The sequence below is a fragment of the Parapedobacter lycopersici genome (assembly GCF_024643285.1).
GTDB classification, from domain to species: domain Bacteria; phylum Bacteroidota; class Bacteroidia; order Sphingobacteriales; family Sphingobacteriaceae; genus Parapedobacter; species Parapedobacter lycopersici.
Map to the genome: position 1 here is coordinate 230,687 of NZ_JAMSLW010000005.1, position 57,671 is coordinate 288,357.

Below are 57,671 nucleotides of genomic sequence, written 5' to 3' on the forward strand. Positions count from 1 at the left end.
GTGTAGAACCGGTAACAAACTCCGGACCCACAATAATCTCAATCGGGTACTGCGATACCGCGGCAATAGGGGTATTTTCATTGCAGACAATGCAGCCGGTCTTCAGTCCGGCTTCGTTTGCCGCTTTCAGCCCCCCCAGCACATAAGGCGTACTTCCTGAGGCCGCAATGCCCAGCACCACGTCTTTCGCATTGATGTGATGTTCCTGGAGATCGCGCCAGGCCTGCCCCTCATCGTCCTCCGCAAATTCCACTGCCTTGCGGATGGCCATATCCTTTCCCGCGATAAGCCCGATAATCCAGTTGTCGGACACGCCGAAGGTGGGCGGGCATTCCGATGCATCCAGGATACCCAGTCGGCCGCTTGTTCCCGCGCCGATGTAAAACAGCCTTCCGCCCGCCTTCATGGAGGACACCGTGACGCTGATCAACTGTTCAATCTGCGGGATCGCCTTTTGTACGGCCAGCGCTACAGTCTGGTCTTCCCTGTTAATGTTCGTCAATATTTCCCCAACGGACATCTTTTCCAGGTGTTGGTAGTGCGAGTCTTGCTCTGTCGTATTTGTCATCTATCTTCGTATACTTAGCTATGTCTTATAATTCAGGATCCGGAAACCATGGCGTTATACCACTGCTGATGGCCGGAAACCGCAGGGTGCAGTCAGTTTATGTTATAACGCTATTCAAAATCCGGATATAACAGGTATTTCTTGCGCATCTGCTTGTATGCTGTCAGATCGGCAGCCCAACTCGCCCGGATGGCCTCCTCATCCAGTCCGGCAATAATCTGTTTCCGCAGTTCATCCGTTCCAGCCAGTTTGTCAAAGAATTCCGGGCGTGAAAAGAACCGGTCTTTGAACGGGGATTTATTATAGAAGTCCAACAGGTATTTTAGTGTGAAATGCTGTTCATCTGGATTTGATTGCCGCAGATCAAGGCCATAGCACAGGTTTCCTTGCTGCTCCACGTGCTCGGCCATGCCCTCGCGCGTACCGGGCGTAAACGTAAAGCTGCCGAATACCGGGTCGGGATAGCCCACAACCTGAAACGGCCAGTCCGTGCCGCGGCCGACACTGAAGTCGGTGGCTTCAAACAAACATAACGACGTGTAAAGCCGCACCGATACCTGATTGGGCAGGCTGGGTGAGGGGATTACCGGCAGTGAATAGGGCGTGCTGTGGTCGTAATGCTCCACCGGAATCACCTCCAGATCGCACTTGGCACCACCATCGAGCCAGCCTTCGCCATTGATCATCTGCGCCAGCTCACCTACGGTTAGCCCATGGATCATGGCGATTTTATGGTAGCTTACATTCGACTTAAACCGGTCGTCTTTTCTTACCGGCCCATCTACCTGGTCGCCGTTCGGGTTCGGGCGGTCCAGTACAATCAGTTTTTTTCCCTGATTGGCACACAGTTGCATCACCCGGTGCAACGACGCAATATACGTGTAAAACCGGGCACCTACATCCTGCAAATCAAAAATCATTACATCCACGGAAGCCACAATGGAATCCGCCTTTTCATTCTTTCCGTATAACGTATGGAGCGGCAGGCCCGTTCGTTTATCCACCTCATTGGAAACCTTTTCACCCCGCTCAATGTCGCCCCGGAACCCGTGTTCCGGTGCAAAGGCAAATTTCAGGTTTACGCCTTTTTCCAGCAACACGTCCACCAAATGGCGATCGCCGACCACCGACGTCTGGTTTCCCATCATACCTGCCGTTTTACCCTCCAGCAGTGGCAGGTAACGGTCAAACTGTTCGGCACCGGTCACTATCGCAGTCGATACGGTATCGCCATGGTTGTCTGCATCGCTGTTTTTCGCGGTATTCGGACCACAGGCAAACAGGGTGACCAAAGTCAGGCCCACCAAGAATAAATTGCTGTTTTTCATATCGGAATAATGTGTTTATTAACGGCAATAACCTCGTATAAACCGGAAATAGTCGTACACGAACTTCCGGGCTATCTTACAAGTATAGAAAACATTATCTGAAAATCTGCATGTTTTTGCGCGCTTTATTAAAAAGCAAAACAAAACCGCTTTATCTTTTCATCCAGTTGGTTTATCGTCATCGTCGTTTCCTGCCATGGTCGGGTTACCGGTGGCACGGAAACGCCGGTGGCACAGCGTTATTGCTGTGCCACACCATCCAGCAGCACCTGCTGTATCCGGTACTCTCCGTCAAACAAAATGAGGTTGGCCCGGGCGCCCGGGGCAATGCGGCCAAGGTGGTCTGCACCAATTAAGCGGGCCGGGTACAACGAGGCCATGCGCAACGCTTCCTCCAGGGGAATCCCCACATGTTTTACACAATTGGCTACGGCGTCCATCAGGCTGAGCGCCGATCCCGAGAGCGTCCCGTCGGGCAGCGTAAAGTGGTCGCCGTTGCGCACATGGGTGTAGATGCCCGTTGCGGCTTCCGTAACAGCATCCGTAATGAGAAACAGGCGTTCCCCCATCAGCTGTTTACTCAGCGAAACCGCTTTATAGTCAACATGTATTCCATCGGCAATAATGCTCGCGCAGGCCGTTTCATGAAAAAAAGTGGCACCGGGCAATCCGATTTCACGGTGGTGTAGCGGCGACATGGCGTTGAAAAGATGGGTTGCCGCTTTTATTCCCCGGTCAAATCCGGTCATGGCCTCCTCGTACGTTGCATTGCTATGTCCGGCAGAAAGCAGCACATTGTGCTGGAGAAGCACGTCCAGACAGTCAGCATCGAAGGTTTCCGGCGCAATGGTCATGATTTTGACCTGATCCCCGGCACGCTCAAACAGAGCCGAAAGTTCGGCCCGGTCGGGCTGCCGGATCAGCTCGGCAGGATGCGCCCCGCGTTTGACCGCGTTCAGGTACGGGCCTTCAAAATGCAGGCCCATAAAGGCCGGGTGGCTATACGCGTTCGCTGCCTCAATTGCCTGGTCAAATACCGCCGGAGTATTGGTAGCAAGTGTCAGCATAAAGCCGGTCGTCCCGGTCTGCACCAGCGCAGCGGCAATATGCGCCAGCGACTCCGGGGTAGGGTCTTCGGAAAAGAGTCGGGTGCCCCCGCCATAGATCTGTAAATCAATTAATCCTGGAGCGACGCCCAGGCCGCCGGCATCGATACGCTGCGCGGCTTCGGGAAGTGCCTGTTCGTCGATCAGGTCAACTACAGTATCTCCCTGTATCAGCAAGGCTTTGCCTTCCAGCACACCTTCCCCTGTGTAGATGCGGCCATTGGTAATTGCGGTATAATTTTTCATCGTGCTACTTCGATCCGCAGGTGCGGATCAGTCCTGCAAAATAACGATTTGTCTCATTAATTAACGCTTTTTATGCGAATATTCGATGCCCTGCGTGTTAAAACCGCAAAAACAGGTGTTGGTCGGCCCTGGGTTTCTGCAAGGCGAAAAAGGACGTTATTGCGGTGCACCCTGCAGGTTCAGGTCCCGGATCCGGTGCCGCACCTTCCGCATAAATTTGTCGCCCGGATCCGACTTCTGCGTTAGATAATCGGGGTCGGTCTCTTTCCACAGCGGGTGGTCCCTGAACAACTGGTACTCATGGTGCCCGATCACATACGCAATGGGGTATTTGGTTTTCAGGTACCGGATCAGGGCCTCATTGGCCTTCACCTGCGCCCGGGTCAGCGGCATATTGCTACTTCCGATATTCTCCACCCCAATGGCGCAATAATTCAGTCCGATCACGTGCCGCGCGAACGCGGTATCCGGGAGCAGCCGGAAGATCGTGCCGTCGCGGTCGACCACAAATTGGGAAGATACATTAAGTGCACTTGCTCCAGAGATGGACGCCCGGGCCGTGGGCAGTGTCGAGGGGGCAAAAACATCAAACGTCTTCTCGACGCTCGGGATTGCAGTCCAGTGCAGGACGATTACCTGGGGCTCGATGGACGGGATTTCCTTTTCCATACCGTGACGTTCCTTCAGGTAAGCCAGTGACAAGGCTTGCCGCTCCGCATTGAAATCCAGCGGCTTTTCAAATATCCGGAAGGTGGACCGCGAGCAGCCCGAAAGTAACGATGTCATTAAAAGCAGGAAAAAAATGCCGGACCCTGGTGCCGGCCGGTAGTTAAGTATGTTCATTTGGTATTAGTTGTTGGATACATAATCGTAAAACAGCTTCGAAACGGAAGCCAGCACATCGCGAGCCAGGGATACCTCCACATTACCCGACAGGAGTACCAGCACATAGCTGCGGCCGTCTGGAAGGAAGACAATTCCCGAATCGTGGCAAATCCCGGAAATTGAACCCGTTTTGTTAGCCACTTTTACCCCGTCCGGCAGTTTTGCCGGGATCATACCCCGGTAGTGCTGGTCCATTAGAATGTCAATCATGGCCTTGCTTGCCGGCCCGTTCACCAGGTCTCCCCTTGCCATCCGCTCAAAAATCAATAAAAGATCATGGGCGGTTACCGTATTATTAAGTCCCTTTTCAAACGCCTTGTCGTCTTCCACTCCCCGCAGTACCTGGATGTCCTTCGCACCGATTGCCCGCATGGCCAGCATAACCCGTTTGGCGCCAACCTGGTCGACAACGATGTTTGTGGCCAGGTTACTGCTTTCGGTAATCATCCGGTATAGCAGGTCGTCCCACGTCACCTTTTGACCTACCTGGCTATACAACAGCTGCTCGCTGTCGTTTTCCGGGCGCAGCGAATAGGTGCTGTTGTCCGCAATGCTCTTAAACTGATTGTACACTACAACAGAATCAGTCAGTGCGAGTTTTCCCTGTGCCTGCTGACCAAAGGCCGCCGTCATAACAGCGGTTTTCATGGTACTGGCCGCGTGGAATCGTTCGTCGGACCGGTAATCCATCCGTTCACCGGTCTGCAGGTCCAGAAAAGCATAAGCAAAATGACCCTCAGGATATTTATCCAATACTTCCGATATCCGCCGGCGTAGATCAGCTGTATCGAGGATGGCCGATTTATCCGGTTTCAGCACCAACTGTTCCAGCTCACTTTCCGAAGCGTCGGCCGGGACAAACCGTGCCTCCCGGATCGTTTTGTCCGGATTAAGGGCAAAAGAGAGGAAGGGTCCCTCGCCACCGTCCTTATTGTCATATACCAGCCGGAAGAGGTCGCCATGAAAATGCACCAGTTTACCGCTGAGCTGTGCAGACCGTGTAAATTGCAGGTGCAGGCTACTGTCTGTTTCCGCCTTTATGATGGCCCGGCCAATGAAGCCGTCGCAGTATGCTCCCGTATAGGCAGCCAATGGGAGTGTGCGCTTCCAGGCAGGGTCAGGGGTTGGTGTTTTCCGTGTACGCGCAATTGAGTCCTGCCGGTTGATCGACCGGTCCAGTTCCTTTTTATATCCCGCAATCCAGTCGAACGTCGGGGCGTCGAGGTAATAATCCAGAATGTGGTTGATAATCGCCCAGTAAGCACCGGAAGAAAGCTGGTTAGTCAGCACCACCACGCCCAGGCGCTGTTCAGGCACCATCGCCAGCTGCGACACGAAACCGGTAAGCAGCCCGCCATGACCAACCACTTTGACGCCGCGGTAATCGTAGGTACGGAATCCAAGTGCGTAGCCATAAAAATTCTTCTGTGCCGGCTTCAGCCATTCCGGTTCACTGGAGATGGGCATCGGACGGACAATCTTCCAGAGCTGTTCCGTTGCTTCGGGCGCAAACAGTCGGCCATGTTCCGGTGTGCGCCCCGAATCCAGGTGCGTAATAAGCCAATTGGCCATATCGGCCGCAGAAGAGGCGATACCCCCCACAGGATCTCCCGGGTCACCGATATTCCGGTCAAAAAACGAGTCCACCGGCCTCACCTTTCCCTCCCGGCGGGCGTGGGCATACGCCACATTCGGCTGATCCCGTAACGAGGAAAAACGACTGATGCTGTTCGGCATACCCACCCGGTCGAAAATTCGACGGCGGATAAATGTTTCCCACTCCATGCCCGACACGGCTTCGATCACCTCGCCGGCGGCAACGTACAGGATGTTGTCGTAGGCATAAACCGACCGGAAATCGTGTTCCAGCGGCACATCCTTCAGTTTGGTGAGCAGTTCCCTGCGGGTAAATGTCGACGGTGGAAACAGCAAGAGGTCGTTTACATAAGCCGGCAACCCGCTATGGTGTACCAGGAGATCGCGGATGGTCAGGTGCTGTGTCACATAATCATCCGAAAGCGCAAACCACGGCAGGTAGTCAATCACCCGATCTTCCCATTTCAGCTTTCCGGCTTCGACCAGCATGGCCAACGCCGTCGCCGTGAATGCCTTGCTATTTGAAGCAATGCTGAATAGCGTATGTTCGTCCACCGGTTCAGGGCTGCCGAGACGCCTCACGCCGTATCCCTTTGCCAGGACGACCTGGCCATCTTTTACGATGGCCACGCCAACGCCGGGAACGTCAAATGTCTCAAGTACCCGGGCGATGTACGCATCAAGCCCTGGTGGCGGGGCCTGCTGGGCACTTGCCCTGCCCCAGACAAGGCCGGCCAACAACAAAAGGCCCAGGCCAATCTTCTTGCTGATTATCATTGGTGTTTTTGTTCTATGAGGTGTTTTTCGAGAAAGTCGGTAATTGCCTGATCCACCAATACCTGATGCTTATACAACATCCAGTGATGGGTTTCATCCGGTATGACCAAGGTTTCGTGCGGGACATCGTGCTGCTGCAACCGGCGGACAAGGTCAACACTCTGCTGAAAGTCCACATTGCCATCGTGGTCGCCGTGGATGAGCAATACCGGCGACCGCCATGTGCTTACATACGATACTGGCGAAGCATCCCTCGCCAGGGCAATTGCCTGCTCCGCATCGGGAGCCGGCTCGGCACTTACCGGTGGAATCCGGCCAATATAATTATGTACTCCATGGATATCCACCCCTGCTGCAAACAAGTCAGAATCCTTGCCCAGCGCCAGCGCTGTAAGGTAACCGCCGTACGACCCGCCATATACCCCGATCCGGGTGGCGTCGACCTGCGGCAAAGCCGCCAGCCATTCGCCCGCAGCCTTGATATCCTGGTATTCCGAAGCGCCATACCGCCCCGCAAAAAGCGGCTTATGAAAATCGTAACCGTAGCCAATGCCCAGCCGGTAGTTGACAGCCAGCACCACAAAGCCCCGGCTTGCCAGGTACTGGTTGAGGGCATACGTATTGGCGTAATAATCTCCATAGTGCCACCCCAGCAGCATCTGTCGCTGCGGGCCGCCGTGGATAAACACGATAGCCGGTTTCGCTGCCGCCCCACCTTTCGGTTCAAACAGCTGGCCATATACGGTCTTACCATCCGGGGCCTTGAATTCCACCCGCTTCGGCACAACCTGCGCAGCATTCTTCAACACGTCGGGGATAAGCGCTTCCCCCAGTAGCCGGGCGGCTTTCCCGGTACCGGGCCAGTCGACTATGGCGGGCAGTGTGGGGCGGGTTGCCGTAGCACTGAAAAATACGACGTGTGCTCCATCCCCCGTTACCGTCGGAAATGTTTCAATACCCGACCCCGGTGTAAGCACTTCCATCTCCGGCTGGTCCACCGGTACCCGGATCAGGTGCCTGCGGTCGATATCATCGCCTTCGGGCCCCGTATTTGCGCTCGCCAGCAACCACGTTTTATCGGGAGAAAGCGTGATGTGCTCCACCATGAAGTCTCCGGGTGTGAGCAGCAGTGCTGCCCCGCCCGTTTCGGGTATGGAATACAGGTGCGGCCACCCGTCGTGATAGGATACAAATGTGATGCGGTTCTTTCCCGCCCAGCGCAGGTTGGTCCCGCCGTGCGTCGTCGGTACGGCGCCCTGGGGGGTCTGCGGCGACTGCCAGACACAGCTTCCTGCACCCCCGGCGATATTCGCCGTCCAGATCGACCACGGGTTGTGTACCGGAGCCAAAATGGAGTCCGGGAGGCCTCCGGAGCTATTCCGGCGCACAAAGGCGAGCCGCTTTCCATCGGGTGACCAGCTCGGTGAGCTGTCGTGCGCAAACGCCGGAACAACCCACTGAACACGCCGGTCATTATCGTGGTAAACACCAATAAAGGAATGGTTGCCCCGCGACGACACAAAAGCCAGCGACCGCCCATCCGGCGACCATTGCAGGGAGCCGTTCTCCCCCCTGGCGTAAAACAGGGGTTCCGGCTTTTCCGAGCCATCTATCGGGCTGATCCAGACCTGTCCATCCCGCAGGAATGCCACCTGGTCGTCCCCGGGAGCGATCGCCGGTTCATCCCCGTCGCCCAGCAGGACGGGTGCGCCGCCATCAAAAGGGACGCTCCAGACCTGGACCTCCGGTGGCTCCGGCAATGAGGCGGGGTTTCGCGGTGTGGTGCCGTTATACGCCCCATGATCCCCGCCCTTTACAAAGACAACCCATTTTCCGTCGGCCGAGAGCTGCACGCCGGTTATCTCGTCGCCCAGATCTGAATCATAGTCGGTCAGTTTACTCAGGGTAAATGAAGGGCCTTCGGCAGCATACAGGTTGCGGCGGCCCTGTTGGTTAATGGCCAGGACCATCCGGTTTCCCGTGGCCGATGTACGCAACTCGGAAGGAAAAGGATAAGCGGTAAGCGCTTCGACAGTGGGCGACTGTGCCATCAGCAGATTTCCGGAACAACACAGCAAAACAAGTAATGTAAATAACCTCATGCGTTCTATTTAGGTATTCATCAATTGCGCGAGCCCGGTGATTCCCGGTGCCGCACAGGATGGTTAGTACAAGAAAAACTCTTTTGGAGAAACAAGAATAAGTAAAATAGTTGAATATGCCAATAAGCCAAATGGGACTAGCGAGAATTGAATCGTTGAAAACCCTCCGGTCAGACACGTATGAAAATGGCAAAAAAGATTCTTTTTTTGCCTAAACTTGTACCATGCAACCCGCGTCATTATATCGCTATTACCAAGAGTGCCCGAGGATATCCACCGATACCCGTGCCATTAAGCCCGACAGTCTCTTTTTTGCCCTTAAGGGCACGCATTTCAACGGCAACGCGTTTGCCGCGGAAGCTCTTGAAAAAGGGGCCCGCTATGCCGTCATCGATGAGCCCCGGTATCGGCAGGACGATCGCTTTCTGTTGGTGGCGGACGTGCTGGCTGCCTTACAGAAATTAGCCCGGTATCATCGCGAGCGGCTCCGGATTCCCATTATCGGCATTACCGGCAGCAACGGTAAAACCACCACCAAGGAGCTGTTGCACGCCGTGCTATCCCGAACGTTCAACACCTACGCGACCCAGGGGAATCTCAATAACCACATTGGCGTGCCGCTCACGTTGTTATCCCTGGACAGACAAACGCAGCTGGCCATTGTCGAAATGGGGGCCAACCACCCTGGCGAAATCGCGTTTCTCTGCAACATCGCCCAACCGACCCACGGACTTATTACGAATGTCGGCAAGGCCCATCTGGAGGGCTTTGGCGGTTTTGAAGGGGTCATGCGGACCAAAGGGGAGCTTTACGACTACCTGGCGGGCCATGGCGGTACTGTTTTTTTACAGCAGGACAACCCGAATCTGCGGGAAATGGCCGAATCACGAGCCATTAACCAACCGGTTACCTACGGTTTTTCGGAAGGTAACGACGTCGTTGGTCTGCTGCAATCGGCCGATCCCGTACTGGAAATACAGTGGCATGCCCACGGCAGCCATACACATCATACGGTAACCACACGGCTTACGGGCGCCTACAATACCGAAAACCTGTTGGCCGCGGTTTGCGTTGGCCGGCATTTCGGTGTCAGCGCAATTGACATCAACAAAGGGCTTACCGATTACACACCGTCCAACAATCGATCGCAGTTGACCAAAACAGCAGCCAATACTGTTATCCGCGATTACTACAACGCCAATGCCAGCAGCATGGCCGTGGCGCTCGAAAACCTGAAGCTGCTCAAGGCCGACCGGAAAGTGATTATCCTGGGCGATATGTTTGAACTGGGCGAAGCATCCCCTGAAGAGCACCGGAAGCTGGTAGACCTGGCCTGCGCAATGGGGGTCGACCGGGTGCTGTTTGTGGGTCATGAGTTTGCACGGCATAAGCGTCCCGGGGCCGAATTCCACGATACAACCGATGCGGCAAAAGCCGCATTACAGCAACACCCCGTTACCGGCGCCCTGGTACTGCTCAAGGCCTCCCGGAGCATGGCCTTCGAAAAACTGATGGATAGCCTCTAATCCCGGGGCTTGCCGCCAAATATACCGCCCAGCAACAGCTGGATCAGTGCGACAACCAGCGCAAACACCGCCGCCCACCAGAAGTTGGCCACGTCAAACTTGCCGCCCATCAGGTAGCTGGTGAACTGCACCATCAGCACGGTGATAATAAACGAAACGAGCCCTAGCGTCAGGATGTTCAGTGGCAGGGTAAAAAGCCGTAATACCGTACCTACGGTGGCATTTACCAATGCAATAATTAATCCGGCCAATACCGCCCACCAGAATCCCGCCACCTGTACCGCTGAATCGGGAAGGATATAGGCCCCTACGAAAATGGCTAATCCTGTCAATAGCACGTCAATGATAAAACGCATGTTGTTTAAGCTTTAAGGTGAATCATTAGTTAAGGATAAATAAGGTTTTATGCCTTTTTGTTTTACGGCAACACGATAAAATTAACAAATTTATTGTGGAATTTACACCGGTCGTCCATCTATACCCATAGAAACGAACCAATTATGGACTACATCATCCAAACCGATGCGCTGGATTTTCAGTATGCAGCGGACAAAAAGGTGCTCAATGGTATTTCGCTCCACGTGCCTAAAGGGGCAATCTACGGCTTTCTCGGACCAAACGGTGCTGGAAAATCGACAACCATGATGCTGCTCACGGGCATTATCCCGCAGCAGGGAGATGCCATCCGCCTGTTCGGCGCGCCGTTGCAACAGCAGTTGCCCCACGTGTTTACCAAAGTCGGCGCACTGGTGGAGCAACCCGCCTTGTATCTGCATCTCAGCGGCATTAACAACCTCCGTTACATGGCCAGACTACGGGGTATCGATGAAAAGCACATTCCACACGCCCTCGCACAGGTAGGGCTTGCCCGGGATGGCAGGCGCAGGGTCCGTCAGTATTCCCTGGGCATGAAACAGCGGCTGGCCATTGCCATGGCGCTGCTGGGCGACCCGGAATTGCTGATCCTTGATGAGCCGGTCAACGGGCTGGACCCCCACGGCATGATGGAAATCCGGCAACTACTGGTGCGGCTCAATAGGGAACGGGGCGTAACCGTTTTCATTTCCAGCCACCTGCTCACCGAAATTGAAAAAATGTGTACGCACATCGGGGTCATCCACGAAGGGAAGCTGAAATTCGAGGGGCCGGTCAGTGGCGGAAAAGACCTTGAACAGTGGTTTATGTCGCTAACCAGTAACTCAAATTGACACCTCATGGCTACTTCCACACGAACCTCATTCATCGCCACGCTCAGGGCGGAACACATCAAGAAAAAAGGAACAGGCATCTATGTAATGAGTGCGCTGGTGGGCGCCCTGTTCCCCTTAATGACGCTGCTAATCATCCTTTTTCGGAACGTTCAACAAGCGAAGCCCTTTGCCTATTCGTTCTATTTAAACTTCATTACGGAATCGACGATCCCGTTTACGGACTTTTTCTTTCCGTTGCTGATTATTGTGCTCACCAGCAGGGTCACGCAGCTTGATCATCGAAATGGCGGATGGCGCCTCATGGAGTTGCAGCCCCTGGCCAAGTCTACGATCTATTTTTCCAAGTTTTCCATTGTACTCATCAGTAACGCCATTGCCATCGGCACACTGATCCTGTCCGGATTGGTGATGGGCTGGGTTACCCTTAGGCTTACCGGCATACCGGTCAATGCGGTGCTGGATATTCCTTACCTGGCGCTCCTGCAGCTCGCTGCCCGGCTCTTCGTGGCAAGTCTGTACGTAGCGGTAGTGCAGTATGTAATCGCCGTACTGATACCGGGTTTTATTTGGTCCGTTCTGGTTGGATTCGGTGGATTACTGGGTGGGGCTTTGCTCAGGTCACAGGGACTTAACTTCGACTGGTACCCTTATCATATCTTATCCCGCGACTATAGCGTCAGAAGCGACCTGGGTTACTGGTTTACCTATACCGATGGCATCTGCCTGTGTATGGCTATCCTGCTGTTGTACATCGGATTTCAGTGGTATCGCCATAAAACCCTAAAGCGGGCGTTTTTAAGTCCACCCTCACGGTTGTTGCCGCTGGCAGCGGTATGGATCGTCTTCGGTGGGGTAACGACCTACCTGTTGGTCCCGAAAGTGTCACCACCTTATAAGGCCACTGTATTAGCGGGAGAAATAGACACGTCATTGCCACTGCACACGTTGTATGTTATCAATCCGGTTCTCCACGATACCCTGGCCACCATACCCGTCAATGAAAATACATTCCATCATGTTTTGGCGGATGATATCACCGACGATTATTACGTCATTATTTTCGATGATTATTTCGGAAAGCAGGTTTACTTCGGTGGAACCGATAGCGTTTACATCAAAGCCCGGCTGAATGAACAGGCAAACGAGTTAACAGTAACGGGCACCCGGCTTGCGGAAAACCAGCTTTCACCCCCCGCGCAAATCCGGTCGATAGCCGACCATTACCTACAACAGCATACCTTCCTGGATAATCCGGCAGGTTTTAGCACAGCAATCCACCAGGAATGGAAGAAAGCCCTGCGCGGGCGCAAACGCTTCAAAACGGTGGACGGCTATACCACCCATGACGATTTTAATGCGCGTATTGATAAGCTGCTGGCGGTGCAGTACCTCAATTACTGGAACACGTACCGGCAAAACCGCCTTGCCGCGTTTCCGGATGAAAATACCGAACTAACTCCCGGAATGCAGGAAATAAGCGCGAGGGTGTCGCTGACCGACGAGCAGCTGTTGGGGAATGAAAGCTACATGGAGTATGTGATAGACCACCTCACGGCGGCCAACCAGGCTGATATCGGCCAGGATATAAAGGCGCTGGAAGGCATAAACACGTTGCCTGAAGGTGATTTCAGGAACCGGGCTTTTTACTGGCAGCTGGATAAAAGCCTGAACAGCATTACGGATGAACTCGAGCGGGCGGCACTGATCGATCGGTATGCAGGGCAGATTTCCGACGGGCAACTAAGCGGACGGCTAATGCAAACTTATCACCGGCTGCAGCGCCTGAATGCAGGAGCCGCCGCTCCCGTATTCCAGGCGATGGACTTAACCGGTAACACAGTATCGCTGGGCGATCTTCGCGGCCAACACCTGCTTATTGACGTTTGGGCGACCTGGTGCGCACCGTGTAAAAAGCTGTCGCCACTCTTTGAAAAACTGGCGATTAAATATAAGGACCAGCCAGTCCGTTTTCTTGCGTTAAGTGTCGACCGCGACGAAAGCAAATGGCGCATTAGCGCTAAAAACAAGTCCGAATCGGTATTGCAGTGGCGGGTGCTGGACAACGGTGCCTTTGGGCAGGAATACCGCGCGTCGGTGATTCCCCAGTTCATTTTCATCGACCCCGACGGTCGCTTCGTCCACGCCAAAATGCCGCTGCCCTCGGAAAGCGCCTTTGAAATCCTGTTGCGAAATGCGCTGGGGGTGGCGGATTAAATAATACAACCGTAATATATCCGTTAAATACAGCAGGGGATTTTGTATTGGGGCTATATTACCCTAATTTAGCCCGCGCATAATTTTCGTCCATCATTTAATAGTTAATCGCATAGTGCAATACGTATTCAGACTCGCTTTCTTATTTCTTTTGTTTACCGCGCTTGTCGCATCATGTACGTCTTCCGAAAAGAGAAAAATCCGCGCCGAAAAAAAACAGCACGAAAAAGATAGCCTGGCATTGATCTACGATAGCGCCGGGGCAGACCCCCGGCTCGATGCATTTATGCAGCGATTGCACCGCCGCTCCGGATTCAACGGGAACGTGCTGGTGGCCAAAAACGGCAAAATCATTTACCAGCATGCCTTCGGCTGGGCAGATTACCTGCACAAAGACAGCCTGAACATCACCTCTCAATTTGAGCTGGCGTCGGTTTCCAAGCCACTGACAGCGACGGCCATACTCCAACTCTGGGAAGCAGAGAAAATCTCGCTTGATCAAACGGTGGATGAATTTTTTCCTAATTTCCCATATCCCGGCATTACCATTAAAATGTTGCTCAGCCATCGTTCCGGCTTAACCAATTACCTGTATTTTACCGATAAGGTATGGCCCGACCGGCAAAAAGGGATGACGAACATGGACGTTATGGCGCTCTTCGAAAAACACAAGCCGGAGAAGTATGCCAGTCCGGATGTGCGGTATTTTTATAACAACACCAACTACATGATCCTCGCCGCCATTGTGGAAAAGGTAACCGGCCAGGATTTTGCGGTTTATATGCAGGAAAACATATTCGGTCCGGCGGGAATGAAAAATACGGCGGTATATTCCAAGGCGGTATATGAAAAAATACCGGTCAAAGTGATTGGCCACGACCGGGTATGGCGCCGTTCGGTTGTCCAGAATTTTCAGGACGGTCCCGTGGGGGATAAGGGCACATACAGTACCGTGCAGGATCTTTTCCTGTTTGACCGTGCCCTGCGGGATGGGCGTCTGCTCAAAATGGAGACACAGGACTCGGCCTATGTCGGCCGCAGCAAGCCCATCAAAACACTGTTTAATTACGGCTATGGCTGGCGCACGTTTGACCCGGGCAATCACCAAGTGGTTTACCACACGGGGTGGTGGCACGGCTTCCGTAGCCTGTTTATCCGCGACCTAAAAAAAGACATCACCATTGTTTTGCTGACGAACCTGGTCAATGCCAGCCTGCTTCACCTGGATGAGTTGTATGAAATTCTCGATATGCCCGTCATCCGGCAGGCAGCCTATTCGGCACAGGGTGAATTTGCGGGCGATGAATAACGGAAAACCGTATCTTTGTATATCGTGCTTGACGTCATGGACAAAAAGAAAACACTCATCATCGGGGCAACTCCCAACCCTGCCAGGTACGCGTACCTCGCGGCTCACCGCCTGGTTGATGCGGGACATGAAATTGTCAACATCGGAATAAAAAAAGGCGAGGTTGCAGGTGTTGCTATTCAGCCTGCCGGAGATCCGCTGCCGGACATTCACAGCATTACCCTCTATATCGGCCCGCAGACGCAACCCCTGTATTACGATTACATCATCCATACCAAACCGCAGCGTCTCATCTTTAATCCCGGCACCGAAAATCCGGAACTGGAAGCAAGGGCGCAGGCCGCAGGGATTGATACCATTCGGGCCTGCACGCTTGTTCTGCTGTCCACCAACCAGTATTAAGGGTGTGCCAGCCCTATTGCTAACTTCCCGGAGATTAGTTACCTTAGCCTTCGAAAGCAAATTCATCGCTGAAATCGGGGAGTTGAACGGACTTTGGCAATGATGACGGCCGGCTACGCACTTTTTATCGTACATTATTACCCTTGAAAACAAAATTTGCCACATTCGTCTCCACGCTCGGCCATCCCTTTTTGACCCTTCCGGTGTTTATTATATTTCTGCTTTTCAGCACCGAGCCTGTTGCGAAAGCCGGACTGCTCACGCTCCTGATCATTGGAGGTATCTTTATTCCGGTTGGCCTGCGGACGCTGCTCGGTGTCCGGAAAGGCAAGTATACCAACCTGGATGTATCGGATCAGGCCCAGCGTCAGCAATGGTTTATCGTGACCACGCTGCTGCTGCTGGTCGTCACGGCCATCGTCTGGATTACGGACCAGAACCGTACCCTGCGGCTGGGCATGATCTGCGCCTTTTCACTGCTGCTGGTATCCCAGTTGGTAAACACCCGTGTAAAGGCCTCGATGCACCTGGCTTTCCATACCTTCCTCGGGCTGCTGATTCTGCATATGAATGCCGTAGCCGGGGCCATTTTCCTGCTTTTTGCACCATTATTGGCCTGGTCGCGACTATACCTGAAACGCCACGTACTTGAAGAGGTATTGGTCGGGGTGGTGCTCGGTGGGCTATTCGGACTGATTTTCTGGATTATTTACTAGCTGCCACTCCGGCTTCCGAAAGCCGGCGAACAATGGGCCGGTCTGCCGCAGCCCAGTTCAGTTCGGCAAGTCGCGCCGGGGGTAGCCATAGGGCATGAACGTGTTCATTAAGTTGCAACGCCCGCACATCGGAAACCGTGCACAGGTAGCTTTGCAGCGTAATGCTAAAATCGGGGTAACCGTGCTCCACAGTCAGGTAGGCGTCGGTTATCTGGATGTCAAGGCACAATTCTTCCCTGATCTCCCGCCGGAGCGCAGCGTCCGGGGTTTCCCCTTCTTCAATTTTTCCGCCCGGAAATTCGTATGTATACTGTAGGTAGGGGTATTTTCCCGCTCCTTTTTGTACACACAGGATATTTCCTCCGTACTGAATGATTGCAGCAACGACCACATAATGGGGTTGTTTCATGTCATGGGGATGCGGATTGGTCATCATCATGGGGTTGTTAAAGTGGGTGGACGGTCGTTTCCGGTGTGATTGCCAGTCCATCGGTATGCATTAGGAGGTTAATTCCGGGCCTTTTGCCTTTTTCAAATGAGCCATACCTGTCCGCCAGGCGGAGTGCCAACGCTCCGTTAATTGTTGCCCATTTGATGGTCTCCGTAAATGGCAGTTCAGGAAAATGTTCGTGCAATGTCCGGAGTTCCGACAGTATACAAAGCTGGCCGTTGGAGGCCAGGCTGTCGGTGCCCAGGGCAATCCGCTGGTCATGCCGGATGAAATCGGGCACATGGGGCAGGGTACCTTCGATATATAAATTTGCATTCGGACAAAGGCACCACGTTACCTCCCGTCCGGCTGCGGCGGCAAACCGGATGTCCCCCGCGACCGAAAATGTGTTATGTACCAGCAGCAGCGGTGTTTGTTCCCCGAGGTAAGGTACATAGGCCCGCAACGCGGTTTCCGCGCCGGAAGCGAATCCTGAAATGTCCTTCCCCAGTGCATGGTAAAAGTCCAGGAATACCCCACTTTTATCGCGAAAGAAATCGTTTTCCGCCGCACTTTCCTGGTTATGTATGCTTAGTGGCACTGGCACCTCCCTTGCCCCATCGAGCAACGCAAACAGTGTTCCCGATACGGAATAGGGGGCGTGCGCGGTAATTGATACGCGACGCGCGTCAAAGGTTTCCGCTGTCGCGCGCGACAGCCGAAGCTTCTCCGCTGCCAGCTCGGGTTCTACGCCAATGGTCTCGACAAAGGTATGGTAGTGCAGGCTGCTCCGATGCTTAATCGTCGCCGAAAGGCTGTTATTGGCATGGTCGCCTACCGCAACGATACCGTTGGCCGCCATCTGCTCATCCGCCGCTTCCATCGCCTGCGACACCGTGTCTTCCGCTGCGATCCGTGAGCGCATCACAGCCAGGAGAAATGGAACCAGGCCGGTATGCTTCGGTATTACACCCAGCATATGCGACAATTCCAGATGGCAATGGGCGTTGACAAAACCCGGCACGATTATTCCGCGGTGGCGGTAGACTTCCCGACGGGCCAATGCCCGGCTATCCGGGGAGTGTACCGCTACAATGGTACCATCCCCGGTGATTTCAAGCACCCCGTTTTTCACGGGCGGTTGGGTCACCGGCACAATATAATCTGCGGAAAGAAGCGTAGTCATGGTATAAACCGTTTTATATCCAGGCGGATGCACATCGCTACAAATGTGTGAATTTTTAAGTGCTTAACCAAAATCCTGTAAAAGCCGTATCTTTGTGCCGTGGCTCATTCAACAGCAAAAATCGACATCCGCAAACTCTCGCTGGAACAGCTCCGCGGGCACCTGACCGACATGGGCGAACAGGCGTTCCGTGCTAAACAGGTTTACGAATGGCTCTGGCAGAAAGCCTGTACCGATTTTGACCAAATGAGCAACCTCAGCAAACCGCTCCGTGAAAAACTCAATACGCACTTTGTCATCAACGCAGCCACGGTGCTGCGCGCACAGCGTAGCGCGGACAGCACGATCAAGAGCAGTTTCGTGCTGGCCGACGGAAACATTGTCGAGGGGGTGCTGATTCCGGCTCCCGACCGCATGACTGCCTGCGTCAGTTCGCAGGTGGGCTGCAGTCTTACCTGCAAATTTTGTGCAACCGGCTATATGGACCGTAAACGCAACCTGAATGCCGACGAGATTTACGATCAGGTAGTGCTCATCACCGGACAGGCACAGGAGAACTACCGGCAGCCGCTGACCAACATTGTGTACATGGGTATGGGAGAGCCCTTGCTCAATTATGCCAACACGCTGGCATCCATTGAGCGGATCACCGCTCCCGACGGACTTAACATGGCCGCAAAGCGGATCACGGTTTCAACAGCCGGTATTGCCAAAATGATCAAAAAGCTGGGTGACGACGGTGTAAAATTTAACCTGGCCCTGTCCCTGCATGCCGCCAATGACCAAAAGCGGAATGAAATCATGCCCATCAATACGCAAAATTCACTCGCCGCATTGGCTGAGGCGCTGAAATATTTTTACGCAAAAACAAAGAATCCGGTAACCTACGAATACATTGTATTCAATGGGTTCAATGATGAGCTAAGCGATGCCCGGGAGCTGGCGGCTTTCTGCAAGCACGTGCCCTGCAAGGTGAATATTATTGAATATAATCCCATTGCATTCGCTGATTTTGAAAATGCCGCGGTGGACAAGATCGATCAGTTTGCGGCGTTCCTCCGGCAAAAAGGCATCATCACCAATATCCGCAGAAGTCGCGGAAAGGACATCGATGCAGCCTGCGGGCAGCTGGCCATTAAAGAATCCGCCGCACCCAGCGCTTGAGTTTTCTTCCCCGATTGCTTACCTTTATCGGTATCAACCCGGTAACCGATGCTGATCAAACCGCACCTGCGTGATTTCGTATCCCTCTTTTTTCCTCCTGCCTGCGCCGGATGCGGAGCTGTCCTTGGTAAAGGAGAGCCGGTGATCTGCGTCGCATGCGCGTATCACCTTCCCTACACCCATTTCCATAAAGACCCCGCCAACCGCGGTGCGAGGCAGCTTTGGGGGCGGGTGCCTCTCGAGGGCGTAACGGCATACCTGTATTTTTATGAACCCTCGCGTGTACAAAACATCGTACACCTGCTCAAATACCGGAACCGGCCGGATATCGGCGTGGCCATGGGCAGGAAATACGGCGAAGTGCTCTGCGGTACCGCGCCCTACAGCAAAGCAGACTGCATCATCCCCGTTCCGCTACACCCCCGCAAGCTGCGCCGCCGGGGCTACAACCAGAGCGCAAGCTTCGGCCAGGGCCTTTCGGTAACCATGCAAAAGCCACTGATCGAAAATGGGCTGAGGCAGTGCCGACCCACAAAGAGCCAGACCAGGAAGGGGCGTTACCAACGATTTGAAAACAGTAGAAAAGTGTTCGAGGTGACCGATCCGGAGCTGTTGTCCGGCAAGCACATCCTGCTGGTGGATGATGTACTGACCACCGGAGCTACGGTAGAGGCCTGTGCCGCGGCACTGCTGGCAGACCCCACGGTCCGCGTAAGCGTAGTGACACTGGCCCATGCCCTATAGCTGGCCGGCAGCGGTCTCAGTTTGGTGAGATAGCTTCATGGCGGTGCACCGTCGGGCACTTGCAGCCTTTTCGGAACACGCTGCAGGCTGAGAAAGACAGCAGCAACAGCAGGCAGGCGACGAAGCAAATCGGACGTTTATTCTTCATAACGATAGGTATTGTGCAGTAACAGGTAGGCAAAAACGCCCATACCCGTACCCACGACATCGGCAAAAAGATCCCAGGCCTCTGCAGACCGGTACGTAAAAATCTGCCACTGCAGGTATTCGATGAGCAGGGCAAATAATACAGAAAACAGGACGACGTTAATGGATATCCGCAGGGAGGGCCGCGATGTGCCCCGTTTGCGGATTTCTCCATAATAAAGCAATACGGCGAGCACGAAAAAAAAGCCCGTGTGAACCAGCTTGTCGATCCCCGGAAATTTGGGGACATCGGCAGTGGTTTCCGAGGGCAGGCTGCACAGCACCAATATGATTACCGACCAAAGTAATGACCAAATGTAATGTTTCATCCGCGCTATGGAGCGATTATAATGCCAAAGATCGCCCTAAGCGGAAACCTGCGCCGCATAAGCATCGGCGGAAAGCAATCCCGCGGCGTCGGCCGGATTATTCATTTTTATACGCACCAGCCAGCCTTCTCCATACGGGTCCTGATTGACGAGTTCGGGGGAGCCGTCTATTTTGTCGTTAATGGCCAACACCGTGGCGGATACGGGCATAAATAAATCAGAGACCGTTTTGACTGCCTCCACCGTGCCAAAAACCTCATCACGGGCTACTTCCTCACCGACAGACGGGATGTCGAGAAAAACGATATCACCCAGTTCGCGCTGCGCGAAATCCGTAATGCCTACCACGGCCTCGTCGCCTTCAACGCGTAGCCATTCGTGGTCTTTCGTGTACTTTAAGTCAGTAGGAAAATTCATAGCCTGTGCTTTACATATGTTTGCGCTGCAAACGATTAAAAAAGGAACTTAAAACCCGGTCCAAACTTAGATAAAGTTGCCCTGATATGCAAGACGTATCTGCCTATTTGTAACTTCCTTCCATTACCCTTATCTTTAAATCATGAATCCCTATGTTGAAAAACTGTACGGCATGGCCACACAGGCAGAGCGCGTCATCGTGGGCCTGATGTCGGGTACGTCACTCGATGGGCTGGACATTGCGCTTTGCCGGATTACGGGTAGCGGCCGCCGTACGGCGCTTCAGCTCGAACACAGCTGTACCAAACCCTACGCCTCCGATTTCCGTCGCCAGATACAGGATATCTTTGCCAAACGGACCATTGACCAGCAGCAACTGTGCGGCCTCCACGCCCTAATCGGACGTACCCATGGCGCATTGGTAAATGAGGCGCTCCTCGGGTGGGGGGTATCCCCCGAGCAGGTCGATCTTATCGCCAGCCACGGACAAACGGTATTCCACGCACCACGCTGGCTTACCGGCGACCGGCGTTTTCCTGACAGCACACTGCAGATCGGGGATGGCGACCATATTGCGGTGGCCACCGGAATCATTACCATTTCTGATTTTCGGCAAAAACACGTGGCCGGGGGCGGAGAAGGGGCGCCGCTGGCAGTATATGGGGATTCCCTGTTGTTTTCGCATGAAACCGAGACCCGGCTCCTCCTGAATATCGGCGGAATTGCCAACTTTACCTTCCTGCCGGCGTCAACTGCAGGGGGAACCGGTTTCGCCACCGATGTCGGACCCGGTAACACGTTAATGAATCAGTACATGCAGCGGCACCTGGGTGCGGAGATGGACCGCGATGCACGCGTTGCGTCATCCGGTACGGTAAATCAAAACCTACTGCGGGCCCTGCTGGAGCACCCTTTCTTTGGCCTCCCTTTTCCCAAAACCACCGGGCCCGAACTGTTTAACCTGGAATACCTGCACCGGGCGCAGCAGGATTCGGGTACGGCCGGCATGGAAAACAGTGATGTAATGGCGACGTTGTGTGCTTTTTCCGCCGCGGCAATTACTGCGGCCATACAACAGGTACTGAATGGTAATGATCCCAAGGCTCGGGTATATGTGAGTGGGGGAGGTCTGCATAACCCCCTGTTGATGCGATTGATCCGCGATGGTCTTCCGGCGACACCGATCACCGCCTTTGACGCGCTCGGACTGCTGCCCGATGCCAAGGAAGCCGCACTCTTTGCGCTGCTCGCCAATGAAACGGTTACCGGTAGCGCCGCGGAGGCCTATCCCATATTGGGCGCCCCCACGGTTTACATGGGCAAAATCAGCTTCCCGGGATAATGCGCTTTAGTTAATCCGCATCACCCAACGCTTCGTGCAAAAACAATTTGAACTGATACATCCGCCGGAAGGCCGCAAGTACCGCTTTAAGTCCTCCCGGACCCGACAATACCGCGTCGGTCAGGGGTTCGGACGCGGTGAAACTCTTTAACTTAAGCAGGTCGATGTAGGGGTTGTCTTCATTGTACCCCACAGGCGGCCGTTTCAGCATTTCATCGCGGTCGAGCCGGCAATGGCCCCGGAATGCGGGTCCATCCAGTATTTCCACCAGCTGTGCGCCGTTGTAATCAATTTCCTGGCGGATGGCCGCCAGGTGGTCTTTCTCCGGCCGCCAATATCCCCCTGCCGCAAAACTGTTTCCCGGCTGGATATGGAGGTAATATTCCGGGCCGTTCAGTTTGCGCCCGGCGGTGGATATCCCTGCCCCGAGCCAGTTTTTGTATGGGTCTTTATTTTTGCTGAACCGGGTGTCGCGGTAAATACGAAATACACATTTGGATACCGGAATATCCCCGGTAATGTACCGGTCAGTTTCCGCCAGCCCCGTTATCACTGCCTGTGTAAAGTTCTTCATGTTCAGCCAGGCACGCTCATAGGCTTCACGGTTGGCCTGGAACCATTCCCGGTTATTGTGCATGCTGATGTCGGATAGGAACCCAAACGTGTCCGGATGTATAGCAGTTTCCATGAGGTATCGTGGTTTGTGAGCAAAAAAGATCAGAGTATCAATTTAAGGAATACGAAAACAACAGGTGCGGCCAGTAGCAGCCCGTCAAACCGGTCGAGCAGCCCGCCGTGCCCCGGCAGAATCGCCCCCGAGTCCTTTATTTTCTGGCTGCGCTTGAACAGCGATTCCACCAAGTCGCCAAACGTGCCGAAGAAGGCGATGATGAGCGCCACAACGGCCCATTGCCAACCGTTCAGCACCATAAAATAGCGACTGATGATCCAGGCGATAAGCAGCGCCAGCAGTATGCCCCCGGCCAGTCCTTCCCATGTTTTTTTAGGCGAAACCCGTTCAAACAGTTTATGTCGGCCGGTATACTTGCCCACCAGGTAAGCCCCGGTATCGTTTCCCCACAGGATCAGCATAAAACCAAGCGGCAGCTGTTCCGTGTATGATCCCGTGACAAAGGCGAGGGTAAAGAAAAATGCAAACGGCAATACCACATAAATAAATCCCAGGAAAGTGTAGGCAACTCCCGTAAACGGTTTTAGCTGTTTCCGATACAGTTCGGCAATAAACACCAGCACAACGCAGGGTATGCAGAGCAGGGCATATCGCTGCGGAAGACCAAACAGGTAATGCGCAGCATAAAGGCCAAAGGCGAACAGTCCCAGCAACGAGCCCATGATACGGTTGGGTCGTGCGTCGCTCCCTCTAAGCAACCGGTAAAACTCATTAAGGCACCAGATGCTTAATACGATAAAAAACAATCCGAATGTATATTTCCCCAGCAGCAGCGATGCCAGCAGAACAATCACGAAGAACAGGGCGGTGATGGCGCGGACTCTCATGGCGTTGATGTTATCCGTCCAGGCCGTTTTGCCCGGCAATAAGCTCCCCCGCGGTTGCCGACACCGATTCATGCACGTAAAGCTCGATCTGTCCGAACCGGTAAGACGAGTCCTGTTTATTCAATACCACCGCTGTGATCCCATTGGTCTCAAGCAGCTGCCTGATCATTTCCGCCTCAATGGGGCTGGCGGTTGTAATTAATTTAATCCAGTCTTTTTCCATGTTCCTGCAATTCAGGTAAGCTGCCGGTATCGTTTTACACGTCTCTTTTCCGATGCAGATCGATAATACTGATACAGCAGCACACCTGTCAGCACAAAGCTAACAAAATATAAATACGAAGGAATCTGTTCTCCGAAGTCCAGGTCATCGAGTGTTTTCCCCTGCCGCTGCAGGTAAAAGGCAGATACCGTTGCCGCTCCGTTATTAAGAAAATGAGCCAGTATCGGGAGCCAGATATTTTTTCCCCACACGAGGAGGTACCCAAACAGCGCCCCCAGCAGCATGCGCGGCAAAAAACCGTAAAATTGCAGGTGGATCGCACTGAAAATAATAGCGGTAATCCACACGCCGGCATGGGGATTCCGGAACCACCGTGTCACGATGCGCTGCACACATCCCCGGAAGAGGAATTCCTCGCCGATGGCGGGTATAACCGCAACGACGACCAGGTTAATCAGCAACCCCCAATACGTCGTGTCGGAAAGCAGCAGTGCAGTCAGCCTTTCCAGCTCAGCTTCCTTTGCCTTCATCCAGTTTTCAATCCCCGAAAGGGCCCCGGGGAGCTGCATGCTTTCGTTGATCTTAATGCTCTGGTCCAATACCGGAGCCGAAAAGAACATAATGGCAACGACCAGAAACCACAATGTGGGATTTACCGGCGTTGTAAAATCCAGGTACCGGGTTCTCCTTTTTTCCACCAGGGCAAAAAGCAGCGCGGGGATGACGAACATACCGACGCTTGATCCGGCCTGAATGATTTTGATAAAGCCCGCGTCGGGATTCTCCCCCTCCAGCAAATGGCCGATGCCCGCGGCACCGCCCCCTGTCGCCGCAAAGGCAATCCCGACCGACAGCAGTCCGAACACCAGGGCGCCTCCCAGCACCAATGACAGCAGGAGAATGAGCGACACTACCGGATGATTTTCCGGTAGCCGGGTGTTGGGGGTTGTGTCAAGCGTGTCCATAAATGCCTGTTTTTTCCGGGGATGAAGATACGGATTGCCTATGATACTTCCCAGATTAACCCTATCTTTGAATAAGCTAACCGATAGGCATTTCCATGAGCGCCCTGCTGATTGCTACGCTGTTTTTGCTTACGTACCTGTTTATCGCTCCGCGCGCGCAGGCACAGGAAGAATACGTCCGGCCGGCATCGGAAACATTGGCCACCGTGCCGTTCTCACTGGCTGCGGAAAGTGTGGTGCTGGTCCGGGGGTTGCTGGTTGGCCGCCCCGATACCCTTACCTTCATTTTGGACACCGGCAGCAGCGGCATTTCGCTCGACTCCGCCACCGCCAATCTGCTTGAATTAAAGCCGGAAGTTTCCGACATCAATATCCGCGGTATTGCCGGCATAAGGAAAGCATGGTTTCTGTACAACCAGCGGCTCGAACTTAACGGTTATGTCATCGATAGCCTTAATTTTCATATCAACAACTACGAGTTTCTGTCTTACGTATACGGTACCCGGATCGATGGCGTAATCGGCTATTCCTTATTCAGTCGGTACATTGTTAAGATCGACTATGACGTGAATGAAATTGAGATTTGCTCACCGGGTACTATCCGGTATCCACGGGGTGGACACTTGCTGCGGCCATTCATCCGCACACTTCCCATTCAGTCGGCCCGGGTACGCGATAATCATCCGATTACCACACGGTTTCTTTACGATGTCGGAGCAGGATTGGCCCTGGTGCTTTCCCGGGATTTTGAACAGGACAGTGCAGTCATTCGCAAATCGCGGAAGCGGTTTCAGATTCAGGCGCATGGTGTTGGAGGAAAACTGGCCATGGAAATGACTATGGTAAAGGAATTCCGGCTGGGGCCGTTTCGGTTCCGTAACGTGCCGACCATGGTTTTTGACGACGTGTACAACGTAACCTCCTACCCGTATCTGGGCGGACTGATCGGCAACCAGCTTCTCAAGCGGTTTAATACGATCTTCAATTACGAAAAACGGGAAATTTACCTGAAGCCAAACAGCCTTTACCGCGAACCGTTTGAACGGGCGTACTCCGGATTGGAACTGTTTTACATAAACGGAGCGATCGTGGTAGGGTCCATCATTCCAGGCTCACCGGCCGACATCGCCGGCCTGAAAGAGGGGGACGTCGTCATTGCGATAAACAACGACGCCAGCCAGAATTTCGTGCAATACAAGAAGACACTTATGGTTGCGCGGAGGCGCGTGTCATTCATTGTCCAGCGGAAAGATGAACTATTGGAAATACAGGTGAAACTGCTGAGCTTACGCTAGTTCCGTTTCCACTTCCTGCACCAGCCCTTCGTCCACGAGGACACGTCCACAGTGTTCGCAAACGATGATTTTTTTACGCTGGCGGATTTCCAGCTGCATCTGGGGTGGAATCTTGTTGTGGCAACCCGAACAGCTATCGCGGTCAATGGAAACCACGGCAAGCCCATTCTTATAAGTACCCCTTAACCGCCGGTAAACCCGCAGCAGGCGGTCTTCAATGTCTTTTTCGGCACCATCTCCCTTGCTGATCAGCTCATCTTCTTCCTTCTGCGTTTCCGAGGTAATGGTATCCAGTTCGCCCCGCTTTATATCGAGGTCTTTTTTTGCGGTTTCCAGTGTTTCCTGGGTATTTTCGTAAACCTCCGTTTTATTCCGGATTTCGAACTCAAACTCTTTGATTTTTTTCTCGCTCACCTGAATATCCAACCCCTGGATTTCGATTTCCTTGGTGATTGCGTCATACTCCCGGTTATTTTTTACCTCATTGAGCTGACTCTCGTATTTCCGGATGGCCGCTTCCGATTCCTTGATCATATTCCGCCGGTTAACGATGGAATCTTCCATTTCATCCAGCTCGTTGCGGACTTTCTCGATCCGGGTTTCCAGGCCGGCGATCTCATCTTCCAGGTCGCTCACTTCAATCGGTAATTCCCCCCTTACCTGGCGAATCCGGTCTATCTTGGTGTGTATGCGCTGCAGCAGCCAAAGGGCTTTCAGCTTTTGTTCTATGGTTTGTTCCATTTAACTGTAATATTTAATGGGGTTCGTGTCTATGCCCGTCAAACGGACTGCAAAGGTAGGAAATTTTTTTTGAATAATTTCCAACAATAATTGCTGCGTAAACTGTTCGCTTTCAAAATGTCCCACGTCGGCGATAACCGTTTTTCCCTCTGCATCAAAAAACTCGTGATACTTGTAATCCGCCGTTACAAAGGCGTCCGCTCCGGCCCGGATCGCCGGCTTTAACAGAAAACCTCCGGCCCCGCCACATACCGCCACCCGCGCTATCGGTTGGCCGCGGAGCGCGGTATGCCGGATGACCGTTGCTGCCAATTTTTCTTTCAGCAGCCCAAGAAAATCCATTTCGTCCATTGGCTGCTCCAGCTGGCCAATCAGGCCGCTGCCCACCAAGGGGTGATGGTTTTGCAGCCGGTAGCTGTCGTATGCCACCTCTTCATATGGGTGCGTTTCAAAAAGGCTTTTCAAAACCGCCTGCTGGCGGTCCGACGGATAGATTACCTCCACGCGGGTTTCTTCCTCGCGGTGAAGCTCGCCCTGTTGGCCGACAAACGGTTGGGTTCCCTCGCCGGCACGGAAGGTTCCGTATCCCGCTACATTGAAGCTGCAGGCGTCGTATTTACCAATATCCCCCGCACCCGCAGCAAACAATGCTTCACGTACCGCTGTCGCATGATCTACCGGCACAAACACCACCAGCTTATTCAGCAAATCTCCTTTCGGCAGGAGGATCTGTGTCTGCCGCAGGCCGAGCCGCTCAGCGATTTTCCCGTTTACGCCCCCGGCAACATTATCCAGGTTGGTATGGATGGCATAAATGGCGATATCATGTTTTATTGCCTTAATAATAACCCGCTCGACGTAATTGCTGCCATTGAACCGTTTCAGTCCACGGAAAACAATCGGGTGATGTGAAATGATCAGGTCGCAGCCAAGTCGGATAGCCTCATCGACCACTGCTTCCGTGCAATCCAGCGAAACCAGGGCATGGTGCACTTCCCGATCGGGCGAGCCGACCAGCAGCCCGGAATTATCATAGGACTCCTGGTAGGCCAGCGGGGCCAGGGATTCCAGGTAGGATGTCAGTACGTCTAACCGCATACGGCAATCGGATTATTGTTCGTTCCTGAATTTTTCGTGTTCAACCAGCAGGTTCCGGAAGTTATTTAGCTTTACCCAGTACCCAATGAAATAGACGAAGCTCAGCAGGGCAACAGTGACCAGGATAAACGGGGGAAAAGGAATATTCGACAGCAGGAATAACCAGGCATAAAGCCGGCCCATCGCCCGCCCGGGCTGTTCTTCTTCCGCGATTTTACGATCGTAGAACTCATTGGTCAGGGAATCGGCCATCTGGGACGCGACGACAAAATTCCAATAAATATTAAAGAGCGGCACCACCAGCAGCCACGCCATCCCCGGTTTCATCAGGCGGTTTTCAGGCGCAACCAGTAACAGTGTCTTCCGCACGGTATTGGCATAAAACACCCAGATCAGCAGCCGGATCAGCAGCACGGCGATCACCAGCTGGATCATTTCGCCCGTCAGATTTCCATAGTCCAGATTCATCGCCACTAAAATACGGGGATTCCGCCATAAAACCCAATGTGATGCTTATTTGATGGTATCCGGACCGCGCTGCATGCGGATATGCGGAATCCCGGCGTCCATGTAAGGTTCGCTGGTCTGTGCAAACCCCAGCCTATTGTAAAAGAGATGGAGATGCTGCTGAGCGCTGATGGTGATGGCCTGTTGGCCGAATAACCGATACAATTCGCTGATACTCCGCTGCATGAGCTCGTTTCCAAGCCCCCTGTTCCGAAAATCCCGGGCAATGACGACCCGCCCGATACTGGCTTCGGCATAAGTAACTCCCGGAGGGATCAGGCGGGTATACGCCACCAGCCGCGCGCCGTGCCACGCCATCAGGTGTGCCGATTGCTGGTCCCTGTCATCCAGGTCGCTGTATACACAAGCCTGCTCCAATACGAACACCTCCTGGCGTAACTGAAGGATCTTGTACAACGTTTCCAGCGAAAGCGCGGGGAAGGGTTTTGTCTCCCAGATTATCGATTGGTTGTCCATGGGCGTTATTCACTACTGGTCGATCACGTCTTCCGGCAGCAGGGCCGGAAAAGCCGGCATGTTCGGCTGCAGGTTGTGGCCATATTGCATTGGCACACCCGTCATTTTTGTCTTGTTCCGCTTAATTTAGTTATGCACATAATTAAGGATTTTCTGGCAAATGGCCAAAATATTTCCATCCGATTACCTCTTCCATATAGGTGTCAATAAGGCTCACGTTAAGCATGTCGTTAATATAGCCAATATGCATGTCGGGTCGGATAAGTACGGTTTTGGTGCCATCCGGCTTTATTTCAAACGCATCAAAAACCGGTTGGTTCCGAGGGGAATAGGGCAGGTAATAAAGGTGCATTTCCCGGGGGTATTTCTGACGCATCCATTGTCCGACGATGTGCAGGTGATGATGGCTGATGGTACCCAATAATAGCAGCACGAATCCCGGTTTTTCACACCAACGATGTAAGTCGGTTTGGGTTTTTGTTTTTTCGTCAAACACAGAAAGAAAAGGTAGCCGGTCGCCGGCCTGCACACGGCGGCCCGTGGCATGGTGTACGGCAAGCCCCGCTTTCCGGTAATTGATGGCCAGCTGTGCTGCGGTATCAAACAGCTTTTGCAGTAGCCGCGGGTTCCTGCCGATATACCGCATTCCGATCGTCAGCAGCAGATCCCGTAGCGGGCTCAGCCGGTCACGCAGGCGCATCCCCAGTCCAAAGGCACCATCGGTTGCGCGAATAATGGAACGGGCAACAGGCATCCGTTCCCGCTCGTAACTATGCAGTATCCGCGGGGCTGTCCGCCCACTGATCACACCGGCCAGCTTCCATGCCAGGTTCACCGCGTCCTGTATCCCGCTGTTCATGCCCTGGCCGCCGATGGGAGCGTGGATATGCGCAGCATCACCGATCAGGAAGCAGCGCTGCCGGGCAAATTGCTCAGCCATCCGCCGGTGCACCGCAAAGCGGCTGATCCAGAGACATTGGCTTACCGGAAGCGCTAAGCCAACCGCCTCATCCACCAGCGGTTTGATGTCTGCATAGTTGATAGCCAATCCGGACGGTCGATTCTCCATTTCGGGCAGCATACCGACCAGCCTATAACGACCTTCGCCAGCCAGCGGGAAGATTCCCAGCAGGCTTTTTCGCGGCAAAAAGAAGTTTATCAGTCGATTCTGAACTCCCGTTATGTGTACGTCGGCCAAAAAAAACTCCCCCGGGTAGCGTTTTCCTTCAAAAGGTATTTTCAGGCAATCCCTCACGGTGCTGTTTGCTCCGTCAGCGCCGATCAGCCATTTACACTGCCAGCGTTGAACGACGTCGTTCTGCACCACCTCCACAGTCGCAGAACGGTCGTCCTGCCGGAGCGACAGCAGCCGGGTTGCCCATGATACGGGACAAGCGTGCGCCGTCAAGCGGTCAACCAGCAATTTTTCTGTTTTTTCCTGGCCGACAAGCAGCACGAAGGGAAAAGCCGTGTGAGGTTGGTCGATATCGGTAAACTGAATGCGGCCCTTTCTTTTTTTCCGGCCATGCACCTGTATGCCATAAGCCGGAAACCCGTCCGCAAGCAGCTGGTCGGCCAGACCCAACTGCCTCAATAGTTCCAGGGTCCGGGCATGAACCGCAATGGCTTTGGAAGTTCGGTCCGGACCTGGTTTGGCATCGATGATGGTGGGCTGTATGCCGAAACGGAGTAATTGGGCGGCCATCATCAGGCCCGAGGGGCCTGCGCCTACGATAAGGGCATCCGTATGTTTGGCGATTTCCAACGTCAATAAATCAAAAAAATTGCCGGTTTTTTATGGAAGTCATACTGCCGCTTCTTCCATTGCTGCAACGGCATACTAATAATCTGTTCGTCGGGGGCCGTCAGGTTGCAGGCCACGCAAAGACGCGTCTGCGGACTGCCCACCCGCAGGATTTCGGTCAGTAGCTGGTTATTGCGGAAAGGCGTTTCGATGAAGAGCTGCGTCTGCTTTTCCCGGTGTGCCGCATGCTCCATCGACTTGATTTTTTTGGTCCGCTCACCCTTTTCAATCGGTAAATAGCCATGAAAGATAAAGCTTTGTCCATTGAATCCGGAGGCCATCAGTGCCAATAGGATGGAACTTGGCCCCACCAACGGGGCAACCCGGATACCGTTACGGTGGGCTTCTGCCACGATATCCGCTCCCGGGTCGGCCACGCCTGGGCACCCCGCCTCACTCATCAGTCCCACATCGCGGCCCGCCAATAGCCCCGAAAAAAGCGAAGCGAAGTCCACATTACTCCGGGCATGTTTGCCGTAGTCATGTATCAATAACTCACTTTGCGGTGTCTCAAGGCCGGCCTGCTTGAGGAACTTGCGCGCTGTTTTCTCGTTCTCCACAATATACTCGTCAATTGCATTGATTATACGGCCCAGATAGGGTGTATATGAAGCAGCAGCAGCGTCCGCACTCAACGGCACAGGAATAAGATATAGCGTTCCATAAGGCATATGCAAACGTAACAAAAGCGAATGACATACACATTAGTTAAACCTTCATTGCACAGGTATGTTTCTTAAATTCAAACACATTTACTAACTTGCTCAAAATTCCGATACCCATATGGCCACACAAATTACAGCCGGGGTGAAAGTTTCGGTGGAAACAGTGTATCAGCCCGAGTATTCAAATCCTGAAAACCAGCATTACATGTTTGCTTACAAGATTACCATTGAAAACCTGGGCGACTACAGCGTCCAGCTACTGCGCAGGCATTGGTATATTTTTGATTCAAACGGCACACGCCGCGAAGTGGAAGGGGATGGTGTAGTTGGCCTGCAGCCGGTCATTGAGCCGGGAGAACTGCACGAATATGTTTCGGGTTGCAACCTCAAGAGTGACATGGGCACAATGGAGGGCGACTACCAAGTGATGCGGGAGATGGACGGCAGCTTATTTGACGTCAAAATCCCGAAATTTATGCTGATTGCACCGCATCGCTTAAATTAAATCGTACGCCCCTGCACCACGGCCGTAGGAACCTGCGATTACCCGTTCCGCCCTGTGATTTTCGCTTCTTTCCCATACAGGCCACTGGCGTGTTTTCCGGGAGCAAACAACGAATCCGCCGAAAATAAATTCCTCCGCAATCGATACGGAAGTATTGGAAATCCCGCATGTTCCGGTAAGGTTTCGCCGCGGATACTTGCCCGGACAAGTGGCTGTTTTCCTCGGCATGAGTCCATAGTGAGTCCACGGTAAGTCCACAGTGAGTCCACGTTTCCTCGCAAATTATTGGACTCACCCCGGTGTCACCCCGGACAGAAAGCGGAGAAAAGCCGAATCAATACAGACCGATTATCCCGGCAGTCCCGGACAACCTTCCCCGTTACCCGGGGAGCTGATGCCGGGGTCTGCTTTCCTTCGGTTGCCTGGCTGGCGCAATGGCAACCGCTAATTACCTGTTCACAAACTTCATAACAAGATATTTCCGTAAATTTGTACAAAATTTTGGCACATGGGCAAATCAGCAGTTGTTTTCGGCGCAACGGGATTAGTTGGCAGACACCTGCTGGGGTGCCTGTTAAACGACACAGCCTATTCGCGGATTATCGTTGTCACACGGAAGCCGATCGATATAGAACATGCTAAAATACAGCAGGTTATATCCGATTTTAATTCGATTGAATCGGTAAAAGACGAACTAGTTGCAGATTGTTTTTTCTGTTGTCTGGGAACGACGCGCAGGAATACCCCGGATCTGGACCGCTATTATGAAGTGGACCACGATTATCCGGTATGGGCGGCCCACACCGCAAAAGCGGCCGGCGCGAAGACATTTGTCCTGGTTTCGGCGGTAGGGGCAAACCCGGGCTCAGCTAATTTTTACATTAAGATGAAAGGGGAGGCCGAACGTGACGTCATTGCAGCGGGAGTTGAACGGACGTATATTTTCCGACCGTCATTACTGACCGGGCGCCGCGATACACCCCGGGTATTGGAGCGGGTAGCTAGCGCGCTGATGAGTGCGATCAATCCGTTACTCATGGGAAAGCTGAGCCGTTTCCGTAGTATTCCCGCGGCACAGCTTGCCAATGCAATGGTGGCATCGAGCCACCATACCGCATCAGGGGTTATTATTTATCATTGGAAGGAAATTAAAAGGTGGCAATAAGTATTTTATCGACGGAGCAGCTTGGTCATAGCTACAGTGATCGCTGGCTCTTCCGGGGCTTGCATTTCGGACTGCAGCGGGGCGACCGCATTGCGTTGGTGGGAATCAACGGCACAGGTAAATCAACCCTACTCCAATTGCTTGCGGGCAGGCTGGAACCCCTGGAGGGAAAGGTGGTTAAGGAAAAGGGAATCCGGATTGGGTTCTTGTCGCAAGACCCTGATTTTCAAGGAATTAATTCGATATATGATTTCATATACAGTGCCGACAACGAGCAGCAACGGTTAATCCGAAGCTATGAAGAACTGTTGGCGCAACCCCATCCCGATCAGCATCGGCTGGCAGCGCTGAGTGACCAGCTCAGCGCGGAGGGTGCGTGGGAGTACGAGCACAACATTAAAAGTATTCTGCACCGGCTGCAGATCAGCGATTTTAGCCAGGAAATTAAAACATTGTCGGGCGGGCAACGGAAACGGCTGGCTTTAGCCAAACTGTTGATTGATGAACCCGATGTGTATATTTTGGATGAGCCGACCAACCACCTGGATATCGAAACCATTGAATGGCTCGAGAAGTGGCTTACCACCGGGCAGAAGACCGTGTTGCTGGTTACTCACGACCGTTACTTTCTGGATCAGGTCTGCACCGCAATCCGGGAGCTTGACCAGGGCCAGCTATACAACTATGCGGGCAACTATCGCTATTACCTGGAAAAAAAGGCGGAGCGGGACGCTGCCGAGGAAACGCTTCAGGAACGAAACCGGAATCTCCTGCGCCGTGAACTGGAGTGGATGCGACGTCAGCCACAGGCAAGGGGGACCAAATCAAAGGCGCGTATCGACGCATTCCATACGCTGGATGAGCAGACTCGCTCGTCGAAACAAACCGGTACGGTACAACTGCAGGTAAAAGTAAGCCGTCAGGGCGGAAAAATCCTGGAACTGGAAAAGGTTTCCAAACATTTCGGTGGTCGGGAATTAATCACCGGCTTTTCCTATGTATTTAAAAAAGGAGACCGAATAGGGCTGGCGGGAAAAAACGGTTCGGGTAAATCGACTTTACTCAACCTCATCACCGGCGAGCTGTTGCCGGATGATGGCCATATAACACCCGGAGAAACCACGGTGTTTGGTTATTATCAGCAAAGTGGCCTGGCCTTTGGTGAAAGCGAGCGGGTTATCGATGTCGTCACTCAGGTAGCCGACTACATTACGATGGCCGACGGGTCAACCCTTACAGCCTCCCAACTGCTTACCCAGTTCCTCTTTCCACCAAAGAAGCAGTTTGGCCTGGTTGGCCAACTCAGCGGCGGTGAGCGAAAGCGGCTTCAGTTGATGCGGGTATTGATGCAGAACCCGAATTTTCTAATACTGGATGAACCGACCAATGACCTCGATATTGATACACTCAACGTACTGGAAGTTTTCCTGCTGAATTATCCCGGGGTATTGGTGTTGGTATCACACGACCGATACTTATTGGATAAATTAACCGAGCAACTTTTTATCCTGGCAGATAACGGACAGGTCCGGGTATATAACGGCAATTACGCCGACTATAAGCAGGAACAGGAAGCCCTATTGAAAGAAAAAAAGGAGAGCGAAAGTGTGCGGGTCGAGCAGAAGCCGGCCCAAGTTGAATCGAAAAAGAAATTAACGTACAAGGAGCGGCAGGAGTTCGAACAGTTGGACCAGTTGATCCCGTCGTTGGAAAAGGAACTCGGACAACAGACACACGCCTTGAGCCAGACGGCCGATCACTTGGCTATCGCAGCACTGGCAGAAGACATCGCCCGGCTCAACAAGGACATTGAAGAAAAAACGACTCGGTGGCTGACTCTGAGTGAATACATATAGCCGCTTCCATGTTCCACGTGGAACATGGAAGTGATTGGTTTAATTTAGTTGTGTTCCACGTGGAACATCCATATTTATGTTTAAGAAATATAATGTAATTGTAGTTGGGGGAGGGCATGCCGGGTGCGAAGCGGCGGCGGCGGCAGCGAACCTGGGTTCGTCCGTATTGCTAATCACCATGAACATGGGCACGATTGCTCAAATGAGTTGCAATCCCGCCATGGGAGGTGTAGCGAAGGGGCAAATTGTACGCGAAATAGACGCGATGGGCGGTTATTCGGGGATTATTGCAGACAAAACCACCATTCAGTTCCGCATGCTCAATCAATCTAAAGGACCGGCTATGTGGAGCCCGCGGACGCAAAACGACCGCATGCGTTTTGCAGAGGCTTGGCGATTACAGCTGGAAGCCCTGCCGAACCTCGATATCTGGCAGGACACCGTTAAGGAAGTTATTGTAAAAAATGATCGGGCCTGTGGCGTGGTTACTTCACTCGGTATCAACATTGATTCCGACGCCGTAGTACTAACCAATGGTACGTTTCTTAATGGGGTTATCCATATCGGCGAAAAGAAGTTCGGTGGCGGACGGACCGGAGAGAAGGCTGCCACCGGCCTAACAGAGCAGTTAGTATCACTCGGTTTTGAATCCGGCCGCATGAAAACAGGCACCCCGCCGAGGGTAGACGGAAGAAGTCTGGATTATAGCAAAATGGAAGAACAGTGGGGAGATGAAAATCGCGGAAAATTTTCCTTCACCGATGTTCCATTACCGACAAAACAGCGCTGTTGCTGGATTACCTATACCAATAAGGCCGTACACGAAACACTTAAGGAGGGTTTTGAGAAATCACCCATGTTTACGGGGCGCATTAAAGGAATCGGACCGCGTTATTGCCCCTCTATTGAAGACAAAATAAATCGTTTCGCCGAACGCGACCGTCACCAGATCTTTGTGGAGCCGGAGGGCTGGGATACGGTTGAAATGTATATCAATGGTTTTTCCACTTCCCTGCCGGAAGAAATTCAATTGCGTGCGCTTCGGCTGATTCCGGGATTCGAAAATGCGCAGATGTATCGGCCGGGTTACGCCATTGAATATGACTTTTTCCCGCCTATGCAACTGGATCTGACCCTGGAAACATTCCGTATCAAACACCTGTTCTTCGCCGGACAGATTAATGGCACCACAGGTTACGAAGAAGCCGCAAGCCAGGGTTTCATCGCCGGGATTAACGCACACCAACGGATAAATGACCTTCATGAATTGTTATTGAAGCGTTCGGAATCCTATATTGGCGTATTGATAGATGACCTGGTAACCAAGGGAACGGAAGAACCTTACCGCATGTTTACTTCGCGTGCCGAACACCGGTTGCTCTTACGTCAGGACAATGCAGATGCCCGTCTTACACCAATTGCACACCAGCTTGGACTTGTCTCAGACGAACGGCTGGAGATGGTTAAACAAAAAGAGGCGGGGGCCGAACAGCTGGTAGACTATATGCGCAATCATTCGGTAGCTGCAGAAGCGATCAACCCCGTCTTACTACAACAGAACTCCAGTCCGGTCAGTCAGAAAACGCGGATGTTCAATTTGCTCAGTCGGCCGCAGCTGACTATCCACGACCTGGCCAAAGCGGACAGCGACTTTGCCAAGATACTTTCGCCGTTCACCAAAGAGGTAATCGAACAGGCGGAGATTAAAGTTAAATACGACAGCTACTTTGAGAAAGAATTGGAAATCATAAGCAAGATGAAACGGATGGAAGACCAGGAAATTAATCCGGACTTCGATTACTCCGGACTCGTTTCACTATCTAAAGAGGCACGCGAAAAGTTAATTAAAGTAAAACCCCGTACACTTGGCCAAGCGTCTCGGATTTCCGGGGTTTCACCGTCCGATATTTCCGTTTTAATGGTTCACATGGGTTAATATATTGATAATCAAACAAATATACAAACAAAACGGCGGCGCACATATATTAATCGTGCCGAATTATTTTTAAAATTCCGATGCCAGACTTGTCAAAAAAAGAAAACGGCTTAAATCGCTTAAAAACAGCCCCAAATCCAAAATGGCTCGTTCTGGCCTTTTTTGTGTCTCTCGTTTTGCTCACATCGCAGTGTGCAAGCATCCAACAGCCCACCGGTGGCCCGAAAGATTCCATTCCACCGAAAATACTCAAAGAAACGCCTTCGAATCTGACCCGGAACTTCAATGCTGAAAACATTGTCATCTCCTTCGACGAGTTTATCAAACTCGCAGAAGAATTTAAGCAAATCAGCATATCGCCTGATATGGGTAGCCGGCCGCTATTCAAAGTGAACCGCAGGAACCTGGAGATTTCAATTCCCGATTCACTGGAGGAAAACACGACCTACACCATTAACTTCGGAAAGGCGATCGTCGATTTTAATGAAAGCAATCCGCTGCTCAATTACAGCTATGTATTTTCCACCGGTGACATTATTGATTCACTATCTGTCTCCGGTCGCGTTACCAATGCGCTGACACTGGAAAATGCGATGCAGGTTACCGTCATGCTAATCCCAAACAGCCGGGATTCCATTTTCGGAAAACAGAAGGCCAATATCTTTACGATGACCGATTCGTCCGGAAACTTCACCCTCCGCAACCTCCGGGAAGACACCTACCGGATCTATGCGCTTCAGGAAGAAAACAACGACCGTGTATACAATGCACGGGAAGAGTTGATCGGGTTTCTTACGGATTCCTTTCATCTTGACAGGGACACCTCCGGCATACACCTTCAGTTATCCCGCGGTATTCCAAAGACTTTCCGGTTACTTGACCGGAAGATCGAGCCGACAGGCCGCCTCGTCTTTGCCTTCAACAAACCGCTCGATCACCCGGATATCCGGGTGATTCATCCTGAAAAGCTAAACGAAGATAAAATTGTGGTATACAATAAGACCGCGGACTCGGCTTCTGTTTGGCTTTCCGACCTCACTTTTGATTCCCTTAAGGTGCAATTCTATGACGGCAACAATCTCCTGGATTCTGTCTCCATCCGCCGCGGCAGAAATGAAAAATACGACCGGGATTTCATCATCACCGACCGCTTAACAGGAAACCGCGTGAACCGGGTACGGCATATAAAGCTTGTTTCCGCTGCGCCTGTACAAACAATAGACCGGAGCAAGATTGTCCTCACACAGGACTCCGTGCCGGTGACGAATTACCAGCTGATCAAAGATACGAGTGAAAGCTTCGCCTACCTGCTCCGCTATAACTGGCGGCCTGAAGTTGATTATAGTTTAACTGTGGAGCCGGGCGCATTTGTGGGCTATTTCGGTGCCAAGAATAAGCCTTATAACAAATCCTTTACCTATGATGCCAACGAGAACTTCGGTAATATTGTTTTCAATACTACCCCTGCGGATACATCCCACCAATACGTAGTGGAGCTCGTTAGCGAGAAAAAGGACGTTGTTCATCAGCGTGCCCTAATAAGTGCGCCCCAGCGTGTCCATTTTAACCAGCTTCCGGCAGGCAAATACACGCTGCGGATTATATACGATGTAAATAATAACGGTAAATGGGATCCGGGCGATGTCAATTCCCGCCAACAGCCCGAACGAATCTGGTATATTGGAAAAACAATCATTATCCGTGCAAACTGGGAGCAGGAAGAACTCGTAAACGTTCCGGAATAAAACCACCTCGTTCGTTATTCGCTGAACCAGCTGGAATACATCACATAGCGATCGGGTAATTCTTCCAGGAGCTTCCGTTGCGCTGCGGAAATGGATTTAACCTTCCTGGCAGGAACGCCTGCGTAAATATATCCGCCCTCGCAGTGTGTACCCTCCAGCACCACCGCCCCGGCCGCAATAATACTATAGGATTCCACCACCGCATGATCCATTACAATGGCCCCCATACCTACCAGCACGGAATCGTGTATACTACAACCGTGTACGAGTGCATTATGACCCACATTAACCCGGTTTCCGATCAATGTAGGTGCCGTTTCATAGGTGCAGTGAATCACCGCGCCGTCCTGTATATTGGTATATTCCCCGATCCGGATTGAGTTTACATCACCCCTGATCACAGCATTAAACCATACCGAACAGTGCGCCCCTAATTGCACATCGCCAACAATAGTTGCGTTGTCCGCAAGGAAACAAGCTGTTCCAATCGCAGGATAAATCCCTTTTACCGGAAGAATCAACGCCATATTTATACGGTAATTAACGTCATTAAAAAATGGTATCTCTTAACTCCTTCGCATGATCGGGATAATCCGTTGTATAATGCAACCCTCGGCTTTCCTTTCGGGCCATCGCGGATTTAATAACCAGGTAGGCTACCTGGATTACATTCCGCAGTTCACAAAGCTTCACCGACAATTTGGTGTTTTTATAGAAACTTTCGGTTTCATCATACAGCAGCCCAAGCCTCCGCATCGCCCGCTCCAGTCGAAAATCTGAACGCACAATTCCCACATAATCACTCATTACCTTCTGTGTTTCGCGCAGGTTGTGCGTCACGAGAATATCCTCATTGGAGAGTACGGTATTTGAATCATCCCAGTCTGGTATATGCGCCGGTAACTCAATTGAACCGATATGTTTAACCGCATCTATATAAATCCGGTGGGCAAAGACGGTTGCTTCAAGTAATGAATTGGAAGCCAATCGATTAGCACCATGAAGACCGGTTGACGAGCATTCCCCGCAGGCATACAGGTTCTTAATTGATGACCGTCCATAATCATCAACCATAACCCCTCCACACAGGTAATGGGCCGCGGGCGTAACCGGAATGTAATCCCTCGCCATATCAATCCCAATTGATAAACATTTCGCGTAAATATTCGGGAAATGTTCAAGGAGCGCTTCTTTTTTTCCCATAGTGGCATCAAGAAACACAAAATCATCACCCGATTTCTTCATTTCAGAATCAATGGCCCTCGCCACAATATCCCGTGAGGCAAGTGATTCACGCGGATCATACGCCGCCATAAAACTGCTGCCATCCCGGCGTCGCAGCACACCTCCAAACCCACGCACAGCTTCTGAAATTAGGAAAGAGGGGTATTCTCCTGGGTTATACAATGCTGTTGGGTGAAACTGGATAAACTCCATGTTCCGCACTTTCCCTTTGGCCCGGTATATCATGGCTATTCCGTCACCTGTCGCTATTACCGGATTCGTTGTACTGGAATAAACATGGCCAGCACCGCCGGAAGCCATCACGGTAATCTTACTCAGAATCCGTTCAACGTTATTTTTCTTCGTGTTCAGTGCATACACACCATAACATTCAATATCCTTTGAATGACGATCCACAAATACACCCAAGTGATGCTGAGTAATCAGGTCGATGGCAAAATAATGTGTCAAAATCTCGATATTCGGATTTTCATGGACTTTCTCGAGCAGTGCACGCTCGATCTCAAAACCCGTGACATCTTTATAATGCAACACCCGGTGCTCGGAGTGCCCCCCTTCCTTTGCCAGGTCATACACGCCTCCCGTTGTCTTATCGAAATGGGTGCCGTAGTCAATGATCTCCTGTATGCGGATCGGCCCTTCTTTCACCACGTTTTCCACAACCGTCTTATCGCATAAACCATCGCCAGCAATCAGGGTATCAGCAATATGCTTATCAAACGAATCCGACTTATCCACAACCACAGCAACCCCACCCTGTGCATACTTGGTATTCGACTCGTCCTCGTTAGCTTTGGTAATAATCAGTACTTTTCCGTGGTTAGAAGCTTTCAGTGCGAAACTAAGTCCGGCAATTCCGGAGCCAATCACCAAAAAATCTACTTGACGCATAAAACTAAATCAACAAAATGAAATGAAAAATAGCCAACGCTGTGAATAACGTGTAGACAAGCCGTTGAATAAATTGGGAAAACAATAAAGCACACCGATCAGTCCTTTTCTTTCACCAAATAAGCTTACGTATTCCCCAAAAAACCGATACAATATTAACAATTATCAACCAATAAACAGTACACATTACTGTATGGAAAATAAAACCATGGAAAAATAAATGTACTGTAAATCAGCACTAACTCATTAAATTGATGTGAATAAGTTGTTAAAAGAAAATGTATTCCCAAAATCCAAAGAAAATTTAGGGTTATTTTCTCACGTGACCAACACCATAACAAACAATAAGATGAATATATATTATAACTTATTTATTATTGATTGTTCCGTGGAATTGTGAAAACCAAGTCAATTAGTTTGCCTATTTTTGTATTTGAATTTAAACCAAGGAAGTGCGCAATATGGAAACTTACCTCACGGAACTGAATGCAAAGGGCTACATTGATGCGCCAATAGACCCGACACTGGATTTAGTAGACGAGATAAATAAGTTAAAAAAGGAAAAAAACGCGGTAATACTGGCGCATTATTATCAGGAATCCGAAATACAGGACATTGCGGATTACATCGGCGACAGCCTGGGGCTTTCACAGCAGGCGGCCAAAACCGAAGCCGATATCATTGTTTTTGCCGGGGTCCATTTCATGGCGGAAACCGCAAAGATCCTGTCGCCGGAGAAAAAAGTGCTGCTACCTGACCTGAAGGCAGGTTGTTCGCTTTCCGATAGCTGTCCGCCGCATCTTTTTGCCAAATTCAAGGAACAATACCCGGATCACCTGGTGATCACCTATGTAAACTGTACTGCTGAGCTGAAAGCCCTCAGTGACATCGTCTGTACTTCCAGCAATGCGGTGCAGATTGTTGAAAGCCTGCCTCCGGACCAAAAGATCATTTTCGGGCCGGACCGGAACCTGGGGGACTATGTGCGCAGGAAAACGGGCCGTGACCTGGTGTTGTGGAATGGCGCCTGCATGGTGCACGAGATCTTCTCTCAGGACCGGATCGAACAGCTGAAACGGGATTATCCACAGGCTAAATTTATTGCGCATCCGGAATGCGAACAGGAACTACTGGCGATAGCCGATTATATTGGATCAACAACCGGTCTGTTGAAGTATACCCAAAAGGATCCGGCGGATACCTTTATTGTGGCGACTGAAAGTGGCATCCTTCACCAGATGCAGAAAGCCAGTCCGGAGAAGACGTTTATCCCCGCCCCGCCAAATAACGCATGTGCGTGTAACGATTGCCCGCACATGAAGCTCAATACGCTGGAAAAATTATATACCTGCATGAAATATGAGCAGCCCGAGATTGATTTACCCATGGATGTGATCATCCGCGCCCAGCGGCCCATCGAGCGGATGCTCGAGCTGTCTGATCGGCTTGGTTTATAACCGCTTTTTGCGGTGCTATTAAGGAAAAAAGAGAAAATGCTGGAAAATAAGGAAAAGACGACAATCGCACAGCTTGGTGAATTTGGTTTGATCGACCACATTTCCAAAGCCGTGACGTTAACTCAAAAGACGTCTGTGAAAGGCATTGGCGATGATGCGGCCGTGCTTGATTTTTCAGCCAAACAGACGCTGGTGTCGACAGACCTACTGTTGGAAGGTGTCCATTTTGACCTGCGGTATGTTCCGCTGAAGCATTTGGGTTACAAAGCAGTCCAGGTTAATTTGAGTGATATTTATGCGATGAATGGCCTGGCTTCCCAGGTTACTTTTTCACTTGGCCTTTCCAGTAAATTCCCATTGGAGGCAGTGGAAGAACTGTATGAGGGCGCGTTGCTTGCCTGCAAAAATTTTGGTGTAGACCTGGTTGGCGGTGATACGTCTGCTTCCGCACAGGGGCTGGTGATCAGCGTAACCAGTCTGGGATATGCGGACGCCGATAAAATAGCCTATCGCAGCGGTGCCCTTGAAGGCGATTTGATCTGCATTTCCGGCGATCTGGGAGGCGCCTATGTTGGATTGCAGCTGCTTGAACGGGAGAAGAAAATCTTTCTGGAAAACCCGAATATCCAGCCGGACCTGGAAGGTAAGGATTATATCGTGGAACGGCAACTTAAGCCAGAAGCACGCAAGGATATCGTGGAGTTATTAGCTTCAATTGAAGTGAAACCCAATGCAATGATTGATGTTTCGGATGGACTAGCCTCTGAAATACTGCATATCTGCCGTGCTTCGAACTGCGGGTGCAAGTTGTATGAAGAAAAAATCCCGATTGATCCAATGACTTACGAGACCGCACGAGAGTTTGGTCTTGATCCAACCGTGTGCGCGTTGAATGGTGGCGAAGATTATGAATTGCTTTTTACAGTGAAGCAGGCCGACTACGACCGGATAAAGAGTCATGCTGATATCAGTATCATCGGCCACATTACCGAAGTAGCAGCCGGTTGTGAACTGATTACGAAATCTGGGAAGGTGCATGCGATTAAGGCCCAGGGATGGAACGCGTTCCATTAGTATGTATACCGGACTTCATTGACCGAATCGGTTGATAAACGAATTTTTACTACTAACCAAATACATAAACCCATGAGATTACCCGCATACTTATTTTGCGTGAGCCTGTTTTTTTGGTTTATTCCGACTCGGGCACAAACCACTTCCGGAACGGCAGAGGCACTTTTTTATATGGTGGATTCACCTGAATCTTTTGAGAGTTTCCAGGAGAATATTAAGGACATTGATATTGTTTGTCCGCAGACGTTCCTGGTGAGTAAGGAAGGTGTATTAACGGGAACGGTTGACCCCCGTGTGCTCCGGCTGGCTAAGGAAAACGGTGTAAAAGTAATGCCATTGATTGTAAACAAAGGGTTTGACAGTCAGCTGCTGCACGATATTGTGCATAATCCGGTAGCCCGCAAACGGTCGATCACCATGATGCTGGAATATGCAAGCCAATTGGGGCTTGATGGCTGGCAATTTGACCTGGAGGGCCTGCATATTACAGATCGCGATGATTTTACCCGCTATTTTCAGGAAACGGCAGCTGCCCTTCACGGGGCAGGCCTTCAGCTTTCTGCCGCATTGGTTCATGCCACCGATAACGTGGGCGGTGTATCTGCCTACCAGCAATTTCTCTATGAGAACTGGCGGGCCGGATATGACCTTAAGGCACTGGCTGAAGCGGGTGACTTTCTTTCCATTATGACCTATGACCAACATACCCGGCGTACTACGCCCGGACCAGTTGCTGGAATCAAATGGGTGGAACGCGTTGTCAAACACCTGCTGGCTGAAGGGGTACCTCCTGAAAAACTTTCCATGGGGATACCCAGTTATTCCGTGCATTGGTTTGCGGACTACACGGAGGAGCGTGGCGGGTTTTCGAACGGCCGTCAAATTGGGTACGCCACGGTACAGCATTTATTGGGTAAGTATAACGTAACACCCGTATGGCACGAAATGGCTGGCTGTAACTATGCGCTTTGGGAAAACGATGGTGTATTTGAATATATTTTCATCGAAGATGCGAAATCGCTTCAGCTGAAAATGGATCTGATGAAAACATATGATTTGCGCGGCTTTTCGGTTTGGGTACTGGGGCGCGAGGCACCCGGTTTTTGGGATGTAGTAGCACGCTATTAAAATGAACAGCCGTGCGGGCTGTCACCGAAATAAACGAAACACCGGTTGTTCACATTAGCTTATCAACCGGTGTTTCGTTTATGTTATGATTTAATGCCCTTGCTTGCAAGGGATCTTATCACGATTGTTTTAGGAATCCGCGGAGCACATACTGTAAAATACCGCCATGGCGGAAATATTCAATTTCTATTGCGGAATCAAACCGGGCCATTGACATAAAGGAAATGATGGTTCCATCGGCTCTCGTAGCCTTGACCTCCAACAATTTGTGGGGGACAAGGTTTTCCGACAGACCGGTGATAGAAAAAGTTTCCGTACCGTCCAGGCCGAGGGTTTCTGCATTTTCACCTTCGGGAAATACCATGGGAACAACACCCATACCCACCAGGTTGCTTCGGTGGATCCGTTCAAAGCTTTCTGCTATTACGGCCTTGACTCCCAGTAAATTGGTTCCTTTTGCCGCCCAATCGCGCGATGACCCACTGCCGTATTCCTTTCCGGCAAGTATCACTAATGGTGTATGGGTTTCGGCGTATTTCATCGCCGCATCGTAAATAGACAGCGTTTCTCCTGAAAGGAAATGGGTGGTGTAACCACCTTCGCGATCGGTAACTTTATTACGGATGCGCACATTGGCGAAGGTTCCGCGCATCATTACTTCGTGGTTGCCCCGGCGGGAACCGTAGGAGTTGAAGTCTTTTTGTGCAACACCCCTTGACAGCAGGTAATTTCCGGCGGAAGATTCCGGTTTGAACGAGCCTGCAGGCGAGATGTGGTCTGTAGTGACCGAATCGCCCAGGTATAGCAGCACCCGGGCATCGCGGATATCCTGTATCGACTCGGGTTCAGCGGAAATATCTTTAAAGAAAGGTACCTCCTGCACGTATGTGGATTGCTCGTTCCAAACGAAATTTTTCCCTTCCGGAGCAACGAGCTCCTTCCAGTCTTTCTCACCTTCGAAGATCACGCTGTATACATTACCGAAATCTTCTGTCCGTAGGCACTTGCCGACGGTGTCCGCTATTTCCTGCTGCGTGGGCCAGATGTCGTTAAGATAAACCGGATTTCCATTGGGATCGTACCCGATCGGGTCGGTCAACAGATCCACGTCTACACGGCCGACAAGCGCATACACAACAACCAACATCGGCGACATCAGGAAGTTCATCCGTACCTGCGGGTGCACCCGGGCCTCAAAATTCCGGTTTCCGGAAAGCACGGAAGCAACCACAAGATCTCCTTTATCCACGGCCTCTGCAATGTGCGGGGGTAGCGGACCGCTATTACCGATGCATGAAGTACAGCCGTATCCAACGGTATGAAAGCGGAGTGCGGCAAGTTCATCCAGCAGGTTTGCACGCTCCAGGTATTCCGTTACCACCTTTGACCCGGGAGCCAGACTGGTTTTTACCCAGGATTTGGTGCGCAGGCCGCGCTCCACAGCCTTACGGGCAACAAGCCCTGCACCGACCATCACCGCCGGATTGGAGGTGTTCGTGCAGCTTGTAATTGCCGCAATGACAATGCTGCCATCGCTCAGCGTATATTCCTGGTTCTTTATTTTTATCCTCACGGAATGGATCTGTTCTTTTTCCACGGCAATACCGGTGGACTTGAGGTGATTTTCGTAAACAAATTCACTGCCCGAACCGCCTTCTGACAGCCACGACTGCACCTGCCGGTCTTTTACCGGTAAGTAATCCCGGTTATATTCTTTTTCGATCAGGTGGGAAAACTGATTTGAAAGATCCTTTACCAGAATCTTGTCCTGCGGCCGCTTGGGTCCGGATACAGTAGGTTCCAGGGTGTCCAGATCTAATTCAAGTACGTCAGAGTAAACAATCTCCTCGTTTCCGGTACGCCACAGCATATTTTCCTTGGCATATTCCTCGACGAGGGTGATCTGCTCCGGCGAACGGTTGGTCCTCCGCATGTATTCCAGCGTCTGTTTGTCAATGGGAAAATACGTAACCGTACAGCCAAATTCGGGCGACATGTTGGAAATCGTAGCCCTGTCGGGTACACTCAGGTGGTCGAGCCCTTCGCCAAAGACCTCAACGAATTTACCCACAACGCCATAATCCCGAAGGAGCTTGGTAATGGACAACACCATGTCCGTGGCGGTACATCCCGGCGGAATTTTTCCGGTCAGCTTTAATCCGATTACCTGCGGGCAGGTAAAATAAATAGGTTGGCCAAGCATGGCGGCCTCCGCCTCAATCCCACCGACACCCCAGGCAATTACGCCGATTCCGTTGACCATCGGTGTGTGGGAATCCGTACCGACAAGTGTGTCTGGAAAGGCCCACCCGTCGCGGGCAATGACGCCTTTTGCCAGGTATTCCAGGTTTACCTGATGGCAGATGCCCATGCCGGGCGGCACAACAGTGAAATTATCCAGTGCCTGCTGGCCCCACTTGAGTAGTTCGTAACGCTCGGCATTGCGTTCGTATTCCAGCTCCACGTTCCGCAGGTAGGCATAGTTGGTTCCGAAATAATCGACCTGGACAGAATGGTCTATGACCAGGTCGACGGGAATAGCCGGATTGATCCGGCTGCCGTCGCCCCCTTTGCGGATGACTTCAGCGCGGATAGACGCGATATCCACGATCGCGGGAACGCCGGTAAAGTCCTGCATCAGTACGCGGGCCGGCTTAAAGGGAACTTCCCGGTCGGTGTTTACGGGATCCCAGTTAATCAGTGTGTCCAAATGCTCGTCGGTAATGGCAAAACCGTCGTGATTCCGGAGCACATTTTCCAATAAAATCCGAATGGAGAACGGGAGTCTGCTGATCTGTTTTCCTTCGGCCTCTAATTTTTTTAGGGAAGCTATTTGGTGTTCCATTATGCTTAGTTAGTTAATTGATGTGATATGTGAATAAAAAATGAGCCTGATAGGGCTAAAATACTAAAATAAATTTTGACTGGTTTACAAATAATTATATATACCTTTGGGTTTTTATTATTTTTTAATTTTTATAACAATGGCAGAAGGAGTAGTTAAATTCTTCAATGAAACCAAGGGTTTTGGTTTTATCGTTCCTAATTCTGGTGAGAGTGACATTTTTGTACACTCATCCGGCTTAATCGACAAAATCCGTGAGAACGACAATGTTTCTTACGAAGTTGAGCAAGGAAGGAAAGGTCTAAATGCGGTAAATGTTAAGGTAATCTAAGGATTCCCTAGTAGTTATATTTATTGTATTCAGCCGGTAGTTTTAAACTACCGGCTTTTTTTGTCCGGTTAATGCACGCCAATGAGGTAGCCGTAGGGTTTCAATGAATCGACGTGGTCAAAGATGATTTTGGCGACACCGAGAAAAGGCACAAACAGGATCATGCCCGCGACACCCCAGACGAGACTGCCCAATAGCAACGCCATAATCGTAAACAGGGCGCTCAATTGGATTTTGCCACCGGTGATCTTCGGTGTCAGTACATAACTGTCGATCTGCTGAAGTACGATGAAAAAGACGGCGACAATCAGCGGGGTAACCAACGTATCCCGGGTAATGAGCGTATAAAGAACCACAACCGAGCTTCCAGCAACGGAGCCGACGTATGGTATGATGTTAATGAAGGCAACCATAATGCCGAAAAACAAGGCGTTCTCAATGCCGATGATGATGAGTCCGACGGAATTAATGACAGAAAAAATAAGGGCAACGGAAAAAACCCCAGTTAAATAAGCGCTGGCTACCCGGGTAATTTTTTCGATGACACGCTGGGCGTTTTTCGTGTTTTCTTCGCCCGCATACTGAGCAACAAGCCGGAGGACAAATGTCTTGATACGGCCGCGGTAAATCAACAACAACAAAGTATAGGCCGTAACGATCAGCAGGTGGACGAGAAATGAGAGTACGGACCGGAAAATGTCGCCGATGAATTTACCGGCAAGGCTGGATAGACCGGCAACCTGCCGTTGCAGGTAGTCTTTTTGCTCGGCGATGGGAAGCTGGAAATGCTCTGAAATAAATTGATGCGCATTGTTGAGCATGGCATTTAGTTTGGATGCAATGGCCGGTATATCTGTTCCAAGCGACATCATTTGATAAAACAGCACGTAGAATACGCCCGAAAGCAGTACCAGGGTGGTAAGCACACAGATACCGGCAGCTGGTCCGCGAGGTATACCCCAATGCTCCAATCGCCGGCAAGCGGGAACCAGAAGCATGGCCATCATGCCGGCGATGGCTACCGGAATAAGAAATGGCTTGGCAAAATAGAGTATTCCAAACAGCAGGACGACAAATAGCATCACCTGATTGAAGCCATATACCGGGGAATTTCTTGCCATATTGCCTGTGGTTTTGCCTTATTGCTATAGCAGCTGGTCAATAGCCCGGGCCAGCTTGCGGTCTTTTTCGGTGACGGTATCTCCGGCGTCATGCGTGGCTAACCAGATCTCCACCTTATTCCAGCTGTTGGTCCAGGTCGGGTGGTGATTATGTGCTTCTGCCAGTAGTGCTACCCGAAGCATGAATGCGAAAGCTTCGGAAAAATCGCGAAAAACGAATGAGCGGTAAAGGGAGCTGTCTTGTTTCTGCCACATGATCGTATGGATTGGGGTTGTCAAAAAAATGAGTGATCCTTTAAGGGAAAACAATGCTTTGGCAGCTTTTGTTTGACGGGCTTGACCGGTGATGTGCAGGATTATCCGAGGACTTCTTCCAGTATCGCGTGTGACTTGATTTCGCCCAGGCTATCGATGTGAAGGCGATAAAAATCGATGATCCTTTCAAGTAGAAAGCGCCGATCGGCCAAGGGTATACGTAGGGACGGCAACTGCTCCATTGAACAGGATAAGAGCGAGGCAAAATGAGTGGTATGCGGGTGCTGTAATGCAAATGGGTGCCCGGGAAGTGTTTGGCAAAACACGCCATCCTTCAGGTCGAAAAATACGCAACCGGGCTTTGGCGGCGCCGGATGGAACCCCAGGAATTTCGATAGTTTCACCAAAAAATACAGGTGGAAGTCGGGGGGCATCTTTTCGGCCGAGTCCAGCCAGGAAACGGCATTGAAAATATAATCGAACAGGGGCTCGTCTGTGGCTTGCTGCCGTAGGCTTTTGTACAGCATTTCATTGAGGAAGAGCAGTACCGCCCGTTTATAAACGTCATAAGGGATGGTTTGAAAAGCGGGCAGCTGGCGGGCTTCGGCGATCCGGTGCAGCGTACCTCGTTCGTTATACGACACCACCATATCCAGCAGGAAGAGGGGCTGCAGGAGTACTGTGCCGATTTTTGCGCGGGGCCTTCGTGCGCCGTTAACGATGTAGGACTGCAACCCGAATTTTTCCGTAAAAATCTGCGCGACTACACTGGTTTCACTGTAATTGGTGTGTTTTAATACGATGCCCCGGGTTTTATGACGCATAATGGCAGATACCTGTTGTTAATAGAAGAATTGGCGACAGAGTTTAGGTCCGAAGATAACCAGCCCGACCACCAACGCGAAAACGGCGACGATCAATACGGCGGCAGCAGCGGTATCTTTGGCTTTTTTCGCCAGTGGATGCTCGCCCGGGGAAACGAAATCAAAAAGAGCCTCTATTGCGGTATTGATCAGTTCAGCAGCCATTACCATTGCCATTGCCAGCGATACCCAAAGCCATTCCGTGGCGGATAACCGGAGACAATACCCGGTCAGTAGCGCCAGAAGGGCCACTACCGTATGGATCTTGAAATTCCGCTCGTCGCGGAACGCCGCACGGATTCCGTGGAAGGCATTGACGAACGCATTTTTCCTGTTCATTCTTTTTCCTGTTGTTCCCGACGTTCTTCCAGTATGCTGTGCCGCTCGATTTTTCGTATGAAACTATAGATGATCGTCAAAAAACCAATACCAAAGAGGATCACGCCGGCAATCATGATCCATCGGTATAAGGCATTTTCCTCGCTCCTCAGCGCATAGCTCCAGGCACAGCTGGCCAACCCGACAACCGTATAGCCAATGCCACGCAGTAGATATTTATTCATATTGTTGCGTTTGTCTTCATGACAAATCACACAAAGATAATGTTTTCAACAACGGTTTGGACCAACGGCGGGTTTGATAAAAAACACGTCCGGACGGCAAGACGGGAAACCGTTCCGGCTAAAAGCAAAAAATAATTGTATAATCAAAAACAAATGTAGATATTTGCAAACTCTTTGCGAAAAAGAGCTTAACGACAATAAAATAACATAAGATCATGTCAAGAGTTTGTGATTTAACCGGAAAAGGGGCGATGAACGGGTATAACGTTTCGAATTCAAACGCCAAGACCAAACGTAAATTCTACCCTAATCTGCAAACGAAGCGGTTCTTCATTCCGGAAGAAAACCGATGGATTACCTTGAAAGTATCTACTTCCGCGATAAAGACGATAAATAAGAACGGTATTACCGCTGTTATCGATAAATTTATCAAAAAGGGCTACGTATAGCAGGTGCCTGAGCACAGGTAAGATAACGATTTGCACGCCGTACCGGCGATATAATATAATAAGATCATGGCGAAAAAAGGAAACAGGGTACAGGTTATTTTGGAATGTACCGAGCATAAAGAAAGCGGTCAGCCGGGAATGTCCCGTTACATTACGACCAAGAATAAGAAAAACACGACCGAACGGTTGGAGTTGAAGAAATTTAATCCGGTATTGCGCCGGGTGACGGTTCACAAAGAAATTAAGTAAACAGGTGCCCGTTTAAGCGGGCGTCGGCAAAACATAAACGGACATGGCAAAGAAAGCAGTAGCATCACTGAAAACCGGAAAGGGAAAAGACTACACCAAAGTAATCACAGCGGTACGGTCTCCGAAAACCGGTGCATATACCTTTAAGGAACTCATTGCGCACAACGACCACATTAAAGACGCTGTTGAGGCGGCTAAGGAAGCCGTTACGGAGTCTTCGGCACAGTAGTTTTGTGTTAAGGAAGTAAAGGTGGTTCGGGATAAGACCACCGATGGGCCGTTTCGGGGAGGACCGAAAGGGCCTTTTTGTTGTTATTAATTTATACGGCAACGAGCTATGGGATTATTTGATTTTTTTAAAAAGAAACAGGAGACCCCCGAGGCGCAGGAAGCGCTGGACAAAGGACTTGAAAAGACGAAAGCCGGGTTTTTATCCAAGATTACCAAAGCGGTAATCGGCAAGGCCACCGTGGATGAAGAGGTGCTTGACGAGCTGGAGGAAATACTGGTTACTTCCGATGTAGGGGTAACAACCACACTCAAGATCATTGAACGGATTGAGGCCCGCGTTGCCCGTGATAAATATGTGAACACCGCAGAACTCCATGTGCTGCTGCGCGAAGAAATACAGGCATTGCTTGCCGAGAATAACAGCTCGGATTTCCAGCAGTTTGAATACAGTAACCAAAAGCCATATGTAATCATGGTCGTTGGGGTCAACGGCGTGGGAAAGACCACGACCATTGGAAAGCTGGCCCATCAGCTCAGGGCTTCCGGAAACAAGGTAGTACTGGGCGCAGCCGACACGTTCCGTGCAGCCGCGGTTGACCAGATCAAACTTTGGGGCGAACGCGTGGGTGTGCGGGTGGTATCCCAGGCCATGGGCTCGGACCCCGCTTCGGTGGCTTTTGATACGGTAAAGTCCGCGGTTTCCAATGGCGACGATGTGGCGATCATTGATACAGCCGGCCGGCTGCACAATAAAGTGGCACTGATGAATGAACTGGGGAAAATCAAAAAGGTAATGGAGAAGGTCGTTCCGGGCGCGCCCCATGAGATCCTGCTGGTTCTTGACGCCTCTACCGGCCAGAATGCCATTGAACAATGCAAGCAGTTTACCCAGGCTACGGATGTGAACGCCTTGGCGCTTACGAAACTTGACGGCACGGCGAAAGGCGGCGTAGTCATCGGCATCTCCGACCAATTCAAAATTCCCGTCAAATACATCGGCGTGGGAGAAAAAATGGACGACCTTCAATTATTCAATAAAAAGGATTTTGTGGATTCACTGTTTAAGTGACCGATGATATGAAAACAAAGCAGGAAAAACAAGCGGCGGTGTCGCGGGAACCACGTGTCAATGTCGTTACCCTTGGCTGCTCTAAAAATATTCACGACAGCGAAGTGCTGATGGGCCAGCTGCGGGGGAACCAGCGGCAGGTCGTGCATGAGGCAGAACGGCTTCGGAAAGATGATATCGTGGTAATCAACACCTGTGGATTCATCGACAATGCCAAACAGGAGTCCATTGATACTATTTTACAATATAGCGCGCTCAAAGAGGCGGGCAAAGTGGGAAAGGTAATCGTTACCGGCTGCTTATCGGAGCGGTATAAACCTGAATTATCGGCAGAAATACCGCATGTCGACGCTTATTTCGGCACGAACGACCTGCAGAACCTGCTGGGAACAATCGGCGCGGACTACAAGCACGAACTTCTTGGCGAACGGCTATTGACAACCCCCTCCCATTTCGCTTATTTCAAAATCGCGGAAGGATGTAATCGCCCCTGTTCTTTCTGCGCGATTCCGCTGATGCGGGGCAAGCACGTGTCGAAATCCATGGACGATCTCGTAAAAGAGGCCCGGCTTTTGGCTAAAAATGGCGTAAAAGAGCTGATTCTTATCGCACAGGACCTCACGTATTATGGACTTGACATTTACGGCAAGCGGAACCTGGCTGATTTGCTGCGACGACTATCCGACGTGGAAGGCATTGAATGGATACGGCTGCAATACGCCTACCCATCGGGCTTTCCCATGGATATCCTGGATGTGATGAATGAACGGGATAATATCTGTAATTACCTGGATATGCCGTTGCAGCACATCAGTGATCCAATGCTCCGCTCCATGCGCCGGGGGATTACGAAACAAAAGACAATAGACCTGGTTCGTGCGATACGCGACCGAGTACCCGATATCGCCCTGCGTACAACCCTTATTTGCGGTTATCCCGGCGAAACCCAGGCGGATTTTGACGAACTGCTGCAGTGGGTGACGGAAACCCGGTTCGACAGGCTGGGATGTTTTACCTATTCGCATGAAGAAAACACCCATGCTTATGAATTGGCGGACGATGTGCCGGAGGAGGTGAAAGCCGACCGTGTCGCGCAGATCATGGATGTTCAGCAGGGTATTTCATACGCGATCAACCAACAGAAGGTGGGACAGGTTTACCCGGTGCTTATCGATAAGGTAGAAGGCGCATATTTTGTCGGCCGTACGGCGCAGGACTCGCCTGAAGTCGACAACGAAGTATTGATACCGACGGAAGATAACTATGCGGCAACGGGGCGTTTCGTAGATGTACGGATTGAGCGTGCCGAGGATTTTGATTTGTATGGATCAATTGTCAAATAATTGTTAACAATTCCTGCTTCGCCTGCCAAGCCTTATTTTTGTTTCACAGATGAAGGCAACCTACATTGACTACAAAGACACCAACAGTTTTTCGAAAACATTGTTGGCATATCTTGAAAATGACCCTCAATTAACCCCTTTTGCCGGGAATCGCCCGACACTGGAAGGGTTTGGCCGGCAAATACAGGCAAAAGCAGGGAAAACCAACCGGAAGGTGCTGGTAGAGGCCCTGAGGGAGCAATATGCCGCAGTAGACGCTCATCCGGACGTGACCGGGAACATTGATGCCCTGCTTGATGAACGTACATTTACCGTGACTACGGGCCATCAACTCAATATTTTTACCGGCCCGCTTTACTTTATTTTCAAAATAGCGACGGCTATCCGCCTTGCACAGGACCTGAAAGCGGAATTCCCCGACTACCGATTCGTGCCGGTTTATTGGATGGCAACAGAGGATCATGATTTTGCCGAGATCAACCATACTCAGCTTCATGGGAAGCGCATTACCTGGGAAACAGAGGCAGTGAGTGCAACAGGGCGGATGAGTACAGAAAGTATGGAAGCGACAGTGCGCGAGTACCAGCGGTTTTTGGGGCTTTCGGACAACTCTACCAAACTCGCGCAATTAATTGAAACGGCTTACCTTCGGCACAATAACCTGGCCGACGCTACCCGGCACCTGGTGAACGGGCTCTTTGGAGCACACGGACTGGTTATTATTGACGCGGATAAGCCGGCATTGAAGAAATTAATGGCACCGATTATCGAACAGGATGTGATTGGCGAGCACAGTCATCGTGCAATTGGGCAGACCTCTTCGGAATTAAAGCAGCTCGGATTCGCTGCCCAGGTACATGCACGCGAGATCAACTTTTTTTATTTAACGGATACCTATCGGGAGCGGATTGTCAAAAGCGCGGCCGATCACTATGAGGTGCTTCATCAACCACTTTCCTTCACAGGTGCTACATTGAAAACGGAAGTTGTGCAGCACCCTGAGCGGTTTAGCCCGAATGTAGTCATGCGCCCCCTTTACCAGGAATTGATTTTGCCTAATCTTGCTTACATTGGCGGGGGAGCTGAAATTGGCTACTGGCTGCAGCTGAAACGCTGTTTTGATCATTACGGTGTCGACTTTCCCATATTAGTACCCCGGAATTCCGCAATGATTACCGACGATAATATGGCGGTAAAGGTCCTGCGGCTCGATCTCACGTTTAAAAGTATCTTTAAGACCAACGAAGAGCTTAAAAAGGAGTATGTACGCCGCCACACCCGGCACCGCCTCGCGCTTAATGATGAGTGGATGGAACTGAGCAGCATCTTTAGCAAGCTTCAGTTAAGGGCACATAAGATAGATCCCAGCCTGGGGCCGAGCGTAAGCGCCGTAAAAGCGCGACTGAAGAAAGCGCTTAACCGGCTGGAAAAAAAACTGCTTAAAGCAGATAAGCGCAATCATCAGGATGCCCTGATCCAGATCGACCGGATTAAAGAGAAGCTTTTTCCGGGGGGAGCCCTGCAGGAACGTTCTGAAAACTTTGGGTTGCTGTACGTGAAATATGGCGACAAGCTAATCCATGAACTGATTCATTACTTCCGTCCGTTGGACTTTCAGTTTACGATTATTTATTGATTTCCCTGAGCGGGGCCTCATCATTGGCCGATCGTTGGCCATCATATCCATTGTTATGCGCCGGAGACAGCTGGATTACGATTCCAGCACCTCCTTTAATACCACGGCGTGGTTGATGTGTTCATCTTTGGCGGCATAAAGTAAGGTTACCCGCTTTTTTTGGGCGAGTTCCCGCAACCGGTCCAGTTCCGTCTTTTTTTCCAGGAGTTCTTCGTGGTATTGTGCCGAGAATGTGTCAAACCGTTCAGGCCGGTGATCGAACTGTTTCCGCAATGCGGTTGACGGGGCAATCTCCTTATCCCATTCATCCAGTTCGGCAGCCTCCTTTTTAATACCTCTTGGCCAAAGGCGGTCGATCAGTATCCGGTAGCCATCTGTTTTAGCCGGCTGTTCGTAAATACGCTTTAGCTGAAAATTAGCCATGGGGAGCTTCTTATAGGACAATAAGTATAAAGTTATCAAGAAAATCATCAATATCCAAAATACGCGAACACTCCGGCCGGCCGTTGCGCCGCTCCGGATCGCATAGGCAGGCAGGTTTACACAGAAGCCATTCGTAGATCGCCGGTATTTGAAAAAAGCCAAGGGTAGTGACGACCTTGTTTGTCATAGTATAAATGGATCAGATGATTAAACGTTTTGGATTGAGAAGTTTGTTTCGGGACAACAGCGGCGCTTTTCCGGCAGCTACCGCATCAATGGGGTTAAATACGGTTTTAGAAAATTTCAGTTTAACGGCGGCAACACCATGTTAGGTTATTTTTTGGGAAAGGTTATTCGCTACCGGTTAAGCGTATGTGTTCAAAACCTTTCCAGGGCTTTTCCCGGGTTTTCATATAAAGAGATTAATGACTGTACAGACGAATTTTACCAAAACCTCGCGAGGATAGGATGGGAAATGCTTTACCCATCAAAGACAACGCTCAAAGTAGGCCTGGCCACAACACATAAAATTGGGCAGTTGAGCCACCGTCGCCGTCCCACGATACTTTTACTGGGACATTTTGGTAACTGGGAGGTGCTCAACCAACTTCCGCGGTTTACCGATGTACCGGTAAGGGCCCTCTATAAACCCCTGAAGAACAATTTAGCGGATTACCTCGTCCGAAGCAGAAGAACCAGCTATGGTTTAACCCTTATCAGGTCCGGACAGGCACTCAGGGCACCATTAAAAGATAAAACCAACAACTCCATTATGCTATTCATCGCAGACCAGTTTCCCGGAAGCAACAATGGAATTTCAGTAAACTTTCTAAATCAGCAAACCCGGATGTTTTCCGGTGCAGAACAACTGGCCCGGCGATTAGATGCTTTCGTGGGATACATAGAGCTGGCTTCAAAGCCAAACCATACGTGGGAAATGAATGTGCAGACCATCTGTGAAAATGCTTCCAACACGACAGAAGGGTATATCACCAGGACATATACCAAAATGCTCGAGGAGAGCATCCATAAAGCCCCCGCATGGTGGCTATGGTCACACAGGAGATGGAAATGAAAGGCCTTATCCGGGAATCAAAAGGCATAGATCAGGCCAATTGTACCACCGCCGTGGAACGTATTCCTTGTCTGATCCGTTTTCCAAAATTTCCATATCACACCCTTGGCTCCCGGTTCGGGGTGTAAGGCATCTGCATAGGTGAGCGAGGGGGCGACATATGCCTGGAGGTGACGGCTCAAATGGATTGCGGGGATAATCCGCAATGAGCTTCGGTTAGTCGCTTTGTAATTAAAGTCTTTATCAAAATGCGTTCGTTGAACCAGTTCAGCAGCTAATGTAAATGATGGTTTCCGTACAAGACGCGCCCCGATACCAATTTCAAGGCCGTATTTGAAGGTGTCGTTATTCAGGTATGTTCCTGCCCCCAGTACACTGTACATCACCCGTCCGCCGCTTTTAAAATTCAACGCCGTAAATCCGCTCTCGTCAATTCCCAAAGCCAATTGGCGGGAACCATTTTTCACCCAGTTAAATATACCAATAGGATAGTCGCTGCTGTCGGCAATATTAACAATGGCTACCTGTACACCCTGCACCTTTGAAGCGATATTCAGCCCTCCGGCCAACTGGTTTCCGGCATCGCCCGTTGCCATATTCATCACCCCGGCCACCTGGATGCCTTTTACCTTTTTGGCCCGGTTGATCCCACCGGCCAATTGCAGTCCTAAAACAACCGTATCGGCACTGTTCCAGACGCCCGCTAATTGTACGCCTGTTAGTTTATTCAAACCAACATTACCGAACCCGGCCGCCTGAAACCCACTGGTATTACCCCCCACGACATTGGATAAACCGGCCAGCTGCACGCCATGCATGTTGTATTGATTTACATTGAACCCCCCGGCTAACTCCGCTCCGGTTACTCCCGCCGTATAACCGCCGATGATATTCAGGGAAAATTTGTTGAGTACCTGTGAGTTAAAAAGACCATGTGTACTCAACCCCGGGGTCATCGATACCTGAAAGGGGCTATACACAAAGAACCCGCCCAGGTTCAGGTTTTGAATCCGTTGCCGGGAGCTCGTAAAAAACCTACCAAACACCGAATTTGAGATGGTTTTATTGGAGTCGTTTGCGTGGTAATACCCGATTCGCTTTCCTTTGGAAGCCTGCAAAATTTCAACCGGCAATATGAG

57 protein-coding genes (2 of these 57 running past the window's edge) are annotated in these 57,671 nt (G+C 51.3%); 26 read left to right on the plus strand and 31 right to left on the minus strand.

Features of this window, described 5'->3' with window-relative positions; genetic code table 11:
- The 6 genes from murQ to NEV57_RS12090 form a co-directional block, all read right to left on the minus strand.
- A protein-coding gene (gene murQ, locus NEV57_RS12065) for an N-acetylmuramic acid 6-phosphate etherase (protein WP_257658577.1) crosses the window boundary here: on the minus strand, nt 1-568 show its 5' portion. Its footprint begins 254 nt before the window's first position; 568 of the gene's 822 nt are visible here — the first part of the coding sequence; it begins with the start codon at nt 566-568; its stop codon lies off the left edge, out of view.
- Nucleotides 569-678: 110 nt separating this feature from the next.
- Nucleotides 679-1,896, minus strand: a complete 1,218-nt coding sequence (locus NEV57_RS12070) for an exo-beta-N-acetylmuramidase NamZ family protein (RefSeq protein ID WP_257658578.1) — start codon at nt 1,894-1,896, stop codon at nt 679-681.
- A 239-nt stretch (nt 1,897-2,135) separates the two neighbouring features.
- Nucleotides 2,136-3,248 (minus strand): N-acetylglucosamine-6-phosphate deacetylase, encoded by a 1,113-nt coding sequence (gene nagA, locus NEV57_RS12075; RefSeq protein ID WP_257658579.1) that lies wholly within the window; start codon nt 3,246-3,248, stop codon nt 2,136-2,138.
- Nucleotides 3,249-3,404: 156 nt separating this feature from the next.
- Nucleotides 3,405-4,091: an N-acetylmuramoyl-L-alanine amidase gene (locus NEV57_RS12080; RefSeq protein WP_257658580.1), complete on the minus strand. Its 687-nt coding sequence runs from the start codon at nt 4,089-4,091 to the stop codon at nt 3,405-3,407.
- A gap of 6 nt (nt 4,092-4,097) precedes the next feature.
- On the minus strand, nt 4,098-6,506 hold the full coding sequence (locus NEV57_RS12085; protein ID WP_257658581.1) for a serine hydrolase: 2,409 nt from the start codon (nt 6,504-6,506) through the stop codon (nt 4,098-4,100).
- Complete coding sequence (locus tag NEV57_RS12090) at nt 6,503-8,608, minus strand: S9 family peptidase (protein WP_257658582.1); 2,106 nt, start codon at nt 8,606-8,608, stop codon at nt 6,503-6,505. The genes NEV57_RS12085 and NEV57_RS12090 overlap by 4 nt, the downstream gene beginning before the upstream one ends.
- Before the next feature lie 224 nt (nt 8,609-8,832).
- On the opposite strand from NEV57_RS12090, the gene NEV57_RS12095 reads away from it, so the two are divergent.
- Nucleotides 8,833-10,134, plus strand: a complete 1,302-nt coding sequence (locus NEV57_RS12095) for a UDP-N-acetylmuramoyl-tripeptide--D-alanyl-D-alanine ligase (protein WP_257658583.1) — start codon at nt 8,833-8,835, stop codon at nt 10,132-10,134.
- Here the strand turns inward: NEV57_RS12095 and NEV57_RS12100 are convergent.
- Nucleotides 10,131-10,490, minus strand: coding sequence for a phage holin family protein (locus tag NEV57_RS12100; protein ID WP_257658584.1), 360 nt, complete (start codon nt 10,488-10,490; stop codon nt 10,131-10,133). The two genes, NEV57_RS12095 and NEV57_RS12100, sit on opposite strands and share 4 nt — an antisense overlap.
- Before the next feature lie 144 nt (nt 10,491-10,634).
- Between NEV57_RS12100 and NEV57_RS12105 the strand changes: the two genes are divergently transcribed.
- From NEV57_RS12105 to NEV57_RS12125, 5 genes are all read left to right on the plus strand, one after another.
- Nucleotides 10,635-11,342, plus strand: a complete 708-nt coding sequence (locus tag NEV57_RS12105) for an ABC transporter ATP-binding protein (RefSeq protein ID WP_257658585.1) — start codon at nt 10,635-10,637, stop codon at nt 11,340-11,342.
- A gap of 6 nt (nt 11,343-11,348) precedes the next feature.
- On the plus strand, nt 11,349-13,559 hold the full coding sequence (locus NEV57_RS12110) for a redoxin domain-containing protein (RefSeq protein WP_257658586.1): 2,211 nt from the start codon (nt 11,349-11,351) through the stop codon (nt 13,557-13,559).
- Between the two features lie 115 nt (nt 13,560-13,674).
- Nucleotides 13,675-14,868, plus strand: a complete 1,194-nt coding sequence (locus NEV57_RS12115; protein ID WP_257658587.1) for a serine hydrolase domain-containing protein — start codon at nt 13,675-13,677, stop codon at nt 14,866-14,868.
- A 36-nt stretch (nt 14,869-14,904) separates the two neighbouring features.
- Entirely contained in the window at nt 14,905-15,270 is a 366-nt protein-coding gene (locus tag NEV57_RS12120) for a CoA-binding protein (RefSeq protein WP_257658588.1), read from the plus strand.
- A gap of 143 nt (nt 15,271-15,413) precedes the next feature.
- A complete protein-coding gene (locus tag NEV57_RS12125) occupies nt 15,414-15,986 on the plus strand; it encodes a phosphatase PAP2 family protein (RefSeq protein WP_257658589.1) in 573 nt (190 codons plus the stop codon).
- Here the strand turns inward: NEV57_RS12125 and NEV57_RS12130 are convergent.
- Nucleotides 15,976-16,425, minus strand: coding sequence for a (deoxy)nucleoside triphosphate pyrophosphohydrolase (locus NEV57_RS12130; protein WP_257658590.1), 450 nt, complete (start codon nt 16,423-16,425; stop codon nt 15,976-15,978). The genes NEV57_RS12125 and NEV57_RS12130 overlap by 11 nt on opposite strands.
- 7 nt (nt 16,426-16,432) lie before the next feature.
- Complete coding sequence (locus tag NEV57_RS12135) at nt 16,433-17,602, minus strand: amidohydrolase family protein (RefSeq protein ID WP_257658591.1); 1,170 nt, start codon at nt 17,600-17,602, stop codon at nt 16,433-16,435.
- A gap of 99 nt (nt 17,603-17,701) precedes the next feature.
- On the opposite strand from NEV57_RS12135, the gene rlmN reads away from it, so the two are divergent.
- Nucleotides 17,702-18,766, plus strand: coding sequence for a dual-specificity RNA methyltransferase RlmN (gene rlmN / locus NEV57_RS12140; RefSeq protein WP_257658592.1), 1,065 nt, complete (start codon nt 17,702-17,704; stop codon nt 18,764-18,766).
- Between the two features lie 48 nt (nt 18,767-18,814).
- Nucleotides 18,815-19,510: a ComF family protein gene (locus NEV57_RS12145; RefSeq protein ID WP_257658593.1), complete on the plus strand. Its 696-nt coding sequence runs from the start codon at nt 18,815-18,817 to the stop codon at nt 19,508-19,510.
- 137 nt (nt 19,511-19,647) lie between these two features.
- On the opposite strand, the gene NEV57_RS12150 is transcribed toward NEV57_RS12145, so the two are convergent.
- Nucleotides 19,648-20,025 carry a VanZ family protein gene (locus NEV57_RS12150; protein WP_257658594.1) on the minus strand — a complete coding sequence of 126 codons (378 nt, stop codon included), beginning with the start codon at nt 20,023-20,025 and terminating at the stop codon, nt 19,648-19,650.
- A 36-nt stretch (nt 20,026-20,061) separates the two neighbouring features.
- Entirely contained in the window at nt 20,062-20,442 is a 381-nt protein-coding gene (gcvH, locus tag NEV57_RS12155) for a glycine cleavage system protein GcvH (protein ID WP_257658595.1), read from the minus strand.
- 142 nt (nt 20,443-20,584) lie between these two features.
- Between gcvH and NEV57_RS12160 the strand changes: the two genes are divergently transcribed.
- Nucleotides 20,585-21,784 (plus strand): anhydro-N-acetylmuramic acid kinase, encoded by a 1,200-nt coding sequence (locus NEV57_RS12160; protein WP_257658596.1) that lies wholly within the window; start codon nt 20,585-20,587, stop codon nt 21,782-21,784.
- Between the two features lie 10 nt (nt 21,785-21,794).
- Here NEV57_RS12160 and NEV57_RS12165 read toward each other — a convergent pair whose 3' ends face one another.
- Genes NEV57_RS12165 through NEV57_RS12180 form a run of 4 tightly spaced genes read right to left on the minus strand, consistent with a single transcriptional unit; the run spans nt 21,795 to nt 24,490 of the window.
- The gene (locus NEV57_RS12165) at nt 21,795-22,472 is read right to left on the minus strand and encodes a DUF2461 domain-containing protein (protein WP_257658597.1); all 678 of its coding nucleotides are present in this window, start codon (nt 22,470-22,472) and stop codon (nt 21,795-21,797) included.
- A gap of 29 nt (nt 22,473-22,501) precedes the next feature.
- Nucleotides 22,502-23,302 (minus strand): phosphatidate cytidylyltransferase, encoded by an 801-nt coding sequence (locus tag NEV57_RS12170; protein ID WP_257658598.1) that lies wholly within the window; start codon nt 23,300-23,302, stop codon nt 22,502-22,504.
- Between the two features lie 10 nt (nt 23,303-23,312).
- Nucleotides 23,313-23,525: a putative signal transducing protein gene (locus NEV57_RS12175; RefSeq protein WP_257658599.1), complete on the minus strand. Its 213-nt coding sequence runs from the start codon at nt 23,523-23,525 to the stop codon at nt 23,313-23,315.
- An 11-nt stretch (nt 23,526-23,536) separates the two neighbouring features.
- Nucleotides 23,537-24,490 carry a CPBP family intramembrane glutamic endopeptidase gene (locus NEV57_RS12180; RefSeq protein ID WP_257658600.1) on the minus strand — a complete coding sequence of 318 codons (954 nt, stop codon included), beginning with the start codon at nt 24,488-24,490 and terminating at the stop codon, nt 23,537-23,539.
- A gap of 95 nt (nt 24,491-24,585) precedes the next feature.
- Between NEV57_RS12180 and NEV57_RS12185 the strand changes: the two genes are divergently transcribed.
- Nucleotides 24,586-25,785, plus strand: coding sequence for an aspartyl protease family protein (locus NEV57_RS12185; RefSeq protein WP_257658601.1), 1,200 nt, complete (start codon nt 24,586-24,588; stop codon nt 25,783-25,785).
- On the opposite strand, the gene NEV57_RS12190 is transcribed toward NEV57_RS12185, so the two are convergent.
- From NEV57_RS12190 to NEV57_RS12215, 6 genes are all read right to left on the minus strand, one after another.
- Entirely contained in the window at nt 25,777-26,526 is a 750-nt protein-coding gene (locus NEV57_RS12190) for a zinc ribbon domain-containing protein (RefSeq protein WP_257658602.1), read from the minus strand. The genes NEV57_RS12185 and NEV57_RS12190 overlap by 9 nt on opposite strands.
- Nucleotides 26,527-27,624, minus strand: a complete 1,098-nt coding sequence (locus NEV57_RS12195) for a Nif3-like dinuclear metal center hexameric protein (RefSeq protein WP_257658603.1) — start codon at nt 27,622-27,624, stop codon at nt 26,527-26,529. It abuts the gene before it with no gap.
- A 12-nt stretch (nt 27,625-27,636) separates the two neighbouring features.
- Complete coding sequence (locus NEV57_RS12200) at nt 27,637-28,092, minus strand: hypothetical protein (protein ID WP_257658604.1); 456 nt, start codon at nt 28,090-28,092, stop codon at nt 27,637-27,639.
- A 45-nt stretch (nt 28,093-28,137) separates the two neighbouring features.
- Nucleotides 28,138-28,608 (minus strand): GNAT family N-acetyltransferase, encoded by a 471-nt coding sequence (locus tag NEV57_RS12205; protein WP_257658605.1) that lies wholly within the window; start codon nt 28,606-28,608, stop codon nt 28,138-28,140.
- A gap of 142 nt (nt 28,609-28,750) precedes the next feature.
- A complete protein-coding gene (locus NEV57_RS12210; protein ID WP_257658606.1) occupies nt 28,751-30,373 on the minus strand; it encodes an FAD-dependent monooxygenase in 1,623 nt (540 codons plus the stop codon).
- Between the two features lie 2 nt (nt 30,374-30,375).
- Nucleotides 30,376-31,083, minus strand: a complete 708-nt coding sequence (locus NEV57_RS12215) for an SAM-dependent methyltransferase (protein ID WP_257658607.1) — start codon at nt 31,081-31,083, stop codon at nt 30,376-30,378.
- 112 nt (nt 31,084-31,195) lie between these two features.
- On the opposite strand from NEV57_RS12215, the gene apaG reads away from it, so the two are divergent.
- The 5 genes from apaG (at nt 31,196) to NEV57_RS12240 (ending at nt 38,284) form a co-directional block, all read left to right on the plus strand.
- Entirely contained in the window at nt 31,196-31,582 is a 387-nt protein-coding gene (gene apaG / locus NEV57_RS12220) for a Co2+/Mg2+ efflux facilitator ApaG/CorD (RefSeq protein WP_257658608.1), read from the plus strand.
- Nucleotides 31,583-32,090: 508 nt separating this feature from the next.
- Entirely contained in the window at nt 32,091-32,747 is a 657-nt protein-coding gene (locus tag NEV57_RS12225; RefSeq protein WP_257658609.1) for an NAD(P)H-binding protein, read from the plus strand.
- Nucleotides 32,744-34,603 carry an ABC-F family ATP-binding cassette domain-containing protein gene (locus NEV57_RS12230; protein ID WP_257658734.1) on the plus strand — a complete coding sequence of 620 codons (1,860 nt, stop codon included), beginning with the start codon at nt 32,744-32,746 and terminating at the stop codon, nt 34,601-34,603. The genes NEV57_RS12225 and NEV57_RS12230 overlap by 4 nt, the downstream gene beginning before the upstream one ends.
- Before the next feature lie 76 nt (nt 34,604-34,679).
- Entirely contained in the window at nt 34,680-36,539 is a 1,860-nt protein-coding gene (gene mnmG, locus NEV57_RS12235; protein WP_257658610.1) for a tRNA uridine-5-carboxymethylaminomethyl(34) synthesis enzyme MnmG, read from the plus strand.
- A 176-nt stretch (nt 36,540-36,715) separates the two neighbouring features.
- Nucleotides 36,716-38,284 carry an Ig-like domain-containing protein gene (locus NEV57_RS12240; RefSeq protein ID WP_257658611.1) on the plus strand — a complete coding sequence of 523 codons (1,569 nt, stop codon included), beginning with the start codon at nt 36,716-36,718 and terminating at the stop codon, nt 38,282-38,284.
- A 14-nt stretch (nt 38,285-38,298) separates the two neighbouring features.
- On the opposite strand, the gene NEV57_RS12245 is transcribed toward NEV57_RS12240, so the two are convergent.
- Both NEV57_RS12245 and nadB read right to left on the minus strand, forming a co-directional pair.
- The gene (locus NEV57_RS12245) at nt 38,299-38,811 is read right to left on the minus strand and encodes a gamma carbonic anhydrase family protein (RefSeq protein ID WP_257658612.1); all 513 of its coding nucleotides are present in this window, start codon (nt 38,809-38,811) and stop codon (nt 38,299-38,301) included.
- Nucleotides 38,812-38,833: 22 nt separating this feature from the next.
- The gene (nadB, locus tag NEV57_RS12250; RefSeq protein ID WP_257658613.1) at nt 38,834-40,420 is read right to left on the minus strand and encodes an L-aspartate oxidase; all 1,587 of its coding nucleotides are present in this window, start codon (nt 40,418-40,420) and stop codon (nt 38,834-38,836) included.
- Nucleotides 40,421-40,881: 461 nt separating this feature from the next.
- Here nadB and nadA point away from each other — a divergent pair, with 461 nt between their 5' ends.
- From nadA to NEV57_RS12265, 3 genes are all read left to right on the plus strand, one after another.
- Nucleotides 40,882-41,877 carry a quinolinate synthase NadA gene (gene nadA / locus NEV57_RS12255; protein ID WP_257658735.1) on the plus strand — a complete coding sequence of 332 codons (996 nt, stop codon included), beginning with the start codon at nt 40,882-40,884 and terminating at the stop codon, nt 41,875-41,877.
- A 36-nt stretch (nt 41,878-41,913) separates the two neighbouring features.
- Complete coding sequence (gene thiL / locus NEV57_RS12260; RefSeq protein ID WP_257658736.1) at nt 41,914-42,951, plus strand: thiamine-phosphate kinase; 1,038 nt, start codon at nt 41,914-41,916, stop codon at nt 42,949-42,951.
- Between the two features lie 72 nt (nt 42,952-43,023).
- Entirely contained in the window at nt 43,024-44,079 is a 1,056-nt protein-coding gene (locus NEV57_RS12265) for a glycosyl hydrolase family 18 protein (RefSeq protein ID WP_257658614.1), read from the plus strand.
- 118 nt (nt 44,080-44,197) lie between these two features.
- Here the strand turns inward: NEV57_RS12265 and acnA are convergent, their stop codons facing one another.
- Nucleotides 44,198-46,924: an aconitate hydratase AcnA gene (gene acnA, locus NEV57_RS12270; RefSeq protein WP_257658615.1), complete on the minus strand. Its 2,727-nt coding sequence runs from the start codon at nt 46,922-46,924 to the stop codon at nt 44,198-44,200.
- 139 nt (nt 46,925-47,063) lie between these two features.
- On the opposite strand from acnA, the gene NEV57_RS12275 reads away from it, so the two are divergent.
- Nucleotides 47,064-47,255, plus strand: a complete 192-nt coding sequence (locus tag NEV57_RS12275) for a cold-shock protein (protein WP_257658616.1) — start codon at nt 47,064-47,066, stop codon at nt 47,253-47,255.
- Nucleotides 47,256-47,323: 68 nt separating this feature from the next.
- Here NEV57_RS12275 and NEV57_RS12280 read toward each other — a convergent pair whose 3' ends face one another.
- From NEV57_RS12280 to NEV57_RS12300, 5 genes are all read right to left on the minus strand, one after another.
- A complete protein-coding gene (locus NEV57_RS12280) occupies nt 47,324-48,376 on the minus strand; it encodes an AI-2E family transporter (protein ID WP_257658617.1) in 1,053 nt (350 codons plus the stop codon).
- 24 nt (nt 48,377-48,400) lie between these two features.
- A complete protein-coding gene (locus tag NEV57_RS12285) occupies nt 48,401-48,631 on the minus strand; it encodes a 4a-hydroxytetrahydrobiopterin dehydratase (RefSeq protein ID WP_257658618.1) in 231 nt (76 codons plus the stop codon).
- 101 nt (nt 48,632-48,732) lie between these two features.
- Complete coding sequence (recO, locus tag NEV57_RS12290; protein WP_257658619.1) at nt 48,733-49,455, minus strand: DNA repair protein RecO; 723 nt, start codon at nt 49,453-49,455, stop codon at nt 48,733-48,735.
- A gap of 18 nt (nt 49,456-49,473) precedes the next feature.
- On the minus strand, nt 49,474-49,833 hold the full coding sequence (locus NEV57_RS12295) for a diacylglycerol kinase family protein (RefSeq protein ID WP_257658620.1): 360 nt from the start codon (nt 49,831-49,833) through the stop codon (nt 49,474-49,476).
- Complete coding sequence (locus NEV57_RS12300; protein WP_257658621.1) at nt 49,830-50,057, minus strand: signal peptidase; 228 nt, start codon at nt 50,055-50,057, stop codon at nt 49,830-49,832. Before NEV57_RS12300 ends, NEV57_RS12295 begins: the two co-directional genes overlap by 4 nt.
- Before the next feature lie 215 nt (nt 50,058-50,272).
- On the opposite strand from NEV57_RS12300, the gene rpmB reads away from it, so the two are divergent.
- The 6 genes from rpmB (at nt 50,273) to bshC (ending at nt 55,034) form a co-directional block, all read left to right on the plus strand.
- Complete coding sequence (gene rpmB / locus NEV57_RS12305) at nt 50,273-50,506, plus strand: 50S ribosomal protein L28 (RefSeq protein WP_257658622.1); 234 nt, start codon at nt 50,273-50,275, stop codon at nt 50,504-50,506.
- A 66-nt stretch (nt 50,507-50,572) separates the two neighbouring features.
- Nucleotides 50,573-50,755 (plus strand): 50S ribosomal protein L33, encoded by a 183-nt coding sequence (rpmG, locus tag NEV57_RS12310; RefSeq protein ID WP_257658623.1) that lies wholly within the window; start codon nt 50,573-50,575, stop codon nt 50,753-50,755.
- A 43-nt stretch (nt 50,756-50,798) separates the two neighbouring features.
- The gene (locus NEV57_RS12315; protein ID WP_257658624.1) at nt 50,799-50,984 is read left to right on the plus strand and encodes a DUF4295 domain-containing protein; all 186 of its coding nucleotides are present in this window, start codon (nt 50,799-50,801) and stop codon (nt 50,982-50,984) included.
- Nucleotides 50,985-51,092: 108 nt separating this feature from the next.
- On the plus strand, nt 51,093-52,055 hold the full coding sequence (gene ftsY / locus NEV57_RS12320; protein ID WP_257658625.1) for a signal recognition particle-docking protein FtsY: 963 nt from the start codon (nt 51,093-51,095) through the stop codon (nt 52,053-52,055).
- Nucleotides 52,056-52,063: 8 nt separating this feature from the next.
- Entirely contained in the window at nt 52,064-53,398 is a 1,335-nt protein-coding gene (gene rimO, locus NEV57_RS12325) for a 30S ribosomal protein S12 methylthiotransferase RimO (protein ID WP_257658626.1), read from the plus strand.
- A 49-nt stretch (nt 53,399-53,447) separates the two neighbouring features.
- Entirely contained in the window at nt 53,448-55,034 is a 1,587-nt protein-coding gene (gene bshC, locus NEV57_RS12330; protein ID WP_257658627.1) for a bacillithiol biosynthesis cysteine-adding enzyme BshC, read from the plus strand.
- Nucleotides 55,035-55,109: 75 nt separating this feature from the next.
- Here bshC and NEV57_RS12335 read toward each other — a convergent pair whose 3' ends face one another.
- On the minus strand, nt 55,110-55,478 hold the full coding sequence (locus NEV57_RS12335; RefSeq protein WP_257658628.1) for a DUF488 domain-containing protein: 369 nt from the start codon (nt 55,476-55,478) through the stop codon (nt 55,110-55,112).
- Between the two features lie 304 nt (nt 55,479-55,782).
- Here NEV57_RS12335 and NEV57_RS12340 point away from each other — a divergent pair, with 304 nt between their 5' ends.
- Nucleotides 55,783-56,532 carry a lysophospholipid acyltransferase family protein gene (locus NEV57_RS12340; protein ID WP_257658629.1) on the plus strand — a complete coding sequence of 250 codons (750 nt, stop codon included), beginning with the start codon at nt 55,783-55,785 and terminating at the stop codon, nt 56,530-56,532.
- 17 nt (nt 56,533-56,549) lie between these two features.
- Here NEV57_RS12340 and NEV57_RS12345 read toward each other — a convergent pair whose 3' ends face one another.
- Nucleotides 56,550-57,671, minus strand: partial view of a hypothetical protein gene (locus tag NEV57_RS12345; protein WP_257658630.1) — the 3' portion only. 609 nt of this gene lie beyond the right edge of the window; 1,122 of the gene's 1,731 nt are visible here — the last part of the coding sequence; the start codon falls outside the window, past its right edge; it ends in the stop codon at nt 56,550-56,552.

Excerpts from the sequence above, each read along its gene's own strand:
- NEV57_RS12105 (WP_257658585.1), top strand. The coding sequence starts at position 10,635 with ATGGACTACATCATCCAAACCGATGCGCTGGATTTTCAGTATGCAGCG.
- NEV57_RS12110 (WP_257658586.1), top strand. The coding sequence starts at position 11,349 with ATGGCTACTTCCACACGAACCTCATTCATCGCCACGCTCAGGGCGGAA.
- NEV57_RS12070 (WP_257658578.1), bottom strand. The coding sequence starts at position 1,896 with ATGAAAAACAGCAATTTATTCTTGGTGGGCCTGACTTTGGTCACCCTG.
- apaG (WP_257658608.1), top strand. The coding sequence starts at position 31,196 with ATGGCCACACAAATTACAGCCGGGGTGAAAGTTTCGGTGGAAACAGTG.
- NEV57_RS12205 (WP_257658605.1), bottom strand. The coding sequence starts at position 28,608 with ATGGACAACCAATCGATAATCTGGGAGACAAAACCCTTCCCCGCGCTT.
- NEV57_RS12160 (WP_257658596.1), top strand. The coding sequence starts at position 20,585 with ATGAATCCCTATGTTGAAAAACTGTACGGCATGGCCACACAGGCAGAG.
- nadB (WP_257658613.1), bottom strand. The coding sequence starts at position 40,420 with ATGCGTCAAGTAGATTTTTTGGTGATTGGCTCCGGAATTGCCGGACTT.
- NEV57_RS12185 (WP_257658601.1), top strand. The coding sequence starts at position 24,586 with ATGAGCGCCCTGCTGATTGCTACGCTGTTTTTGCTTACGTACCTGTTT.
- rimO (WP_257658626.1), top strand. The coding sequence starts at position 52,064 with ATGAAAACAAAGCAGGAAAAACAAGCGGCGGTGTCGCGGGAACCACGT.
- NEV57_RS12080 (WP_257658580.1), bottom strand. The coding sequence starts at position 4,091 with ATGAACATACTTAACTACCGGCCGGCACCAGGGTCCGGCATTTTTTTC.
- NEV57_RS12245 (WP_257658612.1), bottom strand. The coding sequence starts at position 38,811 with ATGGCGTTGATTCTTCCGGTAAAAGGGATTTATCCTGCGATTGGAACA.
- NEV57_RS12340 (WP_257658629.1), top strand. The coding sequence starts at position 55,783 with ATGTTAGGTTATTTTTTGGGAAAGGTTATTCGCTACCGGTTAAGCGTA.
- NEV57_RS12180 (WP_257658600.1), bottom strand. The coding sequence starts at position 24,490 with ATGGACACGCTTGACACAACCCCCAACACCCGGCTACCGGAAAATCAT.
- NEV57_RS12150 (WP_257658594.1), bottom strand. The coding sequence starts at position 20,025 with ATGAAACATTACATTTGGTCATTACTTTGGTCGGTAATCATATTGGTG.
- ftsY (WP_257658625.1), top strand. The coding sequence starts at position 51,093 with ATGGGATTATTTGATTTTTTTAAAAAGAAACAGGAGACCCCCGAGGCG.
- NEV57_RS12225 (WP_257658609.1), top strand. The coding sequence starts at position 32,091 with ATGGGCAAATCAGCAGTTGTTTTCGGCGCAACGGGATTAGTTGGCAGA.
- NEV57_RS12280 (WP_257658617.1), bottom strand. The coding sequence starts at position 48,376 with ATGGCAAGAAATTCCCCGGTATATGGCTTCAATCAGGTGATGCTATTT.
- NEV57_RS12170 (WP_257658598.1), bottom strand. The coding sequence starts at position 23,302 with ATGAGAGTCCGCGCCATCACCGCCCTGTTCTTCGTGATTGTTCTGCTG.
- NEV57_RS12265 (WP_257658614.1), top strand. The coding sequence starts at position 43,024 with ATGAGATTACCCGCATACTTATTTTGCGTGAGCCTGTTTTTTTGGTTT.
- NEV57_RS12285 (WP_257658618.1), bottom strand. The coding sequence starts at position 48,631 with ATGTGGCAGAAACAAGACAGCTCCCTTTACCGCTCATTCGTTTTTCGC.
- NEV57_RS12130 (WP_257658590.1), bottom strand. The coding sequence starts at position 16,425 with ATGATGATGACCAATCCGCATCCCCATGACATGAAACAACCCCATTAT.
- rpmG (WP_257658623.1), top strand. The coding sequence starts at position 50,573 with ATGGCGAAAAAAGGAAACAGGGTACAGGTTATTTTGGAATGTACCGAG.
- NEV57_RS12295 (WP_257658620.1), bottom strand. The coding sequence starts at position 49,833 with ATGAACAGGAAAAATGCGTTCGTCAATGCCTTCCACGGAATCCGTGCG.
- NEV57_RS12095 (WP_257658583.1), top strand. The coding sequence starts at position 8,833 with ATGCAACCCGCGTCATTATATCGCTATTACCAAGAGTGCCCGAGGATA.
- NEV57_RS12200 (WP_257658604.1), bottom strand. The coding sequence starts at position 28,092 with ATGAATCTGGACTATGGAAATCTGACGGGCGAAATGATCCAGCTGGTG.
- NEV57_RS12275 (WP_257658616.1), top strand. The coding sequence starts at position 47,064 with ATGGCAGAAGGAGTAGTTAAATTCTTCAATGAAACCAAGGGTTTTGGT.
- mnmG (WP_257658610.1), top strand. The coding sequence starts at position 34,680 with ATGTTTAAGAAATATAATGTAATTGTAGTTGGGGGAGGGCATGCCGGG.
- nagA (WP_257658579.1), bottom strand. The coding sequence starts at position 3,248 with ATGAAAAATTATACCGCAATTACCAATGGCCGCATCTACACAGGGGAA.
- gcvH (WP_257658595.1), bottom strand. The coding sequence starts at position 20,442 with ATGAATTTTCCTACTGACTTAAAGTACACGAAAGACCACGAATGGCTA.
- NEV57_RS12165 (WP_257658597.1), bottom strand. The coding sequence starts at position 22,472 with ATGGAAACTGCTATACATCCGGACACGTTTGGGTTCCTATCCGACATC.
- NEV57_RS12190 (WP_257658602.1), bottom strand. The coding sequence starts at position 26,526 with ATGGAACAAACCATAGAACAAAAGCTGAAAGCCCTTTGGCTGCTGCAG.
- NEV57_RS12120 (WP_257658588.1), top strand. The coding sequence starts at position 14,905 with ATGGACAAAAAGAAAACACTCATCATCGGGGCAACTCCCAACCCTGCC.
- NEV57_RS12145 (WP_257658593.1), top strand. The coding sequence starts at position 18,815 with ATGCTGATCAAACCGCACCTGCGTGATTTCGTATCCCTCTTTTTTCCT.
- NEV57_RS12100 (WP_257658584.1), bottom strand. The coding sequence starts at position 10,490 with ATGCGTTTTATCATTGACGTGCTATTGACAGGATTAGCCATTTTCGTA.
- NEV57_RS12315 (WP_257658624.1), top strand. The coding sequence starts at position 50,799 with ATGGCAAAGAAAGCAGTAGCATCACTGAAAACCGGAAAGGGAAAAGAC.
- rpmB (WP_257658622.1), top strand. The coding sequence starts at position 50,273 with ATGTCAAGAGTTTGTGATTTAACCGGAAAAGGGGCGATGAACGGGTAT.
- NEV57_RS12085 (WP_257658581.1), bottom strand. The coding sequence starts at position 6,506 with ATGATAATCAGCAAGAAGATTGGCCTGGGCCTTTTGTTGTTGGCCGGC.
- recO (WP_257658619.1), bottom strand. The coding sequence starts at position 49,455 with ATGCGTCATAAAACCCGGGGCATCGTATTAAAACACACCAATTACAGT.
- NEV57_RS12090 (WP_257658582.1), bottom strand. The coding sequence starts at position 8,608 with ATGAGGTTATTTACATTACTTGTTTTGCTGTGTTGTTCCGGAAATCTG.
- NEV57_RS12300 (WP_257658621.1), bottom strand. The coding sequence starts at position 50,057 with ATGAATAAATATCTACTGCGTGGCATTGGCTATACGGTTGTCGGGTTG.
- nadA (WP_257658735.1), top strand. The coding sequence starts at position 40,882 with ATGGAAACTTACCTCACGGAACTGAATGCAAAGGGCTACATTGATGCG.
- NEV57_RS12215 (WP_257658607.1), bottom strand. The coding sequence starts at position 31,083 with ATGCCTTATGGAACGCTATATCTTATTCCTGTGCCGTTGAGTGCGGAC.
- NEV57_RS12135 (WP_257658591.1), bottom strand. The coding sequence starts at position 17,602 with ATGACTACGCTTCTTTCCGCAGATTATATTGTGCCGGTGACCCAACCG.
- thiL (WP_257658736.1), top strand. The coding sequence starts at position 41,914 with ATGCTGGAAAATAAGGAAAAGACGACAATCGCACAGCTTGGTGAATTT.
- bshC (WP_257658627.1), top strand. The coding sequence starts at position 53,448 with ATGAAGGCAACCTACATTGACTACAAAGACACCAACAGTTTTTCGAAA.
- NEV57_RS12175 (WP_257658599.1), bottom strand. The coding sequence starts at position 23,525 with ATGGAAAAAGACTGGATTAAATTAATTACAACCGCCAGCCCCATTGAG.
- NEV57_RS12195 (WP_257658603.1), bottom strand. The coding sequence starts at position 27,624 with ATGCGGTTAGACGTACTGACATCCTACCTGGAATCCCTGGCCCCGCTG.
- acnA (WP_257658615.1), bottom strand. The coding sequence starts at position 46,924 with ATGGAACACCAAATAGCTTCCCTAAAAAAATTAGAGGCCGAAGGAAAA.